This window comes from Arenimonas sp. (genome assembly GCF_041919775.1).
Taxonomy (GTDB): Bacteria; Pseudomonadota; Gammaproteobacteria; order Xanthomonadales; family Xanthomonadaceae; genus Arenimonas.
In genome coordinates, this window is the sequence record NZ_JAYRTE010000009.1 from 1 (window position 1) to 57168 (window position 57168).

Consider the following 57168-nt stretch of genomic DNA (forward strand, 5'->3'; position numbering starts at 1 on the left):
AGGCGCGAATTTGTTCTTTGCCAAAGGCAAAGTCAAAAGATTCGCGCCTGAAGGCGCTCCTACAGGGGGTTGGGTTGTAAATGAAGCCGCCGCGGGTTCCGGTTAAACTCGACCTCCCGCCCCAGGCGCCCACCGACCCCCCAATGCCCGAAGATTCCCCTAGTAGCCCGCCGGAACGCCGCTCGTGGCTTGAACGCCTGAGCCAGGCCTTTTCCGGCGAACCCGAGACCCGCGAGGACCTGGTCGAGATCCTGCGCGAGGCCCAGGCCAACGGCCTGGTCGAGGCCGACACCCTGAAGATGCTCGAAGGCGCCCTGTCGGTGTCCGAACAGCAGGTCGGCGACATCATGGTGCCGCGCTCGCAGATGGTGTCCCTGCCCATCGACGCGAAATTCCTGGACCTGATGAACCTGGTGGTCGAATCCGGCCACTCCCGCTTTCCCGTGCACGGCGAGGATCGCGACGAAATCCTGGGCATCCTGCTGGCCAAGGACCTGCTGCGCGGCATGGTCAGCGACGGCGGCCCCGGCAGCGTCCGCGAACTGCTGCGCCCGGCCGTGCTGATCCCCGAATCCAAGCGCCTGAACGTGCTGCTCAAGGAATTCCGGCTCTCGCGCAACCACATGGCCATCGTCGTCGACGAACACGGCGGCGTGGCCGGCCTGGTCACCATCGAGGACGTGCTCGAGCAGATCGTCGGCGAGATCGACGACGAACACGACGACGCCGATGAAACCAAGCTCATCGCCGCCCAGGCCGACGGCCAGTACCTGGTTGACGCGCTGACCCCGATCGAGGACTTCAACGAACGTTTCGGCGCCGATTTCCCGGACGACGAATACGACACCATCGGCGGCCTGGTCACCGCGGCCATCGGCCACCTGCCCGAGGCCGGCGAAGAACTGGCCCTGGGCCGCTTCCACTTCCGGGTCGGCCGCGCCGACCAGCGCCGCGTCCACACCTTCATCGTCAGCGTGCATGGCGAGGACTGAGGGCCGGCGCCCCGTCGCCTGGCGACTGCTGTGCCTGCTGGCCTGCCTGCTGCCGGGCCTGGTCCTGGCCGCGCCGCGCATCGGCGTGCTGACCATGGAGCCGGGCGAGATCTTCTGGGAGCGCTTCGGCCACAACGCCATCGTGGTCGACGATCCGGCCGCGCCGGGGCCGCTGTCGTACAACTTCGGCTTCTTCGACCTGGACGAACCGGGCTTCCACTGGAACTTCGTGCGCGGACGCATGGAATACCGGCTCGAAGTGCTGCCCGCGGCCAGCGACCTGGCCTATTACCAGCGCACCGGCCGCGGCGCGGTGATCCAGTGGCTCGACCTGGCCCCGGAAGAGGCCCGCGCCATGGCCGCCCGCCTCGCCGAAAACGCGCTGCCGGAAAACGCCCGCTACACCTACGACTACTACACCGCCAACTGCTCCACGCGCGTGCGCGACGCCGTCGACCAGGCCCTGGGCGGCCAGCTGCGCGCCCAGCTCAGCGGCCGCTCGCAGGGCAATACCTACCGCAGCGAATCGGTGCGCCTGGCCGCGCCGGCGCCGTGGATGGCCGTGGGTTTCCACGTCGGCCTGTCCGGCCACGCCGACCGGCCGCTGTCGCGCTGGGACGAGTCCTTCATCCCGATGCGCCTGCGCGATGCGCTGCGGGAAGTGAAGCTGGCCGACGGCCGCCCGCTGGTGCTCGCCGAGGAAAAGCTGCTGCCGCACCGGCTGGCGCCGCCGCCGGTGGAAATGCCGCGACTGCGCGGGCCGGCCTTCCTGGCCGGCCTGGCGCTGGCGGCCCTCGTGCTGGTCGCCGGCCGGCGCGCGCCGCGTGTTCTGGCCGGCGGCGCCCTGGCCTTCTGGCTGGTGGCGGGCGCGGCGGGCGTGGTGATGGCCTTCATCTGGCTGGGGACCTCGCACACGGCCGGCCACGGCAACGAAAACCTGCTGCTGCTCAGCCCGCTGTGCCTGTTCCTGCTGCCCGGGGCCTGGGCCAGGCTGCGCGGCCGCGCGCCGTCGAACCGGTTCCGGTGGCTGCTGTGGATCGTGGCCGGAAGCGCCGCGCTGGCCGGCTTCCTGAAGTTCCTGCCCTTCCTGCCGCAGGAGAACGTGGAGTGGGTGCTGCTCCTGCTGCCGCTGCACTGGGCGCTGCTGCGCACGATGGACCCGAAGAGCGGGGACGGGTCCAATTAAGCGCCGGAGTTAGCCGGTTGACCGACGTGGGCGGACGCGCTTAATTGGTCCCGTCCCCATTCCGGCCACCGCATGGACGCCCCCACCTCGCCCACCGTCGTCAATTGCGTCCGCTACGCCCGCGACGGCGCCCGCAGCGATATATCGCTTGACGCCATCAGCGACGTGCTGGCGGTGGACGACGGCAGCTTCGTCTGGGTCGGGCTGTACGAGCCTGAGGAGTCGCTGCTCGACAAGCTGCAGGAGGAGTTCGGCCTGCACGACCTGGCCATCGAGGACGCCCACCACGCGCACCAGCGGCCGAAGATCGAGGCCTACGGCAACTCGCTGTTCATCGCGGTGCACACCGCACAGGCGGTGGACGGCAAGGTGTCGTTCGGCGAAACCCACATGTTCGTCGGCCCGCGCTTCCTGGTGACGGTGCGCCATGGCACCTCGCTGTCCTACAACGGCGTGCGCGCCCGGGTCGAACGCGAGCCCGAGCTGCTGGCGCTGGGTCCTTCCTACGGCCTCTACGCGGTGCTCGATTTCATCGTCGACAACTACCTGCCGATCGTCGACGCGTTCCGCGACCAGCTCAATGCCCTGGAGCAGGACATCTTCGCCGAGACCTTCAGTCGCGACACCGTGCGCAAGCTCTACGACCTCAAGCGCCGGGTCACCACGCTGCGGCTGGCCGTGGCGCCGATGCAGGACATCACCGGCCAGCTCACGCGGGTGCACTCGCAGCTGGTCGGCGAGGAAATGCGCCTGTACTTCCGCGACGTCTACGACCACACGCTGCGGGTGAACGACGCCACCGACACCCTGCGCGAAATGCTGACCGCGGCGATGTCGGTGAACCTGGCCCTGGTCACCGTCGCCCAGGGCGAGGTGGTCAAGCGCCTGGCCGGATGGGCGGCGCTGCTGGCGGCGCCGACGCTGGTCGCCAGCTGGTACGGCATGAATTTCCCGCACATGCCCGAATTCGCCACCCGCATTGGCTACCCGCTGGTGGTGGGGGTGACGCTGGCGGTGGTCGTCGGCCTATTCATCACGCTGCGCCGGGCGAAGTGGATCTGAGCACAGCCCCCCTGTAGGAGCGCCTTCAGGCGCGAATCTTTTGACTTTGCCTTTGGCAAAGAACAGCTTCGCGCCTGAAGGCGCTCCTACAGGGGGGGCCAGCTTGACGGAGGTCAAGGCATCCGCCGGCCCCGGCCGGCACGATGCCTGCCATGGCCGCTATTCCTCCCTTCGACGCCGACCTGCTCCGCCGCTACGACCGGCCGGGTCCGCGCTACACGTCCTACCCGACCGCCCCGCAGTTCAAGCCGGGTTTCGGGGCAGGCGACTTCGCCCGCGCCGCGCGCCTGAGCAACGACGACCCGATCCCGCGCCGGCTGTCGCTCTACGCGCACGTGCCGTTCTGCTTCAGCCCGTGTTTTTATTGCGGCTGCAATCGCATCATCACCCGCGACAAGGCGCGCGCCGGCACCTACCTGTCGCGCCTGGTGCGCGAGGTGGCGATGCTCGGCCCCCTGTTCGACCGCGACCGCGAGGTGCTGCAGGTCCACCTGGGCGGCGGCACCCCGAACTTCTTCAACGCCGGCCAGATCGGCGAGCTGCTCGAGAGCCTGAACACCCACTTCCGCTTCAGCCAGTCGCCGGCCCGCGATTTCTCGATCGAACTCGACCCGCGCTTCGTCGACAAGGGCGACATCGAGGCCCTGGCCTTCATGGGCTTCAACCGGGCCAGCCTGGGCGTGCAGGACTTCGACCCGGCGGTGCAGGCCGCGGTGAACCGCCTGCAGTCTGTCGAGGAAACCCAGGCCGTCATCGACGCCTGCCGCCAGCACGGGTTCCGTTCGGTGAACGTGGACCTGATCTACGGCCTGCCGCTGCAGACCCGCGCCGGCTTCGGCAAGACCCTGGACACCGTCATCGCCACCCGGCCCGACCGCCTGGCGGTCTACAGCTATGCGCACATGCCGCAGCTGTTCCGGCCGCAGAAGCAGATCGACGAAACCCAGCTGCCCAGCCCGGAAGACAAGCTGGGCCTGCTGCAGCTGGCCATCGAAAAGCTGTCCGCCGCCGGCTACCGCTACATCGGCATGGATCACTTCGCCCTGCCCGGCGACGACCTGTCCCTGGCCCAGGAACGCGGCGGCCTGCACCGCAACTTCATGGGCTACACCACCCACGCCGACTGCGACCTGATCGGCATGGGCGTCAGCGCCATCAGCCACGTCGGCGACACCTACAGCCAGAACCCGCGCGACCTGCCGAGCTGGGAAATCGCCATCGACAACGGCCACCTGCCGACCTGGCGGGGCATGCAGCTCGACGCCGACGACGTGCTGCGCGCCGACCTGATCCAGCAGCTGATGTGCCAGGGCGAAGTGGACATCCCGGCGCTCGAGGAGCGCCACGACATCGATTTCGCCCGCTATTTCGCCGCCGACCTCGACCGGCTGGTGGCGCTCAAGGCCGACGGCCTGGTCGAAACCTCCCCCACCCGGATCACGGCCACCTCGCGCGGACGGCTGCTGCTGCGTATCATCGCGGCATGTTTCGACCGCTACCTGCACCAGGCCGAGGCCGAGCCGACCCGGTTCTCCAAGGCCATCTGACCCCGACGGGGGCCGCCCAGTGAGTCCGACGGCCCGCCGGCCCCGGCACAATCCCATCGCCGACGACGGCGATGCGCTGCATTTCTGCAGCACCTGCGCGTTCTCGGACGCCTGTCTGTCGCAGGGCTACAACAAGTCGGACCTGATGGACCTGCACGTGCTGGTCGAGCACATCGGGCCCTTCCACGAAGGCGAGCACATCTTCCGCGAGGGCGACGAGTTCAACGCCATCGCGGCGGTGCGCGCCGGCACCGTGAAGACCTACGTGCTCGACGCCGCCGGCCACGAGCAGGTGCTGGGCTTCCACCTGCCGGGCGAGATCATCGGCCTGAACGCGATCAGCGAGGCGCGCTACCCCTGCAACGCGGTGGCGCTGGACACGGTGATGCTGTGCCGGTTCTCGTTCCCGAAGATGGCGCTGCTGGCGACGCGCATGCCCGGGCTGCAGGCGCAGCTGTTCCGCCTGCTCAGCCAGGACATCGGCAAGGCGGCGCTGCTGGCCGGCGACTACACGGCCGACCAGCGCATGGCGGCCTTCCTGGTGGCGCTGTCGCGGCGTTTCGCCCAGCGCGGTTTCTCGGCCACGCGCCTGCACCTGACGATGACCCGCACGGACATCGCCAACTACCTGCGGCTGGCGCCGGAAACGGTAAGCCGGGTGCTGCGGCGCCTGCAGGAGGACGGCATGGTCAAGGTCGACCGCCGCGAGCTCGAGATCCTCGAGCCCGACCGCCTCGAAACCCTCGCCATGGCCGTCCTCCGCAATTAGCCGGCCCCTGTAGGAGCGCCTTCAGGCGCGAATCTCTTGCCCTTGGCCGTTGGCCAGCCAGTGCGTCGTCTCCGATTGTTTCGCGGGTGGAGGCAGCGTGCATTCGCCCTGCCCGACACGCCGCAAGCTCTGGGCATCCCCCCAATTTGCCGGGAAGCCGCTTTCCCATCGGCCTCGACGGGGCATTGAGGAGGTGTCGCGCCCCCACCCGCGACAAGGCCGCTGTCGACGCGTTGCTTGGCCTAAGGCCAAGGGCAAGAGATTCGCGCCTGAAGGCGCTCCTACAGGAAGGGCGCTTGACCTGCGTCAGTGACCGGGGGAGGCCCGATCCGGACCATGGCGGCATCCTGCAAGGAGAGCTGTCATGAGTAGTACCAAGAAACTGTGGTTGGGCCTGACCGCCCTGCTGGTGGTTTCGTTCTCCGCCCTGCTTTGGGTGGGCAGCGAGATCCACCGCGTCATGCCACCCATCCCGGAGAAGGTGGTCACCACCTCCGGCGAAGTGGTCTTCACCAAGGACGACATCCAGACCGGCCGCGTGGTCTGGCAGTCCATCGGTGGCCAGCAGCTCGGTTCCATCTGGGGCCACGGCGGTTACGTCGCCCCCGACTGGACCGCCGACTGGCTGCACCGCGAGGCCGTCGAGATCCTCGACCGCTGGGCCCGCGCGGAATACTCCGCACCCGGCTACGACGCCCTTGGCAAGGGCGAACAGGCCAACCTGCAGGCCCGCCTGCAGGAAATGATGCGCACCAACACGTTCGACGAGGCCAACGGCACCATCGTCATCGACGACGACCGCCTGGCCGCGATGAACAACGTCTCGGCGCATTACCAGAGCCTGTTCAGCAACGACCCGGCCACCAAGTCGCTGCGCGAAGCGTATGCGATGAAGGAGTCCACCGTCGCCGACGCCGAACACCGTCGCCAGATGACCGCCTTCTACTGGTGGACGTCCTGGACCGCTGTCACCCAGCGTCCGGGCAAGGAAATCACCTACACCAACAACTGGCCCTACGACCCGCTGGTGGGCAACGAACCGCCGTCGAACCTGTTCATGTGGACCGTGTTCAGCGTGCTGTTCCTGATCGCCGGCATCGCGCTGCTGGGCTGGCACTACGCGGTGAACCACGAACGCGACGAGGATCCGCAGCTGCCGCTGACCGATCCGCTCGCCAAGGTCATGGTGACGCCGTCGATGAAGGCCACCGCCAAGTATTTCTGGCTCGTGGTCGCACTGTTCCTGTCGCAGATCCTGCTCGGCGCCATGACCGCGCACTACCAGGTCGAAGGCCAGGACTTCTACGGCTTCGCGCTGTCCGAAATCCTGCCCTACTCGCTCACCCGCACCTGGCACACGCAGCTGGCGGTGCTGTGGATCGCGACCGCGTGGCTGGGCATGGGCCTGTACATCGGACCGGCGATTTCCGGACATGAACCCAAGTACCAGGCGCTCGGCGTCAACGTGCTGTGGGTGTGTTTGATCATCATCGTGGTCGGTTCGTTCGCTGGCCAGTGGTTCGCGGTGATGCAGAAGCTGGGACTGGCGAACAACTTCTGGTTCGGCCACCAGGGCTGGGAATACGTGGACCTTGGCCGCTTCTGGCAGTGGTTCCTGTTCCTGGGCCTGGGCATCTGGCTGACGCTGGTGGGCCGCTGCCTGGTGCCGGCCATCCGCATGGGCGGTGAGTCCAAGTCGATCACCACGCTGCTGTTCCTCTCCACCGTCGCGATCGGCCTGTTCTACGGTGCCGGCCTGCTGTGGGGCGAGCACACGCACCTGTCGATGGTCGAGTACTGGCGCTGGTGGGTGGTGCACCTGTGGGTCGAAGGCTTCTTCGAAGTGTTCGCCACGGCCGTCATCGCGTTCCTGTTCACCAAGCTGGGTCTGATCAAGACCACCACAGCCACGGTCGCCGTGCTCTTCGCCACCATCGTGTTCATGTCCGGCGGCGTGCTCGGCACCCTGCACCACCTGTACTTCACCGGCACCCCGACCGCGGTGATCGCGCTGGGTGCGTCTTTCTCGGCCCTGGAAGTGGTGCCGCTGGCCTATGTCGGATTCGAGGCCTACCACACCTTCAAGCTGGGCAAGTCGACCCCGTGGATGCAGCGCTACAAGTGGCCGATCCTGTTCTTCGTGGCGGTTGCCTTCTGGAACCTGGTGGGTGCGGGCCTGTTCGGCTTCCTCATCAACCCGCCGCTGCCGCTGTACTACATGCAGGGCCTGAACCTGACCCCGCTGCATGGCCACACCGCGCTGTTCGGCGTGTACGGCATGCTCGGCATCGGCCTGATGCTGTTCTGCCTGCGCGGCATGAAGCCGCATGCGATCTGGCCCGAGGCGCCGCTGCGCACCGCGTTCTGGTCGCTCAATATCGGCCTGACCGGCATGGCGGTGTTCACCCTGCTCCCGCTGGGCATCCTGCAGCTCAACGCGGCGATGAACCACGGTTACTGGTTCGCCCGCTCGGCCGAGTTCATGCAGCAGCCGATCGTGGACATGCTGGTGTGGATGCGCGTCCCGGGCGACACGATCTTCAGCGTCGGCGCCCTGGCCCTGGCCTGGTTCGTCCTGCGCCTCTGGATCGCCCCGAAGTCGGCGCCCGTGCCGGTGGATGGAGCCACCGAATCGGCAAGCTGATCCCTGGTTTCTCCGAAGCGTGATTATTGGGGCCACTTCGGTGGCCCCTTTTTTTGGGGACGGGTGCAGTTGAAAACCCGGGTCAGAGTCGACTTTTAAAAAATCGACTCTGACCCGGGTTTTCAATTGCACCTGTCCCCTGCCCCCGTTGCGGTTGCGAATGACTTGCGTCAAGGCGGGAATTGCGCCGGCGGGCGACAGTGACGGCACGTTGCTTCCTGGACTCCCGACATGGCCGTCGCCCCCTTCCCCGCTTCGTTCCCGCTGGCTGCCGCGCCGCATCGGCTTCTGTTCTTCATCGGTGCCGCCAACGTGCTGGCGGCGATGGCCTGGTGGACCGGCTGGCTGGGCGGGCTGCTGCCCACGCCGACGGTGCCTGCGGGCTGGATGCATGCCTTCATCATGCAGTACCAGGTGTTTCCGACCTTCATCTTCGGCTTCCTGCTGACGGTGTTCCCGCGCTGGATGGCGCAGACCGATGCCAGCCGCTGGCACTACCTGCCGGTCGGCCTGGGCCTTGTGCTGGGCCAGGCGCTGACGCTGGCGGGCCTGATCGGCGGCTCGGCGCTGCTGCTGCATATCGGCGTGGTGAACACGCTGGCCGGCTGGATCGCCGCGATGGCCGTGCTGGCCGGCTGGCTGATGCGCGACCGCAGCGGCAACTGGCACGCCATTTCCTGCTTCGCGGGCCTGGTGATGGGCCTGGCCGGCCTGCTCTGCTTCGCCGCCTACCTGCACCTGCCGCAGGAGCCGCGGCTGGCCTTCGCGATGCTCAAGATCGGCACCTTCGGCCTGTTGGTGCCGGTTTATTCGACGGTCGCGCACCGCATGTTCCCCTTCTTCGCCGGCAACGTGGTGGCGGGCTACAAGGCTTGGCGGCCGATGTGGCTGCTGGCGGCCAGCTGGCCGCTGTGGCTGGGCCACCTGGCCCTGGAGCTGGCGCACCTCTACCAGTGGCTGTGGCTGGTCGACCTACCGCTGCTGGCGATCACCGGCCTGGCGCTGTGGCGCTGGTGGCCGCGCGGGAAGGCACCGGCGCTGCTGCGCGTGCTGTTCATCGGCTACGCCTGGCTGCCGATCGCGCTGGCGCTGTACGCCGCGCAGAGCCTGTGGTTCCTGGGCACCGGCGAATTCACCCTGGGCCGCGGCCCGGTCCACGCCGTGTCGATCGGTTTCTTCGGCAGCCTGCTGGTGGCGATGGTGACGCGCGTGACCCAGGGCCACTCGGGTCGCCCGCTGGTCCTGGGCAAGGTGCCGGCGCTCGCCTTCATCGGCATGCAGGTCGTGGCCGTGATGCGCGTGGGCGCCGAACTGGCGGCCAACCCCGCGCCCTGGTTCCTGGCTGCAAGCATCGGCTGGGTCCTGGTTTTCCTTCCCTGGGTGCTGCGTTCGCTTTGGATCTATGCCACCCCGCGCGCCGACGGGCGCCCGGGCTGAGGAGCTTTCGATGATCGAGTTCTACCTGCAGATAAAGATGGTGCACATCGCCGCGGTGCTGGCCAGCGTCGGCCTGTTCGCGGTTCGCGGCGCCCTGGTGCTGGCCGGCGTGAAGTGGGCGATGGCGGCGCCGCTGCGCTACCTCAGCTACACCATCGACACCGTGCTGCTGACCGCCGCGCTGATGCTGCTGACCGCGCTCAAGCTCAACCCCTTCATCGTGCCCTGGCTGTCGGTGAAGCTGGCGCTGCTGGTGGTTTACGTCGTGCTGGGCAGCCTGGCGCTAAAGCGCGCGCGCAGCCGACGCTCGCAGGCGCTGTTCTATGTCGCCGCGCTGGCGACCTTCGCCTTCATGTACTTCGTCGCCCGCGCCCACCATCCGCTGGGCATCCTGCAGGGGCTGGCGTCGTGACTTCGCCCTCGATCCATCCCTGCTTCCTGGGCCCCTACGGCGAAAACGACGGGCTGCTGGAGAAGCTCGTGGTCGAGTTCCTGCGCGACCACGTCTACTGGCGCCGCAATTTCCACCCCGAGGATCCGCCGGCGATTCCCACCGGTGCCGCCGGCGAACCGGCCTATCGCGACTTCGAGGCGCGCATGCGCCGCGAGCTGCACGCGCTGTCGGCGTCGCTCAAGCGTTCGGTGCCGTTCCACAGCCCGCGCTACATCGGCCACATGGTCTCGGACCTGCTGCTGCCAGGCCTGGCCGCGCAGTTCCTGACCCTGCCCTACAACCCGAACAACGTCAGCATCGACGCGGCGCCGGTGACGATCGACATGGAGCTCAAGGCCGGCCTGCAGCTGGCCCGCATGTTCGGCTTCGTCGACGACCCGGCGCGGCCGGACTGCGCCTTCGGCCACCTCACTTCCGGCGGCACCCTGGCCAACTTCCAGGCCCTGCGCCTGGCCCTGGCCTGCAAGGCTTTCCCGGTGGCGCTGCGCGCCGCGGCGCCACCCGGCATCCCCCTGCCAGAAGACGACTGGAGCGCGTTCAACCTGGATTCGACGGCGGTGGTGGGCCTGGTCGACCAGTGGAACGCCTTCCTGTCCACCTGCCCGCCGCGCGAACGGCGGCAGTGGCGGGCGCGCCTCGCGGGCCACCGGCTCGAAACCCTCGGCCTGGCCGGTTTCCTGGCCGCGCACCCGACGCTGCGCTCGCCGCGCGTGTTCGCGCCGGTCACGGCGCATTACTCCTGGTCCAAGGGCATGAAGCTGATGGGCCTGGGTCGTGCCCAGCTCGAACTGGTGCCCGAACGCGGCATGCGCACCAACACCGATGCCCTCGAAGACATGCTCGCGCGCTGCCAGTGCGAGCAGCAGCCGGTGCTGATGGTGGTCGGCGTAATGGGCAGCACCGAGTTCGGTACCGTGGATCCGCTGCACGAACTGATCGATGCCCGCGACCGCTGGGCCAGAAACGGGCTGGGTTTCAGCGTGCACGTCGATGCCGCCTGGGGCGGTTACCTGACCACCCTGTTCCGCCAGCCTGATGGCGGGCTGCGTCCCCTCGAAGACATGCGCGAGGAATTCCGCGATTTCCCGGCCCCGGAGGTGTATGCCGCGGTGGCGGCGCTGGGCCGGGCGGACTCGATCACGGTGGATCCGCACAAGCTCGGCTACATCCCCTATGGCGCCGGCGCCTTCCTGTGCCGCGACCAGCGGGCGATGCAGCTGCTGGCCGAGGACGCCGACTACGTGTTCAGCACCGAGGAGACGCCGGATTATTTCCAGCGCTTCCGGCAGCTCGGCCGCTACATCCCGGAAGGCTCCAAGCCGGGCGCGGCCGCGGCCGCCGTCTATGTCACCCACCGGGTGCTGCCGCTGGACCACGAAAACTTCGGTGCGCTCCCGCGCGAATCGATCATCGCCACCGAAGCCTTCCGCACCGCCGCCACCCGCTTCGCGGCGCGGCTGGAAGGGCGGCTTGTGTGCAAGCTGCCGTTCGAGCCCGATTCGAACCTGATCTGCCTGGCGCTCAACCCGGCCGGCAACACCGACGTGGCGACCATGAACCGCTTCGTTCGCGCCCTGCACCGCAGCCTCAGCTACGACCCGCGGCAGCCGGTGCAGTCGCGTGAGTTCTTCGGCTCGATGACCACGCTGCGCCCCGAGGTGATGGGCGAGGAGGAAACCACGCGCGCGCTCGAGGCCCTGGGCCTGGACCCGGCCACGCTCGACGCCGGCGGCGAGGACGACGACCGCCTGGCAATCCTGCGCCACACGCTGATGAACCCCTTCCTGCTCGATACCGGCAACGGCATCAGCTACCTCGAGATGTATTTCGACTACCTCGAGCGCCAGGCCATGGCGCTGATCGGACAGGCGGCCGCGGCATGAGCGCCGATCGCCAGTGGCTCAGGCAGGCCCTTGCCTGCCTCGCGCAGGAAGCCGCGCGCTCGGCCGACACCCACCTGCTGCGGCTGGACCTTCCGGCGTTCCCGGGCATCCGCTTCTACCTCAAGGACGAGGCATCGCACCCGACCGGCAGCCTCAAGCACCGGCTGGCCCGTTCGCTCTACCTGTACGCGCTGTGCAACGGCCGCCTGCGCGAAGGCCAGGGCGTGATCGACGCGTCTTCGGGCAGCACCGCGATTTCCGAAGCCTGGTTCGCGCGCCTGCTGGGCCTGCGGTTCCAGGCGGTGATGCCCGACTGCACCGCGCCGGCCAAGGTGCGCCTGATCCGGTCGCTGGGCGCCGAATGCGTGCTGCTGCCGCGGGGCATGGACGCCAGCGAGGTCGCGCGCGAACGCGCCGCCGCCGAAGGCCTGTGTTACCTCGACCAGTTCGGCCTGGCCGAACGCGCCACCGACTGGCGCGGCAACAACAACATCGCCGAGTCGATCCTGGCGCAGATGGCGCTCGAGCCCGATCCCGAGCCGGCGTGGGTGGTCTGCGGTGCCGGCACCGGCGGCACCTCGGCCACGCTCGGCCGCTACCTGCGCTACCGCCGCCTGGACACCCGGGTCTGCGTCGCCGAACCCACCGGCGGTGCCTTCGCCGTCGGCTGGCAAACGCGTGAAGCAGACGCGCTCGCCCGACGAGCGACGCTGATCGAAGGCATCGGTCGCGGCCAGGCCGAACCCGGCTTCATCTACGACGTGGTCGACGCGGTCGAAGAAGTGGATGACGCCGATTCGATCGCCGCCTGCTGGTGGCTCGAGGGCGCGCTGGGCCGGCGCTACGGCGGCAGTTCAGGCACCAACCTGGTGGCCTGCCTGCGCCTGGCCGAAGGCATGCGCGAGCGCGGGGAAAGCGGCGCCATCGTCAGCCTGCTCTGCGACCGCGGCGAACGTTACGCCGAAACACTCTTCGACGCCGCCTGGCTGGCGCGACAGGGCATCGCCCTGGGCGACGCCAGCGACGCACTGCTGCGTCGCCTCGGGGCATGAGCCACCACGACCTGCGCGGCTTCCTCGGCGAACTTTCGCGGCGGCGCCAGCTGCGGGAGATCGGTGCGCCCGTGGATCCGGAGCTTGAAAGCACCGCGCTGTGCCGGCACGTGCTTCGCGCCGGCGGGCCAGCGCTGCTGATGCGCAATCCGGTCGGTTCGCGCCACGCCCTGCTCGGAAACCTGTTCGGCCACCGCGACCGCATCGAACTGGCGCTGGGGGGCAGACCGCTTGCGTCGCTGCGCGAACTGGGCGAACTGCTGGCCTCGATCAAGGAACCGCGCTGGCCGTCGAGCCTGCGCAACGCCCTGTCGACCTGGCCGGAACTGGCGCAACTGGCCCACGTCGCGCCAAAACCCATGCGCGAAGCCGCGTTCAACGACATCGTGCTCGAAGGCGACGACATCGACCTGGGCACGCTGCCGATCCAGCGCTGCTGGCCCGGCGATGTCGCACGGCTGATCACCTTCGGCCTGGTGGTCACCCGCGGCACGCGCCAGCCGCGGCAGAACGTGGCGATTTACCGGCAGCAGCTCCTCGACCGCAACCGGGTGATCATGCGCTGGCTGCCGCACCGCGGCGGCGCGCTCGACTTCGCCGACTTCCGCGCGGCGCATCCCGGCAAGCCCTTCCCCCTGCTGGTGGCGATCGGCGCCGACCCGGCGACGATGCTGGCCGCGGTGGCGCCGGTGCCGGACACACTTTCGGAATACGAATTCGCCGGCCTGCTTCGCGGCGCGCGCACGCACACCTGGCACAGCTCGCTGACAGGGCTGGACGCGCCCGCCGGCGCGGAGATCCTGCTCGAGGGGTTCATCGAACCCGGTGACAGTGCGATCGAAGGCCCGTTCGGCGACCACACCGGCTACTACAACGCGCAGGGCGAATTCCCTGTCTTCACGGTCAGGCGGCTGCGCATGCGCCGTGAGGCGATCTACCACGGCAGTTACATGGGCCGTGCGCCCGAGGACGAACCCTCGGTGCTCAGCTCGGCGCTCAACGACGTCTTCGTTCCGATCCTGCGCAAGGTCTTCCCCGAGATCGTCGACTTCTACCTGCCGCCCGAGGCCTGTTCCTACCGGATCGCGGTGGTCAGCATCCGCAAGCAGTACCCGGGGCATGCCCGCCGGATCATGATGGGCATCTGGTCCTACCTGCGCCAGTTCACCTACACCAAGTTCGTGATCGTCACCGACGACGACATCGACGTGCGCGACTGGTCGCAGGTGCTGTGGGCGCTGTCCACGCGCGTGGACCCGGCGCGCGACAGCCTGCTGGTGGAGAACACGCCGATCGACTACCTCGACTTCTCCAGCCCGGTGGCGAACCTCGGGTCGAAGCTGGGCCTGGACGCCACGCGCAAGCTGCCGGGCGAGACCTCCCGCCCCTGGAGCGCACCGATCGTGCCCGATGCGCGCATCGAGCAGCGGGTTCAGTCGCTCTGGGAGGCGCTCCAGTCGGGGTCGTCGAACAGCAGCGGATAGCGGGCGACGACGGCCTGCAGGTCCGCCAGCGCATCGGCGTCGAATCCCGAGGTCGAGAGCGTGTCGGCGGCCACGAGCACGCGCGCGAGCAGCGGGTGCAGCGCGGCGTCCGGCGCGGGCTCGAGCCTGCACTCGGCGAACATCGTGTCCACGGCGGATTTCAGTTCAGCGGCGATGTTGCGCACCTGGCCGTCGTCGAGATGGCCGTGGCTGCCGTGGTCCAGGATTTGTGTGGCGGCGCGCACGCGCTGCATGCCGCGGCTCAGCGGCGCATCGGGCGCCCAGCGCTGCGCCGGCAGCGCGTCTTCGGGCGTCGCGTGGGCGTCGTGGGCGTCGTGGGCCTCGTGGGCGTGCGCCGGCTCACCGGCTGCCGCCAAACCGGGAGCGGCGGCCAGCAGCAGCGCGAAGAGGAAGAAACGGGGAAAGCGGGTCATGGGCGTGGTCCTGATGCAGCCGTAGTCAGTGGCCCCATCGTCCGCCCTTTGCACCGCATCGGAACTGACCCAGGTCAATGACGGCGCAGGCCGCCAGGGCGCAGCATCCCCGGACTTCACCGTGGAGAAAGCGATGCAACTGGTCTGCCCCGCCGGCAACCTGCCGGCCCTGCGCGCGGCGGTCGACGCCGGCGCCGATGCGGTCTACGCCGGCTTCCGGGACCAGACCAATGCCCGCGCCTTCCCCGGCCTGAACTTCGACGAGGCCGAACTGCGGGCCGGCATCGCCTACGCCCACCAGCGCGGCCGCAAGGTCTACCTGGCCCTGAACACCTACCCGGAAACCTCGCGCCTGCGCGCCTGGCAGGCCGCGGTGGACCACGCCGCCGAACTGGGCTGCGACGCCATCATCGCCGCGGAAATGGCGGTGCTCGACCACGCCATGCGCGAACACCCGCAGCTGGCGCGACATCTGTCCGTGCAGGGTTCTGCGACCACCGCGCCGGCGCTTCGCTACATGCACGAACGCTTCGGCATCAGCCGCGCCGTGCTGCCGCGGGTACTTTCGCTGCAGCAGGTCGAACGCCTCTGCGAACGCTCGCCGGTGCCACTGGAGGTCTTCGCTTTCGGCAGCCTGTGCATCATGGTCGAAGGCCGCTGCCAGCTGTCGAGCTACGTCACCGGCGCCTCGCCCAACCGCCACGGCGTCTGTTCGCCGGCGCGTTTCGTGCGCTGGGAGGAACACGAGGGCGGCGAACGCGCCGTGCGCCTGAACGGCCTGTTGATGGACCGCTACGCTCCGGGCGAACCGGCGGCCTACCCGACCGTCTGCAAGGGCCGCTTCGAGGTCGGCGGGGAAACCTTCCATGCGCTCGAGGAGCCCACCAGCCTCAACACCCTCGAACTTCTTCCGCAGCTGGCGAAGGCCGGCGTCGCGGCGCTGAAGATCGAAGGCCGCCAGCGCGGCGTCGCCTACGTATCGGCGGTCACGCGCACCTGGCGCGACGCCATCGACCGGCACCGCGCCGATCCCGACAACTGGACGCTGCAGCCGGGCTGGCAGAAGGCGCTTTCGGCCCATGCCGAAGGCCACCAGACCACCCTCGGCCCCTACCACCGCGCCTGGCACTGACCGCATGAAACTCAGCCTCGGACCCCTGCAATACTTCTGGCCGCGCGAACACACGCTGGCCTTCTACCGCGAAGCCGCCGGTTGGCCGGTCGACGTGGTCTACCTCGGTGAAACGGTCTGCAGCAAGCGCCGGGAACTGGGCACGCGCGACTGGATCGCGCTGGCCGACGAACTGGCGGCGTCCGGCAAGGAAGTCGTGCTTTCGAGCCTGGCCCTGGTCGAAGCCGAATCCGAACTCAATGCGGTCCAGCGCATGATCGCGCACGGCGGCTTCTGGATCGAAGCCAACGACCTGACGGCGGTGCAGCTGTGCCGCGAACAGGGCCTGCCCTTCGTCGCCGGCCCCAGCCTGAACATCTACAACCACGTCGCGCTGGCGATGCTGGCCGAAGACGGCCTGCGCCGCTGGGTGCCGGGCGTCGAACAGGGCCTGCAGCAGGTGGAAGAGCTGCTGGCGGCGCATGCGGGGCAATCAAACGCGCTGCCCGAACTGGAGGTGATCGCCTGGGGCCGCCTGCCGCTGTCGTACTCCGCGCGCTGTTTCACCGCCCGTGCGCTGGACGTGCCCAAGGACGCCTGCGGCTTCCGCTGCATCGAGCATCCCGAAGGCATGCCCCTGGCCACGCGCGAGGGCACGCCCTTCCTGCGCATCAACGGCATCCAGATCCTCGGCGAGGAAATCACCGACCTCGGGCCGGAACTGCCGGCGCTGCGTGCACTGGGCGTCGGCCTGCTGCGGCTTTACCCGCAGGCGAAGGGCATGCGCGAGGTCGTCGAACACTTCGACCTGGCGCGCAACTCGCCGCTTGCGCCGCCGCGCCGGGGCGCGGTCAACGGCTACTGGCACGGACTGCCCGGCAAACCCGGCCTGCCGCCGGGCTGAGGCTTTCAGCCCGCGGCGCCGAACACCAGGCAGGCATTGGTGCCGCCGAAGCCGAAGCTGTTCGACATCACCGTGCGCAGCGTCGCCTCGCGGCTTTCGCGCAGGATCGGGAAGCCCTCGGTCTGCGGATCGGGTTCGCTGATGTTGGCCGAGCCGGCCATGAACCGGTCGCGCATCATCAGCAGGCAGTAGATCGCCTCGTGCACGCTGGCCGCGCCGAGGGAATGCCCGGACAGCGCCTTGGTGGACGACAGCGGCGGCATCAACTCGCCGAAGGCTTCGCGCACGGCGCGAAGTTCGACCAGGTCGCCCAGCGGCGTCGAGGTGCCGTGGGTGTTGAGGTAGTCCACCGGCGCATCGATGCCCTGCATCGCCATGCGCATGCAGCGCACCGCGCCTTCGCCGGACGGCGCGACCATGTCGGCGCCGTCGGAGGTGACGCCGTAGCCCAGCAGCTCCGCATGGATGCGGGCGCCGCGCGCGACGGCGTGATCGTAGTCTTCCAGTACCAGCATGCCGCCGCCGCCGGCGATGACGAACCCGTCGCGGGTGGCGTCGTAGGGGCGCGAGGCGGTGGCCGGGGTGTCGTTGTGGCGCGTCGAGAGCGCGCCCATCGCGTCGAACTGCAGGCTCAGCGACCAGTGCAGCTCTTCGCCGCCGCCGGCGAACATGATGTCCTGGCGGCCGGAGCGGATCAGGTCGGCGGCGGCGCCGATGCAATGCGCCGAGGTCGCGCAGGCGGCGGCGATCGAATAACTGGCGCCACGGATGCCGAAGGCGGTGGCGAGGTTGGCCGACACCGTCGAGCCCATCGTGCGCGGCACCATGTACGGGCCGACCTTGCGGACGCCGCGGTTGCGCAGCAGGTCCGCCGCTTCGACCTGCCATTCGGTGGAACCGCCGCCCGAGCCCGCGAACAGGCCGGTGCGCTCGGAGCGAACCTGCGAATCATCGAGGCCGGCATCGGCGATGGCTTCCTGCATCGCCACGTGCGCGAAGGCCGCACCGTCGCCCATGAAGCGCAGCACCTTGCGGTCGATGCGCGACGGCAGGTCGATGTCCGGCGCGCCCGAAACCTGGCTGCGCAGGCCGGCCTCGGCCGCCGCTTCGTCACGGCGGATGCCGGAGATACCGCTGCGCAGTGCCGCCGAAACCCGGTCGAGCTGGTTGCCCAGGCAGGAGACGATGCCCATGCCCGTAATCGCGATGCGACGCATGACTACATGCCTTCGGTGGACGTGAACAAGCCGACGCGTAGCTCTTCGGCGGTATAGATCTCGCGGCCGTCCACGAGCGTGCGGCCGTCGGCGATCACCATCTTCAGGCGACCGCGCACGACGCGCCGGATGTCGATCTCGTAGGTCACGAGCTTCGCGCTCGGCAGCACCTGGCCGGTGAACTTCACCTGGCCGACGCCGAGTGCCCGGCCGCGGCCGGGCTCGCCAAGCCAGGGCAGGAAGAAACCCGCCAGCTGCCACATGGCGTCGAGGCCCAGGCAGCCCGGCATCACCGGGTCATCGGTGAAGTGGCAGGCGAAGAACCAGAGGTCCGGACGGATGTCGAGTTCGGCGCGGATGAAACCCTTGCCGTGCTTGCCACCGGTTTCGCTGATCTCGGTGATGCGGTCGAACATCAGCATCGGATCGGACGGCAGGCGTGCGCCCGTCGGGCCGAACATGGCGCCGCTGGCGCATTCCAGGAGCTGGTTGCGATCGAAGGATTGGGACACGTTCATGGGGAAGCGGAATGGGGGGACGATGCGGATGTACGCCTGCCAATGTGGGGCATGACCTTCCTCGTATCAAGCAATTTCGCCGTACGCAGCCGTTTCGATGCCGTGGCGTATGTTGCCGGCGGCGCCTGAATCCACGCGGAAGTGCGCACCCAGCGAGCAGGCGCGCGCAAGCGCCGGCGCCAGCAGTCGGAGCGCCAGCCGACCCTGCCAGCTGCCCGCCAGCGCCGCGTCCGCGCGGATCGCATCGATGCCGGCCGACAGCGCCGCACCGCTGCGCAGCGGACCCAGCGCATCGGTGAGCAGCGCGGACAGCGTCTCCCGCGCCGCTGCCGGCGCGGGCGGGCCCGCGTCCACCCAGCGCCGCACGCGCGCACCGGCGTCGCTGCCTCCGCGCAACCGGGCGCCCAATGCGTTGCCGCAGACCACGCCTTCGAGGAGCGAATTGCTGGCAAGCCGGTTGGCCCCGTGCACGCCGCTGCAGGCGACCTCGCCCACCGCGTGCAGGCCCGGCAGGGTGCTTGCACCCGCGTCGTCGACCGCGATGCCGCCCATGTGGAAGTGCACGGCCGGCGTCACCGGGATCGGCTGCTGGCGCGGGTCGATGCCGGCGGCGGCGCAGGTTGCCAGCACGCCCGGGAACTGCCGCCAGGCCGCGTCGTCCAGCCTGCGGGCATCGAGCCATGTGCGGCCACCGGCCCGTCGATGCCGCCAGATCCGTCGCGCGACGACGTCGCGTGGCGCCAGGTCAGCCAGCGGATGCGTGCCCGGCATCAGCGCCGCGCCGTCGTCGCCGACCAGAGTGGCGCCGGCACCGCGCAGCGCCTCGGTGACCAGCGGAAGGTGCCTGCCCGAGGGCAAGGCAAAAGCCGTCGGGTGCCACTGGATGAACTCGAGGTCGCGTCCGTCCGCACCGGCCGCCAGCGCCAGCGCGAGGCCGGCGCCATCGGCCCCTTCCGGATTGGTGGTCGTGTCGAACAATGCACCGATGCCACCCGTGGCCATGACGAGGTCGGGCGTGCTGATGACGTCGCTGCGCCCGGCCTCGTCGGAAATACGAACGCCGGCCACGCGCCCGCCGGCGCAGAGCCCGATGCCCTGCAGCGCGCGTCCGGACAGCCATTGCACGTGGGCGGCGGATTCGACCGCGGCGACCAGCACCTGCATCAGCTCGCGGCCGGTGCCGTCGCCGCCGGCGTGCACGATGCGGGCCCGGTCGTGGCCACCTTCGCGACCGAGCGACAGGTGGCCTTCATCGTCGCGGTCGAAGGGCACGCCGAGCGACAGCAGCCAGTCGATGGCGTCCGGCGCGGCCAGCGCAAGGTCCAGCACCGCGCCGACGTGGTTGTGGCAGGCACCGGCCACCAGCGTGTCCGCGGCATGGAAGACCGGCTCGTCGCCCTCGCCCACCGCCGCGGCGATGCCGCCCTGGGCCATGGCGCTGGCGGTGCCGGCCGGTCCGCGGCTGCGGCTCACCAGCAGCACCGGCCTTGGCGCGGCGGCCAGCGCCACGCACAGGCCGGCGATGCCGGCGCCGACGACCACCAGCGGCGGGCTGGCCGCGCTCAGACGCGCTCGCCCCGCCCCACCGCCAGCATGCGTTCGAGCGCGCGGCGTGCGCGCGCCGCCACGTCGTCCGGAACCCGGACCTCGGGCGAGAGGTCGCGCAGGCAGGCGTGGATGTTCTGCAGGGTGATGCGCTTCATGTGCGGGCACAGGTTGCAGGGCTTGATGAACTCCGTCGCCGGGAAGCGCAGGCGCAGGTTGTCGGCCATCGAGCACTCGGTGATCAGCGCCACGCGCTCGGGCTGCTCGCGTTCGAGCCAGGCGCCCATCGCGCTGGTGGAACCAACGAAGTCGGCTTCGGCAAGCACCTCGGGCGGGCACTCGGGATGCGCCACCAGCCTGGCGTCGAAACGCTGGCGGGCGTGGCGGGCTTCGGCCGCGGTGAAAGTTTCATGCACTTCGCAGCGACCGTCCCACAGCACCAGCTGCACGTCGGTCTGGCCGGCGACATGTGCGCCCAGGTAGCGGTCGGGCAGGAAGATCACCTTGTCCGCGCCCATCGCCTCGACCACCTGCACGGCGTTCGCCGAGGTGCAGCAGGCGTCGGACTCGGCCTTCACTTCGGCGCTGGTGTTGACGTAGGTGACCACCGGCGCGCCCGGGTGCCGCGCCCGCAGCGCCCGCACGTCGGCGGCGGTGATCGAATCGGCGAGCGAACAGCCGGCCAGCGGATCCGGGATCAGCACCTTCACCTGCGGCGCCAGGATCTTCGCCGTCTCGGCCATGAAGTGCACGCCGCACAGGACCACGATGTCGGCATCGCAGTCGGCCGCGGCCTGCGCGAGCGCCAGCGAATCGCCGGTGACGTCGGCGACGCCGTGGAAGATCTCCGGCGACTGGTAGCTGTGCGCCATGACCACCGCGCCGCGTTCACGCTTCAGGGCCTGGATCGCGTCGATCCACGGCAGGTGCATCGGCACCTCGACGCAGGGCAGCAGGCGTTCGAGTTTGTCGGCCAGGCCCGCGTATTCGGTCATCAGTTCATCGCGCCAGGCGGGCTTCATGCCGGCTCTCCCTGCCAGGCTTCGCGCGCGGCGCGGGCCGCGCGGGCGCCGCGGTTGAGCAGGATGCGCACGCCCAGCGGCACCGATTCCCAGGGCAGGCGGTCGAGCAGGTTGCGGGCCGTCAGGCCAAGCTCGGTGTCGCCGGTGACTTCGAGCCGTCGCTGGAAAAACAGGGTGTCGGCGTCCTCCAGCCGGCTGGCGAGCAGCAGCAGGTCGGTCGCACTGCCGCGCACGCTGGCCTCGGCACCGCCTTCGACCGCCTTCAGGCGCTGGCCGTCGAGTTCCAGCACCCAGTCCAGGCCGAGGTCGCTGACTTCGATGCCCAGGCGCCGGCCCTGCATGAAATCGAGATCGCCCGCACCGATCGGCCGGGCCAGCAGGTGGCCGACGGCCTGCTCAAGCGCATGGCGCTGCCAGGGCGCGGGCACGCGTCGCAGCAACGGGGCCCAGCGATGCGGCGGCGGGAACCAGCGCAGCGGGGATCGGGCAAGGCTCGTGCTCATGGTCTCTCCGGACTCGGCCTGCTGCAGCCGGCAGGCATCGGCGATCAGGAATTCCAGCTGGCCGCGGGCCAGTCCAGGCGGCAGACCCAGCCGGTGCGCCAGCCCCTGCCCACGCGCCAGCACCTGCTCTTCGCGCGCCGGGTCGCGTGCGGGCAGGCCCGCGCGGCGCTTGCTGTCGGCCAGCCTGGCCACGAGCCGGCGCCGGCCAGCCACGAGCAGCAGCATCGCGTCGTCGATGCCGTCGACGCCGCGCCTGAGCAGGCTGACGGCAAGGGGAAGGTGGGTCATGGCGCGCATTGCAGCGTCGGTGCGGACGCCGCGCCCTGACCTCGGTCAACCGGGGGCGATTGAGCTAGAAGTCGACCACCAGGCCCAGGCTGGCGCCGCGCGCGGGACGCGAATAGAAGGCGACGTCGTCGGCGTTGGCCGGCAGGCCGCGCAGCGCCGACCAGTCCCAGGCGGTGCGGTCGGTGAGGTTGAAGACCGACAGGTTCAGGCGCACCTGCTCGCCGAGCGACACCCAGGCGTGCAGGTCCCAGTTCGCATAACCCGGCGGCAGGAACAGCGGCCCGGTGCTCTGGTCGGCGCGCGCGACCCGCTTCACGCCGGTCAGGCGCAGCTCCGAACCCCAGCGCCCGTCGGCCGATTCGAAGCCCGCCCCCAGGCTGGCGCGCGGCGGCGGCACCGAGTTGAGCGGCAGGTCGCGGGCGGTATCGTCGCCTTCGGCCCAGGCGGCCACGGCATCGAGGTACCAGCCGCTGGCGCCTTCGGACAGCGACTCCAGCCACCAGCGCCCTTCCAGTTCGACGCCGCGGATGCGGGCACGGTCGCGGTTGACCGACTGGAACACCAGCTGGCCGCTGGTGTTGCGGCCGAGGTTGGCACGCGATTCGATCAGGTCGCGGTAGCGGTTCTCGTAAACCGCCAGCGTGGCGACCAGGAACTCGCCGTTCCAGCGCATGCCCAGCTCGAGGCCCTCGCTGCGCTCGGGTTCGAGGTCGGGGTTCGGCAGCGCGATGTAGTTGAAGGTCGGCAGGTTCAGGCCGATGTTGACGTCGCTGAAAGGCGGCGCCCGGAAGCCGCGCGTGTACTGCGCGTACAGGCCGAGCCGGTCGCGGTTCCAGCGCAGGCCCAGCTTGGGCGTCACCTGGTCGTTGTCGAGCGAAACCGGCACCACGCCCGGATTGTCTTCGGACCACAGCGCATCGGGACGGGCGCGCAGGCGGTAGCTTTCCCAGCGCAGGCCGGGCACGAGCGCCCAGTTTTCGGCAAAGCGGATCTCGTCCTGCCAGAACACGCCGATCTCGTCGGCGCGGCTGTTCGGGAAGTCGCGTAGCGGGAACACCTCGCCGATGATCACGTTGCTGGTCGCGCCGTTGATCAGGTTGGTCTCGAGGCCGTCGCGGTAGCCCCGGTAGTCGTGCCGGGCCAGGTCGATGCCGAACACCTGCCAGTGCTGCGCGCCCAGCCATTCACCGCGCCACTGCGCGTTGATTTCCAGCCCCGTGCTTTCCTGCCCGAACACGAAGCGGCGTTCGCGCCGCGACAGGAAGGGCGTGGCCCGGTCCGCGAGGCGGAACTGGTCGCTGAACTGGTCGGTCGTGCTGTCCTGGCGATACGCCAGCAGGCGCACCGGACCAAGCGGGCCCACCTGCTCCCACTCCACGCCGAGGCTGGCGCGCTGGCGCTCGTAACGATCGTCGCCGGTGAGCGCGTAGGTCGTCGAAAAACGGCCTGGCCCGAACAGCTGCGACTGCACGTCGGTCTGCCGGCGGCCTTCGGCGCGTTCGACGATGGCGCTCCAGCGACCGGCCGCGCCGGCGTCGAAACCCAGGCGCAGCAGCGCGCTGTCCTTGCGGAAGTCTGCGGGGTTGGCAGCGAAGTCCGGATCGTCGGCGCCGTTCTCCATCTGCTCGCCCTCGCGGCGGCCCAGCGCCACCAGCGCGGACAGGCGCTGGTCCCCGCTGCGCGCGACCAGGCGTCCCGACAGCCAGCGCGACTGGTCGCGACTGCCGGCGCCGGCGCGCGCCGCGCCCTGCCAGATGTCTTCGTCGTCGGACCAGTCCGCTTCGGCCGGATCCGGGGACCAGTAGGCGACGACGCCGGCCAGCGCCTTGCTGCCATGCAGCGTGGACGCCGGACCGCGCAGCACCTCGACGCGATCAACGATGCCCAGTTCGACCAGGTCACGGCCGGCCAGCGCGAACTGCCCCACCCCGAAACCATCGGGCAGCGGCACGCCGTCGAGTTCCACGCCGACGCGATTACCCTCAAGCCCGCGGACGTTGAAGCCCTGCGCGCCGAAACGATTCGCATCCGCGCTGACGTCCACGCCCGGCAGCAGCCGCGCCAGGTCCTCGATGCCCTGCACGCCGCGACGCTCCATCGCCTCGCGGTCGACCCGGCTGACCGCGCCCACGACCTGCTTCACGGGCTCGGCGCTGCGGCTTCCGACCACGACCACGGCATCGAGCGTGCGCAGCGTGTCGTCTTCGGCGGAAGGCGACAGGGCCGTTGCGAGCGCGAGCGCGAGAGGAACAAGGGACATCGTCTTCACCAGTACTTTCCGGAATCGCACCGTACGACAGCCGGGGGTCGCCGTGAATTGACCGCTGTCAAACCGGCGTCCGGGAAGAGATGGAAAGATCGTTGCACTTGATGCAGGTCAGGGGACACCAGCCGGCCCAGGAACAAGCTTCACCCGACGGCGGTTCACCGCCGAGCAACGCCAAATCCACCTACGGGGATCCAGCCATGAAACGCACACTCATCAGTACCGCCCTGGCCTTCGCGCTCGGCGCCGGCGCCAGCTTCGCCTTTGCCGCGGAGAGCGACGTCGTCAACGAACGTGCTCCCAAGACCGAGGACCAGGCCGGCGAAGCCGCCTACCTGGCCAACTGCGCCGCCTGCCACCAGGCCGATGGTTCCGGACTCGCCGGCGCGTTCCCGCCGCTGAAGGACTCGGACTGGATCAAGAAGGACCCGGAGGCCGCCCTTCAGGCCGTGCTGGCCGGCCTGAGCGGCAAGATCACCGTCAACGGCAATGAGTACAACGCGGTCATGCCGGCCATGAGCCACCTGGCCGACGCCGACATCGCCGCCCTGCTCAACCACGTGATGGACGATCTCAACGACCTCGACACCCGCTTCACCGCGGACCAGGTCGCCGCCGCCCGCAAGGACATCGCCGGCGCCTCCGACCCGGCCCAGGGCGAAGCCCATCCGGGCACCTCCCAGGCCGAGGCGGCCTACAAGGGCGCGCCGTCCTCCATGGACGCGGGCGACATGAAGATGGTGCGCAGCCCGGGCGCCCCGGACATGACCGAGGAAGAGTTCGCCCAGGCGACCGACATCTTCTTCCAGCGCTGCGCCGGCTGCCACGGCGTGCTGCGCAAGGGCGCGACCGGCAAGCCGCTTACCCCGGACCTGACCCAGGCCAAGGGCACCGACTACCTGAAGGCGCTGATCAACTTCGGCTCCCCGGGCGGCATGCCCAACTTCGGCACCGGCGGCGAACTGACCACCGCCCAGGTCGACCTGATGGCCCGCTTCCTGCAGCACACCCCGCCCAACCCGCCGGAATGGGGCATGGCCGAGATGCGCGAAAGCTGGAAGGTGCTGGTGCCGGTCGAGGACCGCCCGACCCGGCAGATGAACAAGTACAACCTCGGGAACGTCTTCTCGGTGACCCTGCGCGACTCGGGCGAGATCGCCCTGATCGACGGCGACACCAAGGAGATCATCAACATCATCAAGACCGGCTACGCCGTGCACATCTCGCGCGTCTCGCATTCGGGCCGCTACGTGTACACGATCGGCCGCGACGGCAAGATCGACCTGATCGACATGTGGATGGCCAAGCCCGACCGCGTGGCCGAGATCAAGATCGGCCTCGAGGCGCGTTCGGTCGAAACCTCCAAGTACAAGGGCTTCGAGGACAAGCTGGCGATCGCCGGCGCCTACTGGCCGCCGCAGTTCGTGATCATGGACGGCCCGAGCCTGGAGCCGATGAAGATCGTCTCGACCCGCGGCATGACGGTGGACACGCAGGAATACCACCCGGAACCGCGCGTGGCCGCCATCGTCGGCAGCCACCAGCACCCGGAGTTCATCGTCAACGTCAAGGAAACCGGCCGCATCCTGCTGGTGGACTACAGCGACATCGACAACCTCAAGATCACCACGCTCGACGCGGCGCGCTTCCTGCACGACGGCGGCTGGGACGTGACCAAGCGCTACTTCCTCACCGCGGCCAACCAGAGCGACAAGATCGCGGTGGTGGACTCGAAGGACCAGCGCATGGTCGGCCTGATCGACGTCGACAAGATCCCGCACCCGGGCCGCGGCGCGAACTTCGTGCATCCCGAGTTCGGACCGGTCTGGGGCACCTCGGCGCTGGGCAACGACAAGATCACGCTGATCGGCACGGATCCGGAGAAGCACGCGGACAACGCCTGGAAAGTGGTCGAAGTGCTCAACGGCCAGGGTGGCGGTTCGCTGTTCATCAAGACCCATCCGAAGTCGCGCAACCTGTGGGTGGATACGCCGCTCAACCCGGACGAGAAGGTGGCGCAGTCGGTGGCGGTGTTCGACATCGACAACCTCGACGGTGGTTTCGAGGTGCTGCCGATCGCCGAGTGGGCGAACCTGGGCGAGGGCCCGAAGCGCGTGGTGCAGCCGGAGTACAACGCAGCTGGCGACGAGGTCTGGTTCTCGGTCTGGAACGGCAAGGACCAGCGTTCGGCGATCGTGGTGGTGGACGACAAGACGCGCAAGCTCAAGGCGGTCCTTGACGACGCCCGCCTGATCACGCCGACCGGCAAGTTCAACATCAACAACACGGTCAACGACGTCTACTGACCTTACGGTTATTCGCTGCACCCCGGGGGCCCTGCATCGCAGGGCCCCTTCTTTTTGAGCTTGCCGTTCGGCAAGAAGGGCGTCGTCGCCGGACCGTCTGCGATGGCACCGCCGCTTTGCGAGGTGAGGCGCCGCCCGGCTTCTTGCTAGCGCCATCCATGGCAGCAAAAGCCGGATCGCTCCCGCGCATCCATGCGCTCCGCGACACTTGGGCATCCTGCCCGGCGCCGCTACGGGCCTCCTGCCCTCCGCTTCGGACCTCACCTCGCAAAGCGCCGTTGCTCCGACAGACTTCGGGGCCGACGGCTTCGAGCTCGCCGCTGTGCGGCGAAGTGCATAACGCTGCCTCGCCTCACGATCGACGCCTTTCGCCACGCAGTGGCGGGCCGGTAATCAGCGTCCTGTGCGGGAGTCGGAGCGACGTCGCGTGCGCGGCGGCGCCTCCGACCAAAGGTCCGGCACCGCCGCCTTGCTTGCCCGCAGGGCAAGCCCGGATCAGGGCGCGGGGAACGCCCACTCCACCTGCAGCCAGAGTTTGCGCGTATCGCGCGCGAAGCCGTCGCTCTGGTAGTCGGCCACCTTCAGCAGGCCGGACAGCCCGCCCGGCAGCGGGAACGACAGCGACGCGTTCCATTCGCGGCCATAGTCGGCACCGCCGCGGTCGGCGTCGAAATCGTGCCAGGCCACCGTCCAACCCAGCTTGTCCTGCAGCTTGCCGCTGCCGAACTTTCCGGACACCGACGCATAACGATCGTCCAGGCCGTTCGCCGGTGTCACCAGGAACTTGTCCGCCCAGCCGTTGAACGCATGCAGCGTCGCCAGCGGTGTCTGGAAGGCGGTGCTGCCGTTGCCGCCCAGCTGTTCCCAGCCAAGCTTCCAGGTCAGGCCCCAGGCCGTCGCGGACGGTTCAACCAGGAAATAGTCCGCGTCCACCTGCAGCGGGTTGCCGGCGTAGTCGCGCTGGTTCGCGAATTCCAGCGTCCAGCCCAGTTTGATCGCCGCCAGTTCGCGACCGCCGGTCCAGCGCAGGCCGAGCGTGCGCGTCGATGCACCCGCGACGTCCTCGTCCTCGAGCCAGTAGCCGTAGGCCACCACGGTACCGGCGGCGGTTTGCCAGCTGGCGTTGGCCAGGTGTGCGTCGAGGCGCCGCTCGCGGGCCAGCGGGTCGCGGGCTTCGTCGCTGAAGACGCGATGCACGCGGTCGAGCCAGGCATATCGCAGCACCAGGCCGTCGCGCGGGCTGAAGTCCGCGACCAGGCCGTCAAAGGTCTGCTCGTTCTGCCGCCAGCCGACGTTGCCGACGAAACGCTGGTTGTCCAGCAGCAGCCGCTGCCGGCCCAGCGTCGCGCCGGCCTTCGCACCCTGCCAGCGCAGCCAGGCCTGGTTGACTTCCAGGGCCGCGGGGTCGGCCACCACCGGGTAGGCGGTTTCGCCGTTCGCCGTGGAGTTGTAGCGGTCGTCGAGCGCGGCGATGCCCTCGAACTCCAGGCCGGCCGACCACTGGCGAGCCCAGGCGTGGCGATAGCCCAGTCGCAGGCGCAGGGTGTCGGCGCTGGCGTCGCGCGCGAAGGCGTCGTCGCTGACCGCTTCGTGGCGGTAGCGCAGGTGACCCGACCAGCCTTGATCGGCGTCGGCGGCCATCGGAAGGCTGGCGGCGGCCAGCGCGAGCGTGATGCAGGAGGTGAGTTTCATGGCGAAATCCAAGCTAGGGCCCGGAACGGGTCGTCGCGAGGGTGCGCCGGTTCGGGCGGCCCGGCCCTGAGCCACGTCAAGTGTGTGAACGTTTCCCAGATCACGCGGGGTTCACATCGCCGGACAGGACGGGCAGACTGTCCCGCCATGGGTTCTGCTTGACGCGCGTCAGGGACGCACGCGTGACTCCGCAGGAAGCTGTCGGCCTCGAATTGACTGAACGACCTACCATCGGAGACATGACCATGAACCGCCCCCTGCTCGCCCTCTCGATCGCCGCTGCCCTGGCCCTCGCCGGCTGCCGCGACAACCCCAATTCGGAACTGGACGCGCACGAAGCCGTCGTCGCCAAGCGCGCCGCGGGCGCCACCGACACGGGCGGGTCCCGCAAGGGCGATTTCGGTCCGCCGCAGGGCGAGATGATCAACGCCGTGCTCACCGCGCCGCCGCACGTGCCGCCGCCGACCAACCGCGACTACCCGGCCAAGGTGAAGGTCGAGCTGGAAGTGCGCGAGGTCGACCTCGAGATCGCCGACGGCGTCACCTACACCTTCTGGACCTTCGGCGGCACCGTGCCGGGCAGCTTCATCCGCGTGCGCCAGGGCGACACGGTGGAATTCCACCTGCACAACCACCCTGATTCCAAGATGCCGCACAACATCGACCTGCACGGCGTCACCGGCCCCGGTGGCGGCGCCTCGTCGACGTTCACGGCGCCGGGCCACGGCTCGCAGTTCACCTTCAAGGCGCTCAATGCCGGCCTGTACGTCTACCACTGCGCCACGGCGCCGGTGGGCATGCACATCGCCAACGGCATGTACGGCCTGATCCTGGTCGAGCCGCCCGAAGGCATGCCGCCGGTGGACAAGGAGTTCTACGTGATGCAGGGCGACTTCTACACCACCACCAAGTACCGCGAGAAGGGCCACGCCCCCTTCGACATGCAGCGGGCCATCGACGAAAACGCGACCTACGTGCTGTTCAACGGCTCCGAGAGCGCGCTCACCGGCGACAACGCGATCAAGGCCAGCGTCGGTGAAGACGTGCGCCTGTACGTGGGCAACGGCGGCCCGAACCTGGTCTCGAGCTTCCACGTGATCGGCGAGATCTTCGACAAGGTCTGGTACGAAGGCGGCACCCGTTACCAGGAAAACGTGCAGACCACGCTGATCCCGGCCGGCGGCGCGATGATCGCCGACTTCCACCTCGAGGTGCCGGGCAGCTACGTGCTGGTCGACCACTCGATCTTCCGCGCCTTCAACAAGGGCGCCCTGGGCATCCTCCAGGTCGACGGCGAAGAGGACAAGAGCATCTACTCGGGCAAGGAAGTCGACCACGTCTACCTGGGCGACAAGGCCGCCAGCATGGCACCTGTGGCCGAGGCCGCCGCGGCGCAGGCCTCGGGCACGCTCACCCTGGAAGGCCAGGTGGCCGCGGGCAAGGCGCTGTTCGCCGGCACCTGCTCGACCTGCCACGGCGTCGAAGGCGCCGGCATGCCGGGCGTGTTCCCGCCGCTGGCCAAGTCCGACTGGATGACTCGCCCGCATGACGAACTCGCGGCCATCGTGCTCAACGGCCTGTCGGGCCCGATCAAGGTCAACGGCGAGGACTACAACTCGGTGATGCCGCCGATGAGCCAGCTGACCGACGACGAAGTGGCCAACATCCTGACCTACGCGCTCAACAGCTGGGGCAACCCGGGTGGCCAGGTCAGCAAGGAAGACGTGGCCAAGGTCCGCGCGAGCACCGAGCGCGGCGAAGGCGCGGCGCACTGACCGTGAAAAGCGCCACCCGCATCCTGCTGCTGGCCCTGCTTCCCCTGCCCGGCCTCGCCGCCGGGCAGGACTGGGCCCCGCTGCCGGGCGGCGAGTTCAGTTCGGTGCTGCGCTACGAAGACACGGGGGGCGTGGTCAAGGTCGCGCCCTTCGAACTGCAGCGCCGGCCGGTCACCAACGCCCAGTTCCTGGACTTCGTGCGTCGCCATCCCGAATGGCGCCGCGGCCAGGCCCCGGAACTGTTCGCCGAACAGCGTTACCTGCAGCACTGGGCCGGTCCCACCGATCTCGGTGACGCGGGTCCGGCGCAGCCGGTGGTGCAGGTCAGCTGGTTCGCCGCCCAGGCCTATTGCGAAGCCCAGGGCGCGCGCCTGCCGACCTGGGCCGAGTGGGAATTCGCGGCCGCGGCCGACGAAACCCGCGCCGACGCACGCAAGGACCCGGCCTGGCGCGAACGCATACTCGCCTGGTACTCCCGGCCATCGAACCAGGCCCTCGCCGATGTCGGCCAGGGCCCGGCCGACGTCAACGGCGTGCAGGACCTGCACGGCCTGGTCTGGGAATGGGTGGACGACTACGCGGCAATGCTGGTTTCCCCCGACAACCGCGACCAGGGCGATCCGGACAAGCTCCAGTTCTGCGGCGCCGGCGCCATCTCCATGGACGACCGCGAAAACTACGCCGTGCTGATGCGCGTGGCCATGCTCTCGGCCCTGCAGGCCGAGGACACCACCGGCAACCTGGGTTTCCGCTGCGCCCGCGACGCCAAGGAAACAACACGATGAAAACCTGGTCCCTGGCCCTCGGCCTGCTGCTGGCGCTGGCCGCCGGCCTGCCGCAGACCGCGGTTTCCGCCGAACTCCCGGGCGACTCCGCCTATCGCCTGGCCGACACCTACACCGACCAGGCCGGACGCGACTTCACGCTCGCCGACGGCCGCGGCAAGGTCCGGCTGGTGGCGATGTTCTACACCTCCTGCCGCTACGTCTGCCCGCTGATCGTCGACAGCGCCAAGGGCGTCGAGCATGCCCTGACGCCGGAAGAGCGCGCGCGCCTGCACGTGCTGCTGGTCAGCCTCGATCCCGCGCGCGACGACCCCGCCGCGCTCAAGCAGGTCTTCGACAAGCGCCGGCTGCCGGCCGACCGCTGGACCCTGGCCCGCACCGAAGCCGCCGGCGTGCGCCGCCTGGCTGCCGTGCTGGGCATCCGCTACCGGCCGCTGGCCGACGGCGAGTTCAACCACACCTCGGCCCTGGTGCTGATTGACGGCGAAGGCCGCATCCTGGCCCGCACCGAAACCCTGGGCAGCGTGCCCGACCCGGCCTTCCTGGCCGCGGTGAAGGCCGCGCTGGCGAAACCCGCCGGCTGAGCCCCTTACCCGGGTCCAGCCACGGCCCGGGAAAATGCGCCTTGACCAAGGTCAACCCGGCGACCTGCCGGGTTGGGGGATAATGTCGCGAAGAAAACGGGGAAGCTCCGATGACGCTGGACAACAAGGTGGAAACCTACAACGACAAGGTCGTGCTGCAGTTCGCAGTGATGACCGTGGTCTGGGGCGTGGTGGGCATGCTGGTGGGGGTGATCATCGCCGCCCAGCTGTACTGGCCCTCCCTGAACTTCGACCTGCCCTGGTTCAGCTTCGGCCGCCTGCGGCCGCTGCACACCAATGCGGTCATCTTCGCCTTCGGCGGCTGCGCCCTGTTCGCCACCAGCCTGTACGTGGTGCAGCGCACCTGCCACGCGCGGCTGATCAGCGACAAGCTCGCCGCCTTCGTGTTCTGGGGCTGGCAGCTGGTCATCGTGGCCGCGGCCATCACCCTGCCGCTGGGCTATACCCAGTCCAAGGAATACGCCGAGCTGGCCTGGCCGATCGACATCCTGATCACCCTCGTCTGGGTGGCCTACGGCTGGATCTTCTTCGGCACCATCGTCAAGCGCCGGGTCCGGCACATCTTCGTGGCCAACTGGTTCTACGGCGCCTACATCATCGCCGTCGCCCTGCTGCACATCATCAACTCGCTGGCGATGCCGGCCGGCCTGTGGCACAGCTACCCGATCTACTCCGGCGCCGTGGATGCGATGGTGCAGTGGTGGTACGGCCACAACGCGGTCGGTTTCTTCCTGACCGCCGGCTTCCTGGGCATGATGTATTACTTCGTGCCGCGCCAGGCCAACCGGCCGATCTACAGCTACCGCCTGTCGATCGTGCACTTCTGGGCCCTGATCGCCGTGTACATGTGGGCCGGCCCGCACCACCTGCACTACACCGCCCTGCCCGACTGGGTGCAGTCGGTGGGCATGGTGTTCTCGCTGATCCTGCTGGCGCCCAGCTGGGGCGGCGCGATCAACGGCATCATGACCCTCTCGGGCGCCTGGCATAAGCTGCGCACCGACCCGATCATCAAGTTCCTCGTCGTCGCCATCTCCTTCTACATGATGAGCACCTTCGAGGGCCCGATGATGTCGATCAAGACCGTCAACGCGCTCAGCCACTACACCGACTGGACCATCGGCCACGTGCACTCCGGTGCGCTGGGCTGGGTGGCCATGATCTCGATCGGCTCGATCTACATGCTGATCCCGCGCTGCCTGGGCCTGAAGGAAATGGCCAGCATCCGCATGATCGACCAGCACTTCTGGATCCACACCATCGGCGTGGTGCTCTACACCGTCTCGATGTGGATCGCCGGCATCTACCAGGGCCTGATGGCGCGCGCCGCGAACGACGACGGCACGCTCACCTACGCCTTCGCCGAGATCGTCGAGTTCAACTATCCCTACTACCTGGTGCGCCTGCTCGGCGGCCTGCTGGTGATCGCCGGCATGGTGCTGATGAGCATCAACACCGTGCGCACCTTCCGCCTGGCCAAGGGCCGGGTGGAGTCGCCGGTGCTGCCGCCCGCCGCCCAGTCGCACGCCTGAGGACCCGACATGAGCCACGAAAAGATCGAAACCAATGTCGGCTGGATGGCGATCCTGATCGCGATCGTCATCAGCTTCGGCGGCCTGGCTGAAATCGTGCCGCTGATGTACCAGGCCGAGACCGTCAAGCCGCTGCCGGGCGTGAAGCCCTACCCGCCGCTGGAACTGGCCGGCCGCGACGTCTACGTGCGCGAGGGCTGCTACAACTGCCACTCGCAGATGATCCGTACGCTGCGCCACGAAACCGAGCGCTATGGCCACTACTCGCTGGCCGGTGAATCGGTCTACGACCGCCCGTTCCAGTGGGGCAGCAAGCGCACCGGTCCGGACCTGGCCCGCGTCGGTGGTCGTTATTCCGACGACTGGCACCGCGTGCACCTGATGAATCCGCGCGACGTCGTGCCGGTGTCGAACATGCCGGGTTATCCCTTCCTGGCCGAGACCCCGGTGGACCCCGGCGTGGTGGCGCGGAACATGCGCGCCCTGCAGCGACTGGGCGACCCGTACACCGACGAGGAGATCGCGGGCGCCGCGGCGGCCGTGGCCGGAAAGTCCGAAATGGACGCGCTGATCGCCTACCTGCAGGGCCTCGGCAAGCACGCGCCGGTGAACTGACATGACCGCCGGCATCTCCACCGTCCTGCTGCTCATCCTGTTCCTGGTCGGCGTCGCCTGGGCCTACAGCCGCAAACGCAAGCCCGAGTTCGACGCCGCCGCCCGACTGCCCCTGGAAGAAGACCAGAGCGAGAACACCCCATGACTACCGGCTGGTCCCTATACGTCATTTTCCTCGTCGTCCTGAACATCGTCGGCTGCGCCTGGCTGCTGTGGTGGACGTCCAAGCGCCGCGGCGACGAAGCCCGCAACAACTCCGATACCACCGGCCATGTCTGGGACGGCGACCTCACCGAGTACAACAAGCCGCTGCCGCGCTGGTGGATCATCCTGTTCTGGCTGACCATCGCCTACTCGGTCGCCTACCTGGTCTGGTACCCCGGCCTGGGCAACTTCGCCGGCACCTCCGGCTGGACCTCGGCGAAGGAGCACGACGCCGACAAGGCCGAAGCCGACGCCCGCCTGGCGGAAGCCTTCGGCCGGTTCGACGGCATGCCGGTCGATGAGGTCGCCAAACACGAGGAAGCCGTTGCCTTCGGCGCCCGCCTGTTCCAGAACCACTGCGCGCAGTGCCATGGTTCCGACGCCCGCGGCGCCAAGGGTTTCCCCAACCTCACCGACGGCGACTGGCTCTGGGGCGGTTCGCCCGAGCAGATCCTGGCGACCATCGTCGATGGCCGGCAGGCGGCGATGCCGGCGCTGGGCGCCGCGATCGGCGGCGACGTGGGCGTCACCGAGGTCGCGGCCTACGTGCAGAGCCTGTCGGGCATCAAGGCCGACCCGGGCCTGGCCCAGGCCGGCAAGGCCAAGTACGCCGGCGTCTGCGCCGCCTGCCACGGCGTCGAAGGCAAGGGCAACCCGATCCTGGGCGCGCCCAACCTCACCGACGACACCTGGCTCTACGGCAGCGACTTCGCGACCATCAGCGAAGGCATCCGCAACGGCCGCAACGGCATGATGCCCGCGCACGGCCCGATCATCGGCGAGACCCGCAGCCGCCTCGTGGGCGCCTATGTCTGGACGATTTCCCACGGCAAGGACGCGGAGCCACCCGACGCCCCATGACCCATCCCGCCGACCGTTTCGACCACCCGCCCCGACCGCTGGCCCAGCGGCTCGGGGCGATCCTTTGGCCCAGCTTCTTCGCCGCCGGCGTGGCGACGATGGTGTTCTTCGCCTTCGTCGACCCGCTGCTGCTGCGCGACATGACCTTCCCGGAGGTCGAGATCAGCCGCGGCCTGGGCTACACGATCGGCTTCTTCATGTTCTGGGCCTGCACCGCGGCCAGCAGCCTGTTCACCTGGATCCTGCTGCGGCCCGCCAGCCGCTTCAACAAGCCTTTGGCGAAGGACTGAGCCATGGCCCGCAAGATCCCCAGCGAACTGGTCGACGAGGTATCGCTCTACGTCGCCGAGAAGAAGGTTTATCCGCGCGAGCAGGATGGCTTCACCCAGCGCCTGCGCAAGGCCGCGGTGATCTGGCTGCTGGGCATGTACTACGGCTTCGCCTGGCTGCAGTGGGACGACCGCCAGGCCGTGCTGTGGGACCTGCCGGCGCGCAAGTTCTACGTCTTCGGGCTGGTGTTCTGGCCGCAGGATTTCCTCTACCTGGCCCTGCTGCTGATCATGGCCGGGCTGTCGCTGTTCTTCTTCACCGCCGTCGCCGGCCGCCTGTGGTGCGGCTACGCCTGCCCGCAGACGGTGTGGACCGAAGTCTTCATCTGGATGGAGCGCTGGACCGAGGGCGACCGCAACAAGCGCATGAAGCTCGACGCGGGCCCCTGGAACCGCGAGAAGATCCTGCGCAAGGGATCGAAGCATTTCCTGTGGCTGGTGTTCGCGCTCTGGACCGGCTTCACCTTCGTCGGCTACTTCACCCCGATCCGCGACCTGGCCGCCCGCCTCTCGCCTTTTGAATGGGGCGGCTGGGAAATCTTCTGGGTGCTGTTCTATTCGCTGGCAACCTGGGGCAATGCCGGCGTGCTGCGCGAACAGGTCTGCAAGTACATGTGCCCCTACGCGCGCTTCCAGGGCGCGATGTTCGACCGCAACACCCTGATCATCGCCTACGACCCGCTGCGCGGCGAGCCACGCGGTCCGCGCAAGAAGGGCAAGCTGGCCAGCGTGCTCGAACGCGCCCGCGGCCTGCTGCCGCTCGACGTCGCCACCAGCGCCGTCGTGCACGCCTCCCAGCACCGCAGCGCCGCCGACCTGCAGGCCGGCGCCCGCGCCACCACCGGCCTGGTGGTCGACCAGCAGCACGGCCTGCCGCCGCCGCCCGAGGTCAACTCCCCCGAGGACCTGGGCGACTGCATCGACTGCACGATCTGCGTGCAGGTCTGCCCCACCGGCATCGACATCCGCAACGGCCTGCAGTACGAGTGCATCGCCTGCGGCGCCTGCGTGGACGCCTGCGACATGGTGATGGACAAGATGGGCTACCCGCGCGGCCTGGTGCGCTACACCTCGCAGAACGCGGTGGAAGGCAAGCACGTGCGCCTGCTGCGCCCGCGCGTGCTGGTCTACGGCGGCCTGCTGGTGGCGCTGGCGATCGGTTTCGCGGTCGGCATCGCCCAGCGCAGCCCGCTCATCGTCGACGTCATGCGCGACCGCAACGCGCTCTACCGCACCGCCGCCGACGGCAGCATCGAGAACGCCTACACCGTGCGCATCGTCAACAAGGACATCGCGCCGCGTGAGTTCACGATCCGCATCGAGGCCCCGGAGGGCATCACCCTGGTCGAGGCCGGCGCCGTGCACCGCGCAGCGGCCGAGGAAGTGCTGACCGTGCCGGTCACGCTGCGCGCCGCCGCCGGCGTGGCCAAGGGCCGCGTGGACCTCGACCTGGTGGTCGAATCGAGCGCCGAAGGCGTCAGCGAAACCGAGGAGACCCGTTTCTTCGGGCCGTTCTGATGGACACCAGCAAGCAATCCTTCTTCTCCCGCAACCCGGTGCTGTGGCTGGTGCTCGCAATTCCGGCCCTGACCATCGTCGCCGGCGTCTGGACGCTGGTCGTGGCCTCCGGCAACAGCGCGGTGGACGCCGACCCCGACCCGGTCCGGCGCACGGCGCAGGTGCAGGTCGCCTCGATCGAAGCCGATTCCGAGGCGCTGCGGCGCAAGCTGTCGGCGACGCTCGTGATCGAGGGCGATACTGCCCTGCTCCGGCTCGACCAGGCCACCGGCCCGCGCGCGCCCGTGCTGCAGCTGGTGCACCCGCTGGAATCGTCGCTGGACCAGCAGCTTGGCTTCGTGCCCGACCCGCGCGGCTGGCGCACCGACGGCCCGGTCGCCGCGACGCACGTCTGGCAGCTGCGCCTGGTCGCCGACGACGGCAGCTGGCGACTGGTCGGGCGCTACCATCCCGGCGACACCGAGGTCGCGCTGGCACCCGCCCTCGCGGCGCCGTGAACCCGGCGGCACCGTCGGGCTGCTTCCACTGCGGCGAGCCCCTGCCCGCCGACCCCGTGCGCGTGCGCCTGGACGGCGCCGAGCGCGAGGTCTGCTGCACCGGCTGCGGCGCCGCCGCCAGCTGGATCCGCGATGCCGGCCTGGGTGACTACTACCGCCTGCGCGATTCCGCCGGTGCCCGCGTCGACCTGGCGCCGGCCGACTACAGCGCCTGGGACCGCGCCGACGTGCAGGCCGGCCACGCCATCGACACGCCCGAAGGCCGCGAGATCACCGTCGTCTGCGAAGGCATGCACTGCGCCGCCTGCGCCTGGCTGATCGACCACGCGCTGCGCCGCGAACCCGGCGTCAGCGACGCCGGCGCCAATGCCATCACCGGCCGCGTGCGCATCGCCTGGGATCCGCAGCGCACGCCGCTGTCGCGCGTGCTGGCCCGGCTGGCCTCGCTGGGCTACCGCCCGCACCTGGCCCAGGGCGAAACCGCCGAGCGCGAGCGCCGCCGCGAGCGCAACCGTCTGATCGCCCGGCTGGGCGTCGCCGCCTTGGGCACCACGCAGGCGATGATGTTCGCCGAAGCGCTGTACCTGGACACCGCCAATGAGATGGCGCCGGCGACGCGCGACTTCTTCCGCTGGATCACCTTCCTGGTATCCACGCCCGTGGTGTTTTTCTCCGGCTGGCCCTTCATTGCCGGCATGGCCACCGAACTGCGCGAACGCCGGCCGGGCATGGACACGCTGGTGGCGACCTCGGTGCTGCTGGCCTATTTCGCCAGCCTGGTCGAAACGCTGCGTGGGGGCACCCATGTCTGGTTCGACGCCGCCGTAATGTTCGTGCTGTTCCTGCTGGCGGCGCGTTTCCTCGAGCGCATGGCGCGCCGCCAGGCCAGCGCACGCCTGGATACGCTGGCGAGGGCGCAGCCGGCCCTGGCCTGGCGCGAAAGCGGCAGCGGACGCGAGCAGGTGCCGGTCTCGGCGCTGGCCACGGGCGACGTGGTGCAGGTGGGCGCCGGCGACACGGTGCCGGCCGACGGCGACCTGCTCGACGATGCCGCAGCGCTGGACGAATCCCTGCTGACCGGCGAATCCACCGCCGTCGCCAAGACCGCCGGCGATCCGCTTTACGCCGGCAGCGCCTGCCGCGAAGCGCCGCTGCGCCTGCGCGTCACCCGCACCGGCGCCGACACGCGGCTGTCGCAGCTGGTGCGCGCGGTCGACCGCGCGCAGTCGACGCGGCCGCGCGTGGCGCGCTTCGCCGACGCAGTGGCGCAGCGCTTCGTGCTGTCGCTGTTCGTCGCGGCGATCATCGTGTTCGCGGTCTGGTGGCAGCTGCAGCCGGAGCGGGCCTTTGAAATCGCGCTGGCAGTGCTGGTGGTCAGCTGCCCCTGCGCGCTGTCGCTGGCGGTGCCCACGGCCCTGGCCACGGCGCACGGCACGCTGGCGCGCTGGGGCGTGCTGGCCCTGGGCGCGGATTCGCTGGAAAGCCTGGCGCAGGCCGACTTCGTCGTGCTCGACAAGACCGGCACGCTGACCCTCGGCCAGCCGCGCCTGCATGAGGAACAGGCCATCGAGGGCGACATCGGCCAATGGCGGCGCATCGCCGCCGCGCTGGAAGCCAACGCCGGCCACCCCCTGGCCCTGGCCTTCGCGATGCCCGACGTGCCCGTCGCCACCGCGGTGCGCACCCTGCCCGGCCACGGCGTGCAGGGCGAGGTGGATGGCCGTGCGTATCGCCTCGGGCGCGCGGAGTTCGCCGCCGGGCGCGAAGACGATGGCGCGCTGTGGCTGGGCGACGGCCAGACCGCCCTTGCCCGCTTTCAAACCAGCGACCCGGTGCGTCCGGACGCCGCCGAGGCCGTGGCCAATCTGCGCGCCCTGGGCCTGCCGCCGCACCTGCTCAGCGGCGACGGCGAAGACAGCGTCGCCACGGTCGCCGGCCAGCTTGGCATCGAGGACTTCGCATCGCGGCAATCACCCGAAGACAAACTCGAAGCGGTGCGCGCGCTCCAGGCCCAGGGCCGACGCGTGCTCGCGGTCGGCGACGGCATCAACGACGCGCCGGTGCTGGCCGGCGCCGATGTCTCGGTGGCAATGGCCGGCGGTGCGCCGCTCGCGCATCGCTCGGCCGACCTGGTGCTGGCCGGCAGTGCGCTGATGCGCCTGCCGCAGGCCGTCCAGCTTGCCCGGCGTACGCGCCGGATCATCGGCCAGAACCTCGGCTGGGCGCTGGCCTACAATGTCATAGCCCTGCCGCTGGCGGCGATGGGCCTGATCGGCCCCGGGCTGGCCGCGCTGGGCATGGCCGCCTCCTCGCTGGTCGTCACCGCTAACGCCCTGCGCCTGGGGCGCACAAAAGGGGTAACCGCGTGAACATCCTGCTTGCCCTGATCCCGGTTTCGCTGCTGCTGCTTGGCGCGGCGATCTGGTTTTTCCTGTGGGCGGTCAGGCGCGGGCAGTTCGACGACCTCGACACGCCGGCGCTGGACATGCTGCGCGAAGACGACCGCCCGGCCCCGGCCCCCGAAGCGCGCGACAAGCGCGAACGACGCGACGCCGACTGATGCCGGTCGACCTGCTGGTGCTGGGCGCGGCGCTGCTGACCGGCCTGCTGGGCGGCGTGCACTGCATCGCGATGTGCGGCGGCATCGCCACCGGGCTGGCCGCGACCGCGCCCAAACCGGGACTTGGCACCGCGTTCGCGCTCAACGGTGGCCGGGTGCTGGGTTACACGATGGCCGGCGCCCTGGTCGGGGCCTTCGGCGGCGGCCTGCTGCTGCTCGCCCGCTCCGAGGCGCTGGCCACGGGCCTGCGCCTGGCCATGGGCGGCGTGCTGATCCTGGTCGCGGTGCGCCTGCTGTGGCCGCGCAAACTCGGTTTCCTCTCGCGCGGCGGCGCCTGGTTCTGGAAGATGCTGCGCCCGCTGCAGTCGCGGCTGCCCGCGCACGGTCCCTGGCGGCCATGGGCGCAGGGCCTGCTCTGGGGCTGGCTGCCCTGCGGCCTGTCGAGCACGGTGCTGGTCGCCGCGTGGCTGGAAGCCAGCGCCCTGCACGGCGCCCTGGTGATGGCCAGCTTCGGCATCGGCACGATGGCGACGATGGTGCCGGTCACCTGGAGCGGCGCGCGGCTCGGGCAGCTGCTGGCCAACCGCGCCTGGCGCTACGGCGCCGCCGGCTTCATCGCGCTTGCCGGCCTGGTCACCCTGGCCGCTCCCTGGCTGGCCACGCAGCCGGCGATCCACTCGGTGCTCGAAGCCCTGGGCTGCCGTTCGGTCTGAATGCGCAGGCGCCCTCCCGACCTGGATGGACTCGCCGCGAGCACGCTGCAGCTGCCCCCCGGCGATTGGCCGACGGTGCTCGATTGCCTGTGTGATCGGTTTCCGGCGATTGCGCGTGTGTCGTGGCTGGATCGCATGGCGCGCGGGCGCGTGCTGGACGACCGGGGCCATGGGATTTCACCGGAAACGCCGTTCCGGGTCGGGCTCGAGGTGCACTACTACCGCGAGGTCGCCGACGAGCCACGGATTCCCTTCGAGGAGGCCGTGCTGCACGCCGACGAACACCTGCTGGTGGCGGACAAGCCGCATTTCCTGCCGGTCGCGCCCGCCGGCGCCCACGTCCATGAAACCCTGCTCGGCCGGCTGGTACGCCGCACCGGCAATCCGAACCTGGTGCCACTGCATCGCATCGATCGCGAAACCGCCGGCCTGGTCCTGTTCTCGACCAATCCCCGGTCGCGCGCGCGCTACCAGGCGCTGTTCCGCGATCGGCGCATCGGGAAGCACTACGAGGCCTTGGCCCCTGCCCTTCCCGACATCGGTTTTCCGCTCGTGCGCTCAAGCCGCCTCGTCGCCGGCGAGCCCTTCTTCCGCATGCAGGAAACCGCGGGGCCGGCGAACAGCGAAACCGGCATCGACGTACTCGAACGCATCGGTGCCTTGTGGCGCTACGCGCTGGCGCCGGTCACCGGCCGCAAGCACCAGCTGCGCGTGCACATGGCGGCACTGGGCGCACCGATCGCCAATGACCCGCTCTACCCCACGGTCAGGCACCGCGACCCGGCGGACTTTTCGGCGCCGCTGAAGCTGCTGGCGAAGACGCTCTCGTTCGCCGACCCGTTCGACGGGACCGAACGACGGTTCTGCAGCCAACTCAGCCTGGATGCCTGAAACAGGCGGGGCGAAAAGTCCGCCCCGCCCCGGGATTCAGCAGCCCAGTGCGTCGCCCAGCGCGTCGGCGGCTTCACGCAGCTCGGCGGCGGTGGCTGCATCGATCTGGCGGCTGCGCTGCATCGCATTGACCTGGTTGTGGAAGGCACCCAGCGAGCCGCAGGCCGTGGCCGTGTCACCGGCGTCGATCGCCGCGAGCACGCTGGCGAACTTGCTGTCGAGCGCGGCGCCCTGGCCCCGGCGCAGGCGGCCGTCGTCCACCAGGTCCTGCACGAGTTCGCGGCCGTCTTCGGCGAGCTCGGCCGGCGTCGCCTCGTCGGCTTCCGCAAGGAACCTGACGAAGGTGGTGCCGGCGCTGGTGTAGAGGATGGCGAAGCTGTCGTCCGTCACCAGCGGATGGGTCGGGATGTCCTGGCTGTCGATCATGATCGGGAAACCGCCCGGACCGGCGTCGAAGTCCAGGAAATCGACCTCCGCGCGGGTCAGCGGCAGGCCGCCCAGGCTGCCGGCGGTAGGAATGCCGGCGAAGAACACCTGGTCCGAATTGCCGCCAACCTCGTTGTCGAAAGTCTGCACCGTGCCCGTGCCCACCTGCGCATCCACGCCGACGGCCGGGATGCTGATGCGAAGGGCGACCAGGCCACCGTGGAAGACGCCGTTGCCGGGATGCGGGTCAGTGTCGGCGGCCGTCGTTTCAACGGTGTAGCTGACCGAGATCTCCTGGCCGGCGGCAAAAAGCGCGGCCTGTGCGCCCGAGGAGCTCGTGACGACACCCTGGTAGGAAACCGTGGCTTCTTCCGCGTAGGCGGGGGCAACGATCGCGCTGGCCAGGGCCAGGGCGAGAAGCGGTATACGACGAGACATGCGGGAACCTCCTGCCGGGGGGATGGCGGGCCCGCCCTCCCCGGGCGGGTTGCCGTCGTCCTTTCCAACGAGGGATGGTGCGCACTGCGGACAGGCCGGGCATCGCGCCCGGCCGCCGCAGCCCGGGCCCGGCGGGCTCAGCCTTTGCGCGAGCGCGGGTCGGGACCGGCCGGTGCCCGCCCCTTGGCGGTGCCAGCCACCGGCGCATGCACGAGCTCGTCCAGTCGCGCCCGGTCGAGGATTTTCAGCTGCCGGCCGCGCACGGCGATCACACCTTCGTCCTGCAGCTTGGTCAACGTCCGGCTGACGGTTTCGATGACCAGGCCCAGGTAGCTGGCGATGTCTTCGCGGCTCATCGGCAGGGTGAAGACATCACCGGGTTGGCCAAGCAGCTTGTAGCGCTCGGACAGGCCGTGCAGGAACAGCGCCACGCGCTCGTGCGCCTGGCGGCGGCCCAGCATTTCCAGGTGCGACTGGTCGCGGTTGATGCCCTGGCCGATGATGCGCAGCAGCTGGTGCTGCAGCCCCGGCACTTCGCGGCAGACCGTTTCAAGCTGGCCCATCGGGATTTCGCACACGCTGGCCGGCGACAGCGCCTCGGCCTCGCAGGCGTGTTTGCCGGTGCCCATCGCGTCCAGGCCCATCAGTTCGCCCGGCAGGTGGAAACCGACCACCTGCTGCTCGCCCTCGGCGTCGATGGCCACCGTCTTGAACGCCCCTTCGCGCGCCACGTACAGCGAACCCAGCGGCTGGCCGGAGCGGAACAGCGCGTCGCCCTTGCCCAGCGGCCGGCGCGTGCGCACGATTTCATCGAGCTGTTCGAGGTCGCGGCCGCCGATACCGGCCGGCAGGCACAGCACGTGCAGCGAACACTGCGCGCAACTTCGCCGCAGCCGGTCGAGGTCGAGTACTTCAGCCGTCATGTCAGTCCTTCGCCGGCTCCGCGGCGTCTTCCGCGGTCCAGCGCTTGAGCCAGGCGTTGACGGTGTCATGCCAGAGAACGCTGTTGTGCGGCTTGAGGATCCAGTGGTTTTCGTCCGGGAAATACAGCAGCTGGCTGGGCACGCCCTGGCGCTGGGCCGCCGAGAACGCCGCCAGGCCCTGTTCGACCAGCACGCGGTAGTCGAGCTGGCCGTGGATCACCAGCATCGGGGACTGCCACTTGCCGACGTGGTTGATCGGGTTGAACTTCTCGTAGGCCTCGGGCTGCTGCACCGGGGTGCCGCGGTTTTCCCACTCGGTGAACCAGAGCTCTTCGGTGTTGAAGCCCATGATTCGGGTGTCGACCACGCCGGCGTGGTTGACCAGGCAGTCAAAGCCGTCCGGCCAGTTGCCGGCGATCCAGGCCACCATGTAGCCGCCGTAGCTGCCGCCCAGGGCGCAGGCGCGCTCGCCGTCGAGGAAGGAATACTTCTGCTGCGCGGCGGCCCAGCCCTTGCGCAGGTCCTCGAGCGGCTTGCCGCCCCAGTCGCCGCTGATCGAATCGGTGAAGGCCTGGCCGTAGCCGACCGAGCCGTGGAAGTCGATCATCACCACCGCGAAACCGGCACCGGCATAGGTCTGCGGATTCCAGCGGTAATGGAAATTGTTGCCGAAGCTGCCCTGCGGGCCGCCGTGGATCAGGAAGGCCACCGGATAACGCTTGCCTTCCTTGTAGCCCGCCGGCTTGACCACGTAGCCGTGAACGGTTTCGTCGTTCCAGCCCTTGAAGCTGAACTGCTCGAAGCCACCGAACTGAATGTCCTCCAGGACCTCGGCGTTGTTGTTGGTGACCTGCCGCGCCTGGCTGCCGTCGGCCCTGGCCACGAAGGCCTGGGCCGGGGAATCGAGGTCTTCGAAGGTGTAGGCCAGGGTCTCGCCGGCCAGGTCGTAACCGCCGACGGTGCCGCCGCCGACGATCTTCTGCGCCTGCCCGCTGGCGATGTCGATCCGGTACAGCGCATAGGTGCCGACGTCGGAGGTGGTGGTGTAGATCGACTTGCCGTCGGCCGAAAGCGTGATGTTGCTGGCCGAACGGTCCCAGCCCGGCGCGATCTCGCGGGTCTCGCCGCTGGCCATGTCCATCGCCATCAGCGCGAGGCGGTCGGCCTCGAAGCCCGGGTGTTTCATCGCGCGGTAGTAAAGCGTCTTGCCGTCGGCCGAGAACACCGGTCCGCCGTCGAGGGCGGCGTTGGCTTCGGTCAGGTTCTTCGGCGCGCCGCTGCCGGTGGCGCGCGCGAGGTAGAGGTCGTAATCGGTGGACCAGGCTTCCTCGCGACCCACGGCTTTCGCCGCGAAGACCAGCGACTGGCCGTCAGGCGCCCAGGTGTAGTCGTCCTTGCCGCCGAAGGGCTTGGCCGGGACATCGCCCTCGATGCCGGCGCTGACGCGCGCCGGTTCGCTGCCGGCCTTGCCCTCGTCGGTGAAGCGGGCCACGAACAGCTGGTTGCGGCGCCCGTCCTTCCAGGTGTCCCAGTGGCGGACGAACAGGTTGTCGTACACCACGCCGCTGGCCTTGCCGGCGGCGCGCGCATCCAGCCTGTCCTTCGTGCAGGCCAGGGTGCCGCAGTCGGTGAAGACCTCGAAGCTCAGCGCCAGGGCCTTGCCGTCGGGCGAGAGCTTGAAGGTGCCGACCGGCAGCGGATAGTCACTGACCTGCACCGGTTCACCGGCGCCGATGTCCTGCTTCCAGACCTGGGACGAACCCGACTTCGACGACAGGAAATACACGCTGCGCCCATCAGGCCCGAAGGCGGCGCTGCTGGCCGGAAACCCTTCCGGCGTGAAACGCACCGGCGGCGCCGCGTCGCGCGCGCGAAGGTCCTCGATCCACAGGCCGGTGCTGGCCTTGTTGGCCTCGAAATCGACTTCGCGCACCGTCACCAGCAGGTGCCGGCCGTCCGGCGACAGCGTCGGCGCGGACACGCGCTCGAGCGTGACCAGGTCGCGGGCGTCCAGGCCACGCGGCGATTCGGCGGCGGCAAGCGCCGGCAGGACCAGGGCGGCCAGGCAAAGCGGGAGTTTCCGGATCATCGGGGTTCCTCGGTTCAGTGGTAGCCGATCTGCACCGCCACCACGAGGGCGACGGCCGCGGCCAGGGTCAGTTTCAGCAACAGCGGCCAGATGAAGCGCAGCCAGCGGTCGTAGGGGATCCCGGCGATGCCCAGGATGCTCATCAGCACGATGTTGGTGGGCACGATCATGTTCGAGAAGCCGTCGCCGAACTGGTAGGCCAGCACGGCGGTCTGGCGGCTCACGCCGACCAGGTCGCCCAGCGGCGCCATGATCGGCATCGTCACGAAGGCCTGGCCGCTGCCGGAGGGAATGAAGAAGTTGATCAGCGTCTGCACCAGCAGCATGCCCACCGCCGCCAGCTCGGGGCCCACCGTCTGCAGCGGCCCCGCCAGCGCGTTCACCAGCGTGTGCAGCAGCTGGCCTTCTTCGAGGATCAGCGCGATCGAGCGGGCGAAGCCCACCAGCACGGCGGTGCCGGCCAGCTCCGATGCGCCGGTGATGAAATGGCGGGCGGTGCCGTCGCCGCCGAGGCCGGCGACCAGGCCCGCGACGATGGCCAGGGCCAGGAACAGCGCGCCCAGCTCCACCAGGTACCAGCCCTGCTGGCTGATGCCCCAGACCATCGCCGCCAGCACCGCCAGCGACAGCAGCAGCACCAGCAGGCGCCGGCCCTGCAGGCGCGGAAACGTGGTGGGCGGCAGGTAGCGGGGCTCGAGGCCCTGCATCAGGCTTTTCGAGGGGTCGGCCTGCACTTTTCGCGAATACGACCACACGTGGTGCACGCCGATGGCCACGAAAGGCACGAACAGCGCCAGCCGGAACTCCCAGCCCGAGGTCGGCGCCAGCCCGGCCACGCCCTGGGCGATCTGCACCGTGAAGGGGTTCAGCGCCGCGACGCCGTAACCGATGCCGTAACCGCCGATCATGATTCCCATCGCGGTGATCGCGTCCATGCGCATGGCCAGGCACAGCGCGATCAGCATCGCGGCGAACGGGATGTATTCCTCGGCGATGCCGATGGCGCCCGAACCGGCCGCGAACACCAGCATGCCGCCGCTGATCAGCCACAGCGGCCGCTGGCCGACCTTGCGCAGCACGCTGCCCAGCAGCGCGTCGATCATGCCGGTGGCGCGCAGCACGCCGACGGCGCCGCCGACGATCAGCACGAAGAAGATGATGTCCTGCGCCGCCGCCAGCGCCCGCGGCACCACCGTGAACAGCGTGTACCAGGGCAGGTGCACCCGTTCTTCGGCCAGGGCGTAGGTGCCCGGCACCACCAGCGCGTGGCCCTTGCCGTCGTCGACCGTGTCGAAGCTGCCCTGCGGCAGCAGCCAGGTGGCGACCAGCGCCAGCGCCATCATCGCGAACAGCAGCACCAGCGTATGCGGGACCCGCAGGGGCTTGGACATGGGCCTATCCAGTCGGTGACCGGGTGAGTATAGGAAAAACCGCGGCCCCTTGCGGAAACGGCGCCCCGAAGGGCGCCGTTCCGGAGGGACGGGCGCGACCTGGAATCAGTTCGTACCGGCCGTGCGCTCGGCGTCGCCGACCTCGACCTTGCCGCCGATGTGGGATTTGAAGAAGTCCAGCATCTGGGTGTAGAGGTTCACGCGGTTCTCGACGCCGTAGAAACCGTGCATCTCGCCGGACTGGATGATCATGCCCTCGGGCGTGTTGCCGGCACGCTCGAGCGCCGCGTACATCTTCTCGGTGTGCTCGGGCGGGCAGCGCGGGTCGCGGGCACCGGCGGCCAGGAAGACCGGGATGTCGATCTTCTCGACGTGGTTGATCGGCGACATCGCATCCTGTTCGGCGCGGGTCGAACCGAAGGCACGGTCGAGGTAGCTGCGGCCGTCGGCGCGGTCGCCGGTGTCGCTGAGCCGGTACTGGATCTGCGCGTCGTACATGCCCACGTAGCCAAAGGCGCACTTGAACAGGTCCTGCTCGACGGCCGGCGCCATCATCGCCGAATAACCGCCGAAGCTGCCGCCGTAGATGCAGATGCGCTGAGGGTCAGCCACGCCTTCGTTGATGGCCCAGCGGGTGGCGTCGATGATGTCGTGCATGATGCCGGTGTTCCACTGGCCGTAGGCCATGTCCTCGAAGGCCTTGCCGAAGCCGCCCGAACCGCGGAAGTTGACCTGCAGCGTGGCGTAACCGCGGCTGGCGAAGAGCTGGGTTTCCGGGTTGTAGCCCCAGTTGTCGCGCGGGCCCATCGGACCGCCGTGCGGGTTGACGATCATCGGCAGGTTCTTGCCGTCGCTGCCCTTGGGGATCGTCAGGTAGCCGTAGATGCGCATGCCGTCGCGGTTGACGAAGTCGAAGGCGCGCACGGACGCCGAGTTTTCCGGGTTGACCCACTCGCGGGCCTTCATCAGGAAACGCGCCTTGCCCGAATCGCGGTCGTAGAGGTAGAGCTCGCCCGGATTGCGGTCGCTGTAAACCGACACGACGATCATGTCGCCGTCGCGGGTGGCGCTGCTGAAGTTCACCACCTGGCCCGGGAAGGCCGCGGCCAGCGAACCATACAGTTCGGTGTCGGGATGGTTGGGTTCGACGACGTGGATCTTCGGGATGCCCGCCTCGGTGATCACGGCGAGCGGCTTCTCGTCGGTCGGCGACTCGACCCAGCCCGAGACCTCGGAAACCGGGTCCTGGAACATCTTCTGGAACTGGCCGGTCTGGCGGTCGATCGTGCCCAGCGCGGCCGGGGCCTTGCCGTCGTCCTCGACGGCGTAGATCGTGCCGTCCTTGGCCGAACCGACCACGCGCAGCTGCTTGCCGCCGCCCATCCGGGCGTTGTTGACCAGGCTCCACTTGCCGCCCTGGTACTGGTAGAGCTCGGTGCGGGTGTCGTACTCGCCCTTTTCGTTCTTCTGGTCGAAGCAGACCGCGTAGCGCGGCGCCTTCTTTTCATCGACCTGGATACTGCAGTTCTCGCGCGGCGCCGAGGCCAGGGTCTTGCGGTTGCCGGTGATCGTATCGACCATCACCAGCTCGGTGTTCGAGCCGGTGCTCGAGCGCGCGGACGAGGAGGACATCAGCACGTTGCGCGGGTCGTCCACCAGCGGGTCGACCATGCTGAAGAACTCGTTGAACACCGCCTTGGCCCGCTCGGCGGCACCACGGCTGCCGTAGAAGATGACCGGGCGCGGCTGGCTGCCATCGGCGTTGACGGCATACCACTCGCCGGTGCCGCGCGGCGCCACGAAGCTGCCGACCTTGCGGGTGGCGGTGAAGATCAGGCGGTCGTCGCCGATCCACTGGTAACCGGCCACGGACTTCTCGTCCGGCAGCACGTTCACCTTCATCAGCTTCATGTCCTTGAGGCGGATGACGGTGAGCACGTCCTGGCCGCCGCGGTCGACGCCCATGGCCAGGTATTCGCCATTGGGCGAGATGCGGGCGCTGGAATAGGTGGCGTGCCGCATGAAGTGCTCGACCGAGGGCAACTCGGCGGCGGAAGCCCCGGCGCCTGCAAGCAGGGCCAGCGCGGTAAGGACGGATTTCATCGTGATTCCCCGGTTCAGTGAAAGATGACGCCAGCCCTGAACGATAGGCGGCACGCCGCTAGCGTGCAAGCGCGTCCAGGGCCTCATCCAGGCCTTCGGTCCAGTCACCGAGGTGAAGGCCGGTGTCGCGCCTGAACGCGCCGGTGTCGAGCCGCGAGTAGGCCGGGCGGCGGGCCGGCGTGGGGAACTGGCTGCTCGGGATGGCCTCCAGCGCGGGCGCCCGGGCCAGCAGGCCCCGTGCGACCGCCCCGCCGAAGATCCGGTCGGCGAAACCATGCCAGCTGCATTCGCCCTCCGCCGCCAGGTGCCAGGTGCCGCTGGCGCCGGGCATCACCTGCTGCGCACCGGCCACGGCCGCGGCGATGCGGCGGGCGCTGGTCGGCGTGCCGCGCTGGTCGTCGACGACGCGCAGCAGCTCACGTTCGCGGCCAAGGCGCAGCATCGTGAGCAGGAAATTGTGGCCCCGCGGGCCGTAGACCCAGCACAGCCGGAAGATCTTGTGCGCCGCGCCGCTGGCCCGGATCGCCTCTTCGCCGGCCAGCTTGCTCCGGCCGTACACGCCCAGCGGACCGGTCCGGTCGTCTTCGCGCCAGGGTCGCGACTGGCTGCCGTCGAAGACGTAGTCGGTGGAGAAATGCACCAGGCCGATGCCCGCCTGCGCACAGGCCCTGGCCAGCACGCCAGGCGCGTCGGCGTTGATCCGGAACGCCAGCTCGCGCTCTTCTTCGGCGCGATCGACGGCGGTGTAGGCGGCGGCGTTGACGACCAGGTCGGGCGCGACGCGCTCGATCAGTGCGGGCAGGCTCGCGGGGTCGGCCAGGTCGGCGGTTTGCGCCGGGCCGCCTTCGGGCAGCCGGCCATTGCGGGTGGCGGCGACCACCTCGCCCAGCGGCGCCAGCGCTTCGCGCAGTTCATGCCCGACCTGGCCGTTCGCACCCAGCAGCAGCAGGCGCATGCCGGATCAGCCCTCGAAAACCGGCAGGCGGTCGGCGGGAATGTCGGCCAGGAAGGCCGCGACGGCGTCCTTGCCCGACAGCGACGGGGCCGACACCGGCCAGTCGATCGCCAGGTCGGCGTCGTCCCAGCGGATCGCCGCATCGGCCTGCGGGTCGTAGGTGTCGGTGCACAGGTAGTGGAACGTGGCGTACTCGCTGAGCACGACGAAGCCGTGCGCGAAGCCCTCCGGGATCCAGAACTGGCGCTTGTTCTCCGCGCTGACCACGGCCGCCGTCCAGCGGCCGAAATGCGGCGAGCCACGCCGGATGTCCACCGCGACGTCCCAGACCTCGCCTTCGAGCACCGACACGAACTTGCCCTGCGGCTTGGGCCACTGGTAGTGCAGGCCGCGCAGCACGCCCTGCTGCGACCGCGAGACATTGCCCTGCACGAATTTCGGCGCCAGCCCGAGCGGCGCCAGCTTGTCGTGGTTGAAGGCCTCGTAGAAATACCCGCGCTCGTCGCCGAACACCCGGGGTTCGAACAGCAGGCAGCCCGGCAGGTCGGTTTCGATGACCTTCAAGGCACCGCCCCGCGTTCGGCCAGCGACATCAGGTACTGGCCGTAGCCGTTCTTGGCCAGCGGCCGGGCGAGTTCCAGCAGCTGGGCGTCGCTGATCCAGCCGTTGGTCCAGGCGATTTCCTCGGGGCAGCACACGCGCAGGCCCTGGCGGGCCTCGATGGTCTCGATGAAGGTCGAGGCTTCCAGCAGCGACTGGTGCGTGCCGGTGTCGAGCCAGGCGTAACCGCGGCCCAGCTGCTCCAGGTGCAGGGCGCCTTCCTCGAGGTAGACGCGGTTGAGGTCGGTGATTTCCAGCTCGCCGCGCGGCGACGGCTTCAGGGCCTTAGCGAATTCAGGCGCGCGGCCGTCGTAGAAGTAGAGGCCGGTGACGGCGTAGTTCGACTTGGGCTTGGCCGGCTTTTCCTCGATGTCCACGACCTTGCCGGCGGCATCGAAGGCGGCCACGCCGTAGCGCTCCGGGTCCTTCACCCAGTAGCCGAACACCGTGGCGCCGTGCTCGCGCGCATCGGCGCGCTTGAGCCGTTCGGTAAGCCCCGTGCCGTGGAAGATGTTGTCGCCGAGCACCAGGCAGCTGGGCGCGCCGGACAGGAAGTCTTCGCCGATCAGGAAGGCCTGGGCCAGGCCGTCGGGGCTGGGCTGGGCTTCGTAGCGGATGTCCATGCCCCACTGCGAGCCGTCGCCGAGCAGGCGCTTGAACAGCTCCTGCTCGTGCGGGGTATTGATGACCAGCACCTCGCGGATGCCCGCCAGCATCAGCACGCTGAGCGGGTAGTAGATCATCGGCTTGTCGTAGACCGGCAGCAGCTGCTTGGACACCGACTGGGTGATCGGATAGAGCCGGGTGCCGGAGCCGCCGGCCAGGATGATGCCTTTGCGCTTCATTCAGGCCTCCTGGCCGATGCGTTCGAGCCGGTAGCTGCCGTCGAGCACGCGCTGCACCCAGCCGGGGTTGGCCAGGTACCAGTCCACCGTCGCGGCCAGGCCCTGTTCGAAGTCCACCGAGGGTTTCCAGCCGAGCTCGGACTGGATCTTGCTGGCGTCGATGGCGTAGCGCCGGTCGTGGCCGGGGCGGTCCTTCACAAAGGTGATCTGGGAGTCGCGCGGCTGGCCGTCCTCGCGCGGGCGGCGCTGGTCGAGCAGCGTGCAGATCGCCTTCACGACCTCGATGTTCTGGCGCTCGGCGTCGCCGCCGACGTTATAGGTCTCGCCGACCCGGCCGGCTTCGAGCACGCGGCGGATGGCGGCGCAGTGGTCCTTCACGAACAGCCAGTCGCGCACGTTGCGGCCATCGCCGTAGACCGGCAGCGGGTCGCCGGCCAGGGCCTTCTGGATGACCAGCGGGATCAGCTTCTCGGGGAACTGGAACGGCCCGTAGTTGTTCGAGCAGTTCGTGGTCAGCACCGGCAGCCCGTAGGTGTGGTGGTAGGCGCGCACCAGGTGGTCGGACGCGGCCTTCGAGGCCGAATACGGGGAATTCGGCGCGTACGGGGTTTCTTCGGTGAACCTGCCCTCGTCGCCCAGCGAGCCGTAGACCTCGTCGGTGGAGACGTGCAGGAAGCGGAACGCCGACTTCGCCTCGCCCTCCAGGCCCCGGAAATACTCCCGGGCGGCCTCGAGCAGGCTGAAGGTGCCCACGACATTGGTCTGCACGAAGGCGCCAGGACCATCGATCGAACGATCAACGTGGCTTTCGGCGGCGAAGTTGATGATCGCCTGTGGCCGGTGTTCGGCCAGCAGCCGCGCCACCAGGGCGCGGTCGCCGATGTCGCCCTGCACGAACAGGTGCTCCGGATTGCCATCCAGCGGCGACAGGGTGTCGAGGTTGCCGGCGTAGGTCAGTGCGTCGAGGTTGACCACGCGGATGCCCGACGCCACCGCGTCGAGCACGAAGTTGCCGCCGATGAAACCGGCGCCGCCGGTGACCAGCCAGGTCTGCATTGCGATGTTCCTGTCGGGGGAAGGCGCGGTCAGAACGGGATGTCGTCGTCCGGGAACGGGTCGTCGTTGCGCTGGGGCGCGGATCCACCACCACCGCCACGATTGCCGTAATCGCCACCGCCGCCGCCACCGCCACCGGAACGGCTGGCCGGACGCGCCGGGCGCTCGGAACGCATGCCACCGCCGCTGCCGCCGCCTTCACCACCGCCGCCGCCGAGCATCTGCATCTCGTTGGCGACGATTTCGGTGATGTACTTTTCCTGGCCGTCCTGGCCGGTGAACTTGTCGTAGCGGATCTCGCCCTCGATATACACCTGGCGGCCCTTCTTGAGGTACTCGCCGGCGATCTCGCCGAGCTTGCCGAACAGCTTCACGCGGTGCCACTCGGTGCGTTCCTGCTGGTTGCCTTCCTTGTCCTTGCGCACCGAGCTGGTGGCCAGGGACAGGGTGCAGATGGCCATGCCGCCCTGCGTGTACTTCATGTCGGGGTCGTTGCCGAGGTTTCCGACCAGGATGACTTTGTTGACACCACGCGCCATGGCGATCCGCCTTTGTAAGGTTCAGCTGAGATGAAGACCCGATTATGCCAGCCTTCGCCGCCCCGGCCACCGGCGATCACCCCCGCCCGGGGTCGGAAACCACCCGGAACGGGGGCCGGGAAACGTATAATCGCGCCATGTCCGCCCAGCCCCGCCCCGCTTCCCTGCCCGGCATCGCCCAGGTCCAGGCCCTCGCCGCCGGCGAGATGGCCGCCGTGGACGCCCTGATCCGCGGCCGGCTGGCCTCGGACGTGGTGCTGATCAACCAGATTTCCGAGCACATCGTCGCCGCCGGCGGCAAACGCCTGCGGCCGATGCTGGTCGTGCTGGCGGCCCGGGCCCTGGGCGGCGGCGGCCCGCGCGCGCACCAGCTGGCGGCGATCATCGAGTTCATCCACACCTCGACCCTGCTGCACGACGACGTGGTGGACGAATCCGACCTGCGCCGCGGCCGGCGCACCGCCAACGCGCTGTGGGGCAATGCGCCCAGCGTGCTGGTCGGCGATTTCCTGTATTCGCGCAGCTTCCAGCTGATGGTGGAGCTCGATTCGATGCCCGTCATGCGTATCCTGGCCGACACCACCAACCAGATCGCCGAAGGCGAGGTGCTGCAGCTGCTGCACGTGCACAACCCCGACACCGACGAAGCGGCCTACCTGCGGGTGATCGAGCGCAAGACGGCGGTGCTGTTCGCGGCCGCCACGCGCCTGGGCGCCCTGCTGTCGGGCGCCGATCAAACCACCCAGCAGGCCATGCACGCCTACGGCATGAACCTGGGCCTGGCCTTCCAGATCGCCGACGACGTGCTCGACTACACCGCCGACGCCGACGCCCTGGGCAAGAACCTGGGCGACGACCTGGCCGAAGGCAAGGCCACCCTGCCCCTGATCCACGCCATGGCCCACGCCGGCGACGAAGTCCGCGCCCGCCTGCGCGAAGCGATCGAAACCGGCGACGCCGGCGCCATGCCCGAAGTGCTGGCGGCGATTGGCCAGTCCGGCGGCATCGACTACAGCCGCGACCGCGCCGCCCACTACGCCGACCGCGCCGAAGCCGCGCTCGACGCGCTGCCGGACACCGATTGGTCACGCGCCCTGCGCGGCCTGGCCCGCTACGCCGTCGCGCGCGGGCACTGAACGACCTGTAGGAGCGCCTTCAGGCGCGAATTCGTTCTTGGCCAAAGGCCAAGCCAAAAGATTCGCGCCTGAAGGCGCTCCTACAATTCTGCGTCAGTCCCGGAAAACGTCGTCGAAGAAGTCTTCCATCATCCCGTAGGCGCGCTTCGCGGCGCGCGGGTCGTACATGCAGCCGGGGCTGTTGGCGTCGGCCTCGGCGAAGCAGTGCACCGCGCCGCTGAAGTTCACGAACTGCCAGTCGGCGCCTGCCGCGGTCATCTCGTCCTGGAAACCGGTGATCTGCGCCTGCGGCACGTAGGTGTCGGCGGCGCCGTTGAGCACCAGCAGGCTGGCGCCGACTTCGCCCGGCTTCGCCGGCAGGGTCGTTTCAAGGTTGCCATGGAAGCTGACCACGCCCGCCACGTCGGCGCCGCTGCGCGCCAGTTCCAGCACGATCGCGCCGCCGAAGCAGAAGCCGATGCCGCCGATGTCGGTGACGTCCAGCGGCGTCTTGCCAGCCGAGTCGCGCAGCACGCCCAGCGCGGTATTGATGCGGCCACGCAGGGATTCGCGGTCGGCGTACACGGCGCCGGCGGCCTTGCCGGCCTCCTGCGCATTGGCCGGGCGCACGCCGCTGCCGTACATGTCCACCAGCAGGATCACGTAATCGTCGTCCGCCAGTTCCTTCGCCTTTTCGACCGCCGCGTCGGTGACGCCCATCCAGTTGGGCACCATCAGCAGGCCCGGCCGGCGATCGTCTTCGTCGGGGTCGTAGACCAGGTAGCCGTCGAAGGTGGTGCCGCCGTGTTCCCAGCTCACCGGCTCGGCGAAGGCTTCGGCCTGGGCGGTGGTGGCAAGGGCGAACAGGGCGAGGGCGAGCAGGCAACGGCGCATGGCGGTGGGTCCTTGGAAACCGGGGTCAGAGTCGAGTTTTCCCGATGCTGGTCTCGCCGCCGTGAAACTGCAATGAAAGGGACAGGTGCAATTTCCCCGGGCCGGGCCGGCCAGCCGATTTCCCCCGGGGAAATTGCACCTGTCCCCGCCCTAGGCGACGCCGAGGCCGGGGATGGTGTTGATCAGGTCGGGGTCGAAGCCGGCGGCCTTGGCGAAGTGGCGGCCGCGGTCGATGTAGTCGCGGTAGCGCGGGAAGCTCGGGGCACCCGGCGAAAGCAGCAGCACGCCGTCGTGGCCGAGGGCCTGCAGGCCCAGCTTCACCGCCTCGCTGACCTCCTCGGCCTCGGCCAGGATGAAGCGCCCGCCCTGGGCCAGCGGCTTGAGCTTTTCGTGGATGCGCGGGCCGTTCTGGCCCATCGTGATCACCGCGGTCACCGGCTCCGAGGCGATGCGCTCCACGCACACCCCCCAGTCCAGCCCGCGGTCGTAGCCACCGACCAGCAGGGCCACGCGGCGGCCCCGGTAGCAGTCCAGCGCGGCGATGGTGGACTGCGGCGTGGTCGAGATCGAGTCGTTCACCGATTCGATGCCGTGGCGCAGGCCCAGCGACTGCAGCCGGTGCGGCAGGGCCCGGAAGCTGGCCGCGGATGCCGCAAGCCCTACTGCGTCCAGCCCCAGCGCCTCGAGCGTGGCCAGCGCCGCGCACAGGTTCAGGCGGTTGTGCCGGCCCGGCAGCGGCACGTGGCGGGCGTCGAGCACCGGCTGTTCGCCGCGGTAGACCATGGCCTCGCGCAGGTGCCAGCCATCGGCGTGGTTGAACCAGTGCACTTTCGTCGAAGCCGGCACGTCCAGCTCCACCAGACGCGGATCGCCGGCGTTGAGCACGGCCAGGCGCGGCGCCGCGCGGGTGACCAGGGCCAGCTTGTCGGCGAAATAACGCGCCTCGCTGCCGTGCCAGTCCAGGTGTTCCGGGAACAGGTTCAGCACCACCGCCACATCCACGTCGCTGGCTTCGCCGGTCTGGTAGCTCGACAGCTCGATCGCCCAGTACTCGGGCGGCGGCTGCACGTCCAGCAGTTCCAGCAGCGGCAGTCCGATGTTGCCGGCCAGTGCGGTGCGTGCGCCCGAAGCACGGAGCAGATGTGCAACCAACGCCGTGGTCGTGGACTTGCCCTTGCTGCCGGTGATGCAGATGCGCTTGCCGGCCGTCGGTTCCGCGAACCACAGGCCGCTGGCGCCGATGAAACGCACACCCTCGAGCGCGGCGTCGGCGGCCGGCGAGGTGTAGGGGCTGATGCCCGGCGATTTCACGACCACCTCGTGTTCGGCCAGCATCTGCGGATTGACGCTGGTTTCGATGCGCAGGGCCGGGTCCTGCATGTCGCGCAGGGGCTCGGCTTCGTCGTGCGAGCAGAACACGGTTACCGGCTGGCTGGGCAGGCGCCAGCGCAGGGCGGCCAGCGCCGAGCGGCCCTCGCGGCCGTAGCCCCAGATCGCGACCCGCTTTCCCTCAAGCTCCGAAATTCGCACGCAGACGCTCCCACAAGGCGTCGGGGATGCCGTGATCATCCGAGGGTTCGAGCAGCGACGCCAGTCCCCGGTCGGCCGGGTCGAGCTGCGGCCGGATTTCGCGGGCATAACGCTTCACCAGCGCGTCCTCGCGCCAGGCCGCGCTGCTGGCCAGCAGCTCCATCGCGGCGCGGGATTCGCGGCCCTCGCCCACGCACTCGAAGGGTTTGTGGTCGCGGTACTCCATCAGCGCGTCGAAGCCCGGGGCCTGGTCGGCCTCGTCGAGCAGGTTGCGGCCGAAGATGCCCATCAGCCGCGGCTTGGGCATGAACGGCGCCAGCGCCAGGAACACGAAGTGGCACTTCGGGCAGACGCCGCACCAGCGCTGCGCCGGACGTTCGCCGAGCAGGTGGAAATTGCGGTTGCAGCTGGAGAAATACGCATCGTAGTGGTCGATGCGCGCGAACTGCCGGGCCACCGCCAGTTCGGAAAACGGCCGCAGCAGCGAGTAGTAGCGCAGGTCGGCGGCGACATGACTTCGCAGGTGCGCAGCGAAGTCACGCTCGAATTCCCAGCCCTTGGACCACTGGTGGTTCACCTCGCCGGTGCCGGGGATCAGGCTGCCGTAGCTGGCCGAACGTTCGTTCGAGAACACGACCTGGTCGTGGCCGTGCAGCAGCGCGGCGAGGGCGAGGATCGCCGAATTCACCGCCGTCACCGGGATGTGGCCGTTGAGCGCGCCGCGGCGGTTGAGGTCGAAAAGGACCGGCGACAGCGCGCGGCCGATGTTCATCGTGGGCAGGCCCGTGCGCGCAGCGCAGGCCGCGATCAGCGGCGAACCGCCGACCCAGACGACGGTCTGTTCGACGCCGGCGGCGCGCAGGGCTTCGATGCTGACCAAAGAGTCCTTGCCGCCGCCGATGGCAACGAGGGCCCTGGGGGCAGAAGCATTCGCGCCTGAAGGCGCTCCTACAGGGTCCGTCGGCTCTTGTAGGAGCGCCTTCAGGCGCGAATTCCCCACCGGGAAACGAATCTTCCCGCGCAAGGACAGCCCGTTGCGGTAAGCAAATTCTCCCAACCCGTT

50 protein-coding genes (1 of these 50 only partly in view) are annotated in these 57168 nt (G+C 69.3%); 29 read left to right on the plus strand and 21 right to left on the minus strand.

What is annotated here, in order from left to right:
- The first annotated feature begins 143 nt into the window (after window positions 1-143).
- From ACE3TE_RS07050 to ACE3TE_RS07100, 11 genes are all read left to right on the plus strand, one after another.
- Complete coding sequence (locus ACE3TE_RS07050) at window positions 144-992, plus strand: HlyC/CorC family transporter (protein ID WP_374603503.1); 849 nt, start codon at window positions 144-146, stop codon at window positions 990-992.
- A complete protein-coding gene (locus ACE3TE_RS07055; RefSeq protein WP_374603505.1) occupies window positions 979-2178 on the plus strand; it encodes a DUF4105 domain-containing protein in 1200 nt (399 codons plus the stop codon). Before ACE3TE_RS07050 ends, ACE3TE_RS07055 begins: the two co-directional genes overlap by 14 nt.
- A gap of 72 nt (window positions 2179-2250) precedes the next feature.
- Window positions 2251-3240 (plus strand): magnesium and cobalt transport protein CorA, encoded by a 990-nt coding sequence (locus tag ACE3TE_RS07060; protein WP_374603507.1) that lies wholly within the window; start codon window positions 2251-2253, stop codon window positions 3238-3240.
- Window positions 3241-3392: 152 nt separating this feature from the next.
- The gene (hemN, locus tag ACE3TE_RS07065) at window positions 3393-4787 is read left to right on the plus strand and encodes an oxygen-independent coproporphyrinogen III oxidase (protein WP_374603508.1); all 1395 of its coding nucleotides are present in this window, start codon (window positions 3393-3395) and stop codon (window positions 4785-4787) included.
- 19 nt (window positions 4788-4806) lie between these two features.
- Window positions 4807-5556, plus strand: a complete 750-nt coding sequence (locus ACE3TE_RS07070) for a helix-turn-helix domain-containing protein (protein ID WP_374603510.1) — start codon at window positions 4807-4809, stop codon at window positions 5554-5556.
- Between the two features lie 364 nt (window positions 5557-5920).
- On the plus strand, window positions 5921-8200 hold the full coding sequence (locus tag ACE3TE_RS07075; protein WP_374603512.1) for a nitric-oxide reductase large subunit: 2280 nt from the start codon (window positions 5921-5923) through the stop codon (window positions 8198-8200).
- Between the two features lie 231 nt (window positions 8201-8431).
- The gene (locus ACE3TE_RS07080; RefSeq protein WP_374603514.1) at window positions 8432-9637 is read left to right on the plus strand and encodes an NnrS family protein; all 1206 of its coding nucleotides are present in this window, start codon (window positions 8432-8434) and stop codon (window positions 9635-9637) included.
- A gap of 10 nt (window positions 9638-9647) precedes the next feature.
- Window positions 9648-10049, plus strand: a complete 402-nt coding sequence (locus tag ACE3TE_RS07085) for a SirB2 family protein (RefSeq protein WP_374603516.1) — start codon at window positions 9648-9650, stop codon at window positions 10047-10049.
- Window positions 10046-11974, plus strand: a complete 1929-nt coding sequence (locus ACE3TE_RS07090; protein ID WP_374603518.1) for an aspartate aminotransferase family protein — start codon at window positions 10046-10048, stop codon at window positions 11972-11974. The genes ACE3TE_RS07085 and ACE3TE_RS07090 overlap by 4 nt, the downstream gene beginning before the upstream one ends.
- Complete coding sequence (locus ACE3TE_RS07095) at window positions 11971-13026, plus strand: PLP-dependent cysteine synthase family protein (RefSeq protein WP_374603520.1); 1056 nt, start codon at window positions 11971-11973, stop codon at window positions 13024-13026. Before ACE3TE_RS07090 ends, ACE3TE_RS07095 begins: the two co-directional genes overlap by 4 nt.
- Window positions 13023-14510, plus strand: a complete 1488-nt coding sequence (locus tag ACE3TE_RS07100) for a UbiD family decarboxylase (protein WP_374603522.1) — start codon at window positions 13023-13025, stop codon at window positions 14508-14510. The genes ACE3TE_RS07095 and ACE3TE_RS07100 overlap by 4 nt, the downstream gene beginning before the upstream one ends.
- Here the strand turns inward: ACE3TE_RS07100 and ACE3TE_RS07105 are convergent.
- A complete protein-coding gene (locus tag ACE3TE_RS07105; RefSeq protein ID WP_374603524.1) occupies window positions 14459-14944 on the minus strand; it encodes a DnrO protein in 486 nt (161 codons plus the stop codon). The genes ACE3TE_RS07100 and ACE3TE_RS07105 overlap by 52 nt on opposite strands.
- Before the next feature lie 133 nt (window positions 14945-15077).
- Between ACE3TE_RS07105 and ACE3TE_RS07110 the strand changes: the two genes are divergently transcribed.
- Window positions 15078-16076, plus strand: coding sequence for a peptidase U32 family protein (locus ACE3TE_RS07110; protein WP_374603526.1), 999 nt, complete (start codon window positions 15078-15080; stop codon window positions 16074-16076).
- A 4-nt stretch (window positions 16077-16080) separates the two neighbouring features.
- A complete protein-coding gene (locus ACE3TE_RS07115; protein ID WP_374603528.1) occupies window positions 16081-16959 on the plus strand; it encodes a U32 family peptidase in 879 nt (292 codons plus the stop codon).
- Between the two features lie 5 nt (window positions 16960-16964).
- Here ACE3TE_RS07115 and fabB read toward each other — a convergent pair whose 3' ends face one another.
- From fabB to ACE3TE_RS07145, 6 genes are all read right to left on the minus strand, one after another.
- Window positions 16965-18176, minus strand: coding sequence for a beta-ketoacyl-ACP synthase I (gene fabB, locus ACE3TE_RS07120; RefSeq protein WP_374603529.1), 1212 nt, complete (start codon window positions 18174-18176; stop codon window positions 16965-16967).
- A 2-nt stretch (window positions 18177-18178) separates the two neighbouring features.
- Window positions 18179-18694 (minus strand): 3-hydroxyacyl-[acyl-carrier-protein] dehydratase FabA, encoded by a 516-nt coding sequence (gene fabA, locus ACE3TE_RS07125; protein ID WP_374603531.1) that lies wholly within the window; start codon window positions 18692-18694, stop codon window positions 18179-18181.
- 66 nt (window positions 18695-18760) lie between these two features.
- Window positions 18761-20236 carry an L-aspartate oxidase gene (locus ACE3TE_RS07130; protein ID WP_374603532.1) on the minus strand — a complete coding sequence of 492 codons (1476 nt, stop codon included), beginning with the start codon at window positions 20234-20236 and terminating at the stop codon, window positions 18761-18763.
- 20 nt (window positions 20237-20256) lie between these two features.
- Window positions 20257-21261 carry a quinolinate synthase NadA gene (gene nadA / locus ACE3TE_RS07135; RefSeq protein WP_374603534.1) on the minus strand — a complete coding sequence of 335 codons (1005 nt, stop codon included), beginning with the start codon at window positions 21259-21261 and terminating at the stop codon, window positions 20257-20259.
- Window positions 21258-22052: an SCP2 sterol-binding domain-containing protein gene (locus ACE3TE_RS07140; RefSeq protein WP_374603536.1), complete on the minus strand. Its 795-nt coding sequence runs from the start codon at window positions 22050-22052 to the stop codon at window positions 21258-21260. Before ACE3TE_RS07140 ends, nadA begins: the two co-directional genes overlap by 4 nt.
- Before the next feature lie 64 nt (window positions 22053-22116).
- Window positions 22117-24312, minus strand: coding sequence for a TonB-dependent receptor domain-containing protein (locus ACE3TE_RS07145; RefSeq protein WP_374603538.1), 2196 nt, complete (start codon window positions 24310-24312; stop codon window positions 22117-22119).
- Between the two features lie 206 nt (window positions 24313-24518).
- Between ACE3TE_RS07145 and ACE3TE_RS07150 the strand changes: the two genes are divergently transcribed.
- Window positions 24519-26624, plus strand: coding sequence for a cytochrome D1 domain-containing protein (locus tag ACE3TE_RS07150; protein WP_374603540.1), 2106 nt, complete (start codon window positions 24519-24521; stop codon window positions 26622-26624).
- Window positions 26625-27119: 495 nt separating this feature from the next.
- Here ACE3TE_RS07150 and ACE3TE_RS07155 read toward each other — a convergent pair whose 3' ends face one another.
- A complete protein-coding gene (locus ACE3TE_RS07155; protein ID WP_374603542.1) occupies window positions 27120-28316 on the minus strand; it encodes an alginate export family protein in 1197 nt (398 codons plus the stop codon).
- 245 nt (window positions 28317-28561) lie between these two features.
- On the opposite strand from ACE3TE_RS07155, the gene nirK reads away from it, so the two are divergent.
- The 14 genes from nirK to ACE3TE_RS07225 all read left to right on the plus strand — a co-directional run bounded on the left by nirK (window position 28562) and on the right by ACE3TE_RS07225 (window position 41201).
- A complete protein-coding gene (gene nirK / locus ACE3TE_RS07160) occupies window positions 28562-30091 on the plus strand; it encodes a copper-containing nitrite reductase (protein ID WP_374603544.1) in 1530 nt (509 codons plus the stop codon).
- A gap of 2 nt (window positions 30092-30093) precedes the next feature.
- Window positions 30094-30876, plus strand: a complete 783-nt coding sequence (locus tag ACE3TE_RS07165) for a formylglycine-generating enzyme family protein (protein ID WP_374603546.1) — start codon at window positions 30094-30096, stop codon at window positions 30874-30876.
- Window positions 30873-31460, plus strand: a complete 588-nt coding sequence (locus tag ACE3TE_RS07170; RefSeq protein ID WP_374603548.1) for an SCO family protein — start codon at window positions 30873-30875, stop codon at window positions 31458-31460. Before ACE3TE_RS07165 ends, ACE3TE_RS07170 begins: the two co-directional genes overlap by 4 nt.
- Window positions 31461-31570: 110 nt before the next feature.
- Window positions 31571-33013, plus strand: a complete 1443-nt coding sequence (gene ccoN, locus ACE3TE_RS07175; RefSeq protein WP_374603550.1) for a cytochrome-c oxidase, cbb3-type subunit I — start codon at window positions 31571-31573, stop codon at window positions 33011-33013.
- Between the two features lie 9 nt (window positions 33014-33022).
- Window positions 33023-33628 carry a cytochrome-c oxidase, cbb3-type subunit II gene (ccoO, locus tag ACE3TE_RS07180; RefSeq protein ID WP_374603552.1) on the plus strand — a complete coding sequence of 202 codons (606 nt, stop codon included), beginning with the start codon at window positions 33023-33025 and terminating at the stop codon, window positions 33626-33628.
- Between the two features lies 1 nt (window position 33629).
- Window positions 33630-33773 (plus strand): cbb3-type cytochrome oxidase subunit 3, encoded by a 144-nt coding sequence (locus ACE3TE_RS07185; protein WP_374603554.1) that lies wholly within the window; start codon window positions 33630-33632, stop codon window positions 33771-33773.
- Entirely contained in the window at window positions 33770-34693 is a 924-nt protein-coding gene (gene ccoP, locus ACE3TE_RS07190; RefSeq protein ID WP_374603555.1) for a cytochrome-c oxidase, cbb3-type subunit III, read from the plus strand. Before ACE3TE_RS07185 ends, ccoP begins: the two co-directional genes overlap by 4 nt.
- Complete coding sequence (locus ACE3TE_RS07195) at window positions 34690-34983, plus strand: hypothetical protein (protein WP_374603557.1); 294 nt, start codon at window positions 34690-34692, stop codon at window positions 34981-34983. Before ccoP ends, ACE3TE_RS07195 begins: the two co-directional genes overlap by 4 nt.
- A 3-nt stretch (window positions 34984-34986) precedes the next feature.
- A complete protein-coding gene (locus ACE3TE_RS07200) occupies window positions 34987-36540 on the plus strand; it encodes a 4Fe-4S dicluster domain-containing protein (RefSeq protein WP_374603559.1) in 1554 nt (517 codons plus the stop codon).
- Window positions 36540-37037 carry a FixH family protein gene (locus ACE3TE_RS07205; protein WP_374603560.1) on the plus strand — a complete coding sequence of 166 codons (498 nt, stop codon included), beginning with the start codon at window positions 36540-36542 and terminating at the stop codon, window positions 37035-37037. The genes ACE3TE_RS07200 and ACE3TE_RS07205 overlap by 1 nt, the downstream gene beginning before the upstream one ends.
- Window positions 37034-39406 (plus strand): heavy metal translocating P-type ATPase, encoded by a 2373-nt coding sequence (locus tag ACE3TE_RS07210; protein ID WP_374603562.1) that lies wholly within the window; start codon window positions 37034-37036, stop codon window positions 39404-39406. The genes ACE3TE_RS07205 and ACE3TE_RS07210 overlap by 4 nt, the downstream gene beginning before the upstream one ends.
- Window positions 39403-39597, plus strand: a complete 195-nt coding sequence (gene ccoS, locus ACE3TE_RS07215; RefSeq protein ID WP_374603564.1) for a cbb3-type cytochrome oxidase assembly protein CcoS — start codon at window positions 39403-39405, stop codon at window positions 39595-39597. Before ACE3TE_RS07210 ends, ccoS begins: the two co-directional genes overlap by 4 nt.
- Window positions 39597-40310 (plus strand): sulfite exporter TauE/SafE family protein, encoded by a 714-nt coding sequence (locus ACE3TE_RS07220; protein ID WP_374603566.1) that lies wholly within the window; start codon window positions 39597-39599, stop codon window positions 40308-40310. Before ccoS ends, ACE3TE_RS07220 begins: the two co-directional genes overlap by 1 nt.
- Window positions 40311-41201: a pseudouridine synthase gene (locus tag ACE3TE_RS07225; RefSeq protein ID WP_374603567.1), complete on the plus strand. Its 891-nt coding sequence runs from the start codon at window positions 40311-40313 to the stop codon at window positions 41199-41201.
- Window positions 41202-41237: 36 nt separating this feature from the next.
- Here the strand turns inward: ACE3TE_RS07225 and ACE3TE_RS07230 are convergent, their stop codons facing one another.
- The 10 genes from ACE3TE_RS07230 to ssb form a co-directional block, all read right to left on the minus strand.
- Window positions 41238-42065 carry a hypothetical protein gene (locus ACE3TE_RS07230; protein WP_374603569.1) on the minus strand — a complete coding sequence of 276 codons (828 nt, stop codon included), beginning with the start codon at window positions 42063-42065 and terminating at the stop codon, window positions 41238-41240.
- Window positions 42066-42202: 137 nt separating this feature from the next.
- Window positions 42203-42988, minus strand: coding sequence for a helix-turn-helix domain-containing protein (locus ACE3TE_RS07235; protein ID WP_374603571.1), 786 nt, complete (start codon window positions 42986-42988; stop codon window positions 42203-42205).
- A gap of 1 nt (window position 42989) precedes the next feature.
- On the minus strand, window positions 42990-45077 hold the full coding sequence (locus ACE3TE_RS07240) for a prolyl oligopeptidase family serine peptidase (RefSeq protein WP_374603573.1): 2088 nt from the start codon (window positions 45075-45077) through the stop codon (window positions 42990-42992).
- A 14-nt stretch (window positions 45078-45091) separates the two neighbouring features.
- On the minus strand, window positions 45092-46468 hold the full coding sequence (locus tag ACE3TE_RS07245) for a YfcC family protein (RefSeq protein ID WP_374603575.1): 1377 nt from the start codon (window positions 46466-46468) through the stop codon (window positions 45092-45094).
- Window positions 46469-46573: 105 nt separating this feature from the next.
- The gene (locus ACE3TE_RS07250) at window positions 46574-48571 is read right to left on the minus strand and encodes a prolyl oligopeptidase family serine peptidase (protein ID WP_374603577.1); all 1998 of its coding nucleotides are present in this window, start codon (window positions 48569-48571) and stop codon (window positions 46574-46576) included.
- 58 nt (window positions 48572-48629) lie between these two features.
- Window positions 48630-49526: a dTDP-4-dehydrorhamnose reductase gene (rfbD, locus tag ACE3TE_RS07255; RefSeq protein ID WP_374603579.1), complete on the minus strand. Its 897-nt coding sequence runs from the start codon at window positions 49524-49526 to the stop codon at window positions 48630-48632.
- Window positions 49527-49532: 6 nt separating this feature from the next.
- Complete coding sequence (rfbC, locus tag ACE3TE_RS07260; RefSeq protein WP_374603581.1) at window positions 49533-50090, minus strand: dTDP-4-dehydrorhamnose 3,5-epimerase; 558 nt, start codon at window positions 50088-50090, stop codon at window positions 49533-49535.
- Complete coding sequence (rfbA, locus tag ACE3TE_RS07265) at window positions 50087-50971, minus strand: glucose-1-phosphate thymidylyltransferase RfbA (protein WP_374603583.1); 885 nt, start codon at window positions 50969-50971, stop codon at window positions 50087-50089. Before rfbA ends, rfbC begins: the two co-directional genes overlap by 4 nt.
- Window positions 50972-52027, minus strand: coding sequence for a dTDP-glucose 4,6-dehydratase (rfbB, locus tag ACE3TE_RS07270; protein WP_374603585.1), 1056 nt, complete (start codon window positions 52025-52027; stop codon window positions 50972-50974).
- A gap of 29 nt (window positions 52028-52056) precedes the next feature.
- Complete coding sequence (ssb, locus tag ACE3TE_RS07275) at window positions 52057-52566, minus strand: single-stranded DNA-binding protein (RefSeq protein ID WP_374603587.1); 510 nt, start codon at window positions 52564-52566, stop codon at window positions 52057-52059.
- A gap of 137 nt (window positions 52567-52703) precedes the next feature.
- Here ssb and ACE3TE_RS07280 point away from each other — a divergent pair, with 137 nt between their 5' ends.
- Window positions 52704-53702, plus strand: coding sequence for a polyprenyl synthetase family protein (locus ACE3TE_RS07280; protein ID WP_374603588.1), 999 nt, complete (start codon window positions 52704-52706; stop codon window positions 53700-53702).
- A gap of 93 nt (window positions 53703-53795) precedes the next feature.
- Here ACE3TE_RS07280 and ACE3TE_RS07285 read toward each other — a convergent pair whose 3' ends face one another.
- The 3 genes from ACE3TE_RS07285 to murL all read right to left on the minus strand — a co-directional run.
- A complete protein-coding gene (locus ACE3TE_RS07285; RefSeq protein ID WP_374603590.1) occupies window positions 53796-54575 on the minus strand; it encodes a dienelactone hydrolase family protein in 780 nt (259 codons plus the stop codon).
- Window positions 54576-54725: 150 nt separating this feature from the next.
- Window positions 54726-56105, minus strand: coding sequence for a UDP-N-acetylmuramoyl-L-alanine--D-glutamate ligase (gene murD / locus ACE3TE_RS07290; RefSeq protein ID WP_374603592.1), 1380 nt, complete (start codon window positions 56103-56105; stop codon window positions 54726-54728).
- Window positions 56086-57168, minus strand: the 3' portion of a protein-coding gene (gene murL / locus ACE3TE_RS07295; RefSeq protein WP_374603594.1) for a UDP-N-acetyl-alpha-D-muramoyl-L-alanyl-L-glutamate epimerase. It continues 309 nt past the right edge of the window; only the last 1083 of its 1392 coding nucleotides appear in the window; its start codon lies beyond the right edge, outside the window — the gene reads right to left on this strand; its stop codon occupies window positions 56086-56088. Before murL ends, murD begins: the two co-directional genes overlap by 20 nt.

Bases quoted from the DNA above. Each gene is read 5' to 3' on its own strand.
- ACE3TE_RS07050 (WP_374603503.1), top strand. From the start codon at position 144: ATGCCCGAAGATTCCCCTAGTAGCCCGCCGGAACGCCGCTCGTGGCTT.
- ACE3TE_RS07055 (WP_374603505.1), top strand. From the start codon at position 979: ATGGCGAGGACTGAGGGCCGGCGCCCCGTCGCCTGGCGACTGCTGTGC.
- ACE3TE_RS07060 (WP_374603507.1), top strand. From the start codon at position 2,251: ATGGACGCCCCCACCTCGCCCACCGTCGTCAATTGCGTCCGCTACGCC.
- hemN (WP_374603508.1), top strand. From the start codon at position 3,393: ATGGCCGCTATTCCTCCCTTCGACGCCGACCTGCTCCGCCGCTACGAC.
- ACE3TE_RS07075 (WP_374603512.1), top strand. From the start codon at position 5,921: ATGAGTAGTACCAAGAAACTGTGGTTGGGCCTGACCGCCCTGCTGGTG.
- ACE3TE_RS07080 (WP_374603514.1), top strand. From the start codon at position 8,432: ATGGCCGTCGCCCCCTTCCCCGCTTCGTTCCCGCTGGCTGCCGCGCCG.
- ACE3TE_RS07085 (WP_374603516.1), top strand. From the start codon at position 9,648: ATGATCGAGTTCTACCTGCAGATAAAGATGGTGCACATCGCCGCGGTG.
- ACE3TE_RS07095 (WP_374603520.1), top strand. From the start codon at position 11,971: ATGAGCGCCGATCGCCAGTGGCTCAGGCAGGCCCTTGCCTGCCTCGCG.
- ACE3TE_RS07100 (WP_374603522.1), top strand. From the start codon at position 13,023: ATGAGCCACCACGACCTGCGCGGCTTCCTCGGCGAACTTTCGCGGCGG.
- ACE3TE_RS07105 (WP_374603524.1), bottom strand. From the start codon at position 14,944: ATGACCCGCTTTCCCCGTTTCTTCCTCTTCGCGCTGCTGCTGGCCGCC.
- ACE3TE_RS07110 (WP_374603526.1), top strand. From the start codon at position 15,078: ATGCAACTGGTCTGCCCCGCCGGCAACCTGCCGGCCCTGCGCGCGGCG.
- ACE3TE_RS07115 (WP_374603528.1), top strand. From the start codon at position 16,081: ATGAAACTCAGCCTCGGACCCCTGCAATACTTCTGGCCGCGCGAACAC.
- fabB (WP_374603529.1), bottom strand. From the start codon at position 18,176: ATGCGTCGCATCGCGATTACGGGCATGGGCATCGTCTCCTGCCTGGGC.
- fabA (WP_374603531.1), bottom strand. From the start codon at position 18,694: ATGAACGTGTCCCAATCCTTCGATCGCAACCAGCTCCTGGAATGCGCC.
- nadA (WP_374603534.1), bottom strand. From the start codon at position 21,261: ATGAAGCCCGCCTGGCGCGATGAACTGATGACCGAATACGCGGGCCTG.
- ACE3TE_RS07140 (WP_374603536.1), bottom strand. From the start codon at position 22,052: ATGACCCACCTTCCCCTTGCCGTCAGCCTGCTCAGGCGCGGCGTCGAC.
- ACE3TE_RS07145 (WP_374603538.1), bottom strand. From the start codon at position 24,312: ATGTCCCTTGTTCCTCTCGCGCTCGCGCTCGCAACGGCCCTGTCGCCT.
- ACE3TE_RS07150 (WP_374603540.1), top strand. From the start codon at position 24,519: ATGAAACGCACACTCATCAGTACCGCCCTGGCCTTCGCGCTCGGCGCC.
- ACE3TE_RS07155 (WP_374603542.1), bottom strand. From the start codon at position 28,316: ATGAAACTCACCTCCTGCATCACGCTCGCGCTGGCCGCCGCCAGCCTT.
- nirK (WP_374603544.1), top strand. From the start codon at position 28,562: ATGAACCGCCCCCTGCTCGCCCTCTCGATCGCCGCTGCCCTGGCCCTC.
- ACE3TE_RS07170 (WP_374603548.1), top strand. From the start codon at position 30,873: ATGAAAACCTGGTCCCTGGCCCTCGGCCTGCTGCTGGCGCTGGCCGCC.
- ccoN (WP_374603550.1), top strand. From the start codon at position 31,571: ATGACGCTGGACAACAAGGTGGAAACCTACAACGACAAGGTCGTGCTG.
- ccoO (WP_374603552.1), top strand. From the start codon at position 33,023: ATGAGCCACGAAAAGATCGAAACCAATGTCGGCTGGATGGCGATCCTG.
- ACE3TE_RS07185 (WP_374603554.1), top strand. From the start codon at position 33,630: ATGACCGCCGGCATCTCCACCGTCCTGCTGCTCATCCTGTTCCTGGTC.
- ccoP (WP_374603555.1), top strand. From the start codon at position 33,770: ATGACTACCGGCTGGTCCCTATACGTCATTTTCCTCGTCGTCCTGAAC.
- ACE3TE_RS07195 (WP_374603557.1), top strand. From the start codon at position 34,690: ATGACCCATCCCGCCGACCGTTTCGACCACCCGCCCCGACCGCTGGCC.
- ACE3TE_RS07200 (WP_374603559.1), top strand. From the start codon at position 34,987: ATGGCCCGCAAGATCCCCAGCGAACTGGTCGACGAGGTATCGCTCTAC.
- ACE3TE_RS07205 (WP_374603560.1), top strand. From the start codon at position 36,540: ATGGACACCAGCAAGCAATCCTTCTTCTCCCGCAACCCGGTGCTGTGG.
- ACE3TE_RS07220 (WP_374603566.1), top strand. From the start codon at position 39,597: ATGCCGGTCGACCTGCTGGTGCTGGGCGCGGCGCTGCTGACCGGCCTG.
- ACE3TE_RS07225 (WP_374603567.1), top strand. From the start codon at position 40,311: ATGCGCAGGCGCCCTCCCGACCTGGATGGACTCGCCGCGAGCACGCTG.
- ACE3TE_RS07230 (WP_374603569.1), bottom strand. From the start codon at position 42,065: ATGTCTCGTCGTATACCGCTTCTCGCCCTGGCCCTGGCCAGCGCGATC.
- ACE3TE_RS07235 (WP_374603571.1), bottom strand. From the start codon at position 42,988: ATGACGGCTGAAGTACTCGACCTCGACCGGCTGCGGCGAAGTTGCGCG.
- ACE3TE_RS07240 (WP_374603573.1), bottom strand. From the start codon at position 45,077: ATGATCCGGAAACTCCCGCTTTGCCTGGCCGCCCTGGTCCTGCCGGCG.
- ACE3TE_RS07245 (WP_374603575.1), bottom strand. From the start codon at position 46,468: ATGTCCAAGCCCCTGCGGGTCCCGCATACGCTGGTGCTGCTGTTCGCG.
- ACE3TE_RS07250 (WP_374603577.1), bottom strand. From the start codon at position 48,571: ATGAAATCCGTCCTTACCGCGCTGGCCCTGCTTGCAGGCGCCGGGGCT.
- rfbD (WP_374603579.1), bottom strand. From the start codon at position 49,526: ATGCGCCTGCTGCTGCTGGGTGCGAACGGCCAGGTCGGGCATGAACTG.
- rfbA (WP_374603583.1), bottom strand. From the start codon at position 50,971: ATGAAGCGCAAAGGCATCATCCTGGCCGGCGGCTCCGGCACCCGGCTC.
- rfbB (WP_374603585.1), bottom strand. From the start codon at position 52,027: ATGCAGACCTGGCTGGTCACCGGCGGCGCCGGTTTCATCGGCGGCAAC.
- ssb (WP_374603587.1), bottom strand. From the start codon at position 52,566: ATGGCGCGTGGTGTCAACAAAGTCATCCTGGTCGGAAACCTCGGCAAC.
- ACE3TE_RS07280 (WP_374603588.1), top strand. From the start codon at position 52,704: ATGTCCGCCCAGCCCCGCCCCGCTTCCCTGCCCGGCATCGCCCAGGTC.
- ACE3TE_RS07285 (WP_374603590.1), bottom strand. From the start codon at position 54,575: ATGCGCCGTTGCCTGCTCGCCCTCGCCCTGTTCGCCCTTGCCACCACC.